The 53,362-nt window shown below is 66.2% G+C and carries 57 protein-coding genes and 4 tRNA genes (1 of these 61 cut by a window edge); 30 read left to right on the top strand and 31 right to left on the bottom strand.

The annotated features are described in order from the left end of the window. Together pnp and AC27VL_RS07075 are read left to right on the top strand one after the other, a co-directional pair. Positions 1 to 1,884: the 3' portion of a polyribonucleotide nucleotidyltransferase gene (gene pnp / locus AC27VL_RS07080; protein WP_100553090.1), read on the top strand. Its footprint begins 225 nt before the window's first position; only the last 1,884 of its 2,109 coding nucleotides appear in the window; its start codon lies beyond the left edge, outside the window; it ends in the stop codon at positions 1,882 to 1,884. Between the two features lie 147 nt (positions 1,885 to 2,031). Beyond that, on the top strand, positions 2,032 to 3,591 hold the full coding sequence (locus AC27VL_RS07075) for a winged helix-turn-helix domain-containing protein (protein ID WP_488765922.1): 1,560 nt from the start codon (positions 2,032 to 2,034) through the stop codon (positions 3,589 to 3,591). On the opposite strand, the gene AC27VL_RS07070 is transcribed toward AC27VL_RS07075, so the two are convergent. Continuing rightward, positions 3,560 to 4,618 (bottom strand): serine hydrolase domain-containing protein, encoded by a 1,059-nt coding sequence (locus AC27VL_RS07070; protein WP_488765921.1) that lies wholly within the window; start codon positions 4,616 to 4,618, stop codon positions 3,560 to 3,562. The genes AC27VL_RS07075 and AC27VL_RS07070 overlap by 32 nt on opposite strands. Positions 4,619 to 4,721: 103 nt before the next feature. After that, the gene (locus AC27VL_RS07065) at positions 4,722 to 5,723 is read right to left on the bottom strand and encodes a tetratricopeptide repeat protein (protein WP_488765920.1); all 1,002 of its coding nucleotides are present in this window, start codon (positions 5,721 to 5,723) and stop codon (positions 4,722 to 4,724) included. 205 nt (positions 5,724 to 5,928) lie between these two features. Here AC27VL_RS07065 and AC27VL_RS07060 point away from each other — a divergent pair, with 205 nt between their 5' ends. Continuing rightward, positions 5,929 to 7,119, top strand: a complete 1,191-nt coding sequence (locus tag AC27VL_RS07060) for a glycoside hydrolase family 18 protein (protein WP_488765919.1) — start codon at positions 5,929 to 5,931, stop codon at positions 7,117 to 7,119. 59 nt (positions 7,120 to 7,178) lie between these two features. Here the strand turns inward: AC27VL_RS07060 and AC27VL_RS07055 are convergent, their stop codons facing one another. The 3 genes from AC27VL_RS07055 to AC27VL_RS07045 are packed head-to-tail and all read right to left on the bottom strand — an operon-like array spanning position 7,179 to position 9,308. Next, entirely contained in the window at positions 7,179 to 8,738 is a 1,560-nt protein-coding gene (locus tag AC27VL_RS07055) for a PepSY-associated TM helix domain-containing protein (protein WP_488765918.1), read from the bottom strand. Between the two features lie 10 nt (positions 8,739 to 8,748). Next, positions 8,749 to 9,012 (bottom strand): hypothetical protein, encoded by a 264-nt coding sequence (locus tag AC27VL_RS07050; protein ID WP_089236284.1) that lies wholly within the window; start codon positions 9,010 to 9,012, stop codon positions 8,749 to 8,751. Next, entirely contained in the window at positions 9,012 to 9,308 is a 297-nt protein-coding gene (locus tag AC27VL_RS07045) for a hypothetical protein (protein ID WP_025876254.1), read from the bottom strand. Before AC27VL_RS07045 ends, AC27VL_RS07050 begins: the two co-directional genes overlap by 1 nt. A 418-nt stretch (positions 9,309 to 9,726) precedes the next feature. Here AC27VL_RS07045 and thrS point away from each other — a divergent pair, with 418 nt between their 5' ends. The 11 genes from thrS to AC27VL_RS06990 all read left to right on the top strand — a co-directional run bounded on the left by thrS (position 9,727) and on the right by AC27VL_RS06990 (position 18,201). Next, entirely contained in the window at positions 9,727 to 11,628 is a 1,902-nt protein-coding gene (thrS, locus tag AC27VL_RS07040) for a threonine--tRNA ligase (RefSeq protein ID WP_089236283.1), read from the top strand. 49 nt (positions 11,629 to 11,677) lie between these two features. Further along, positions 11,678 to 12,220 carry a translation initiation factor IF-3 gene (gene infC / locus AC27VL_RS07035; RefSeq protein ID WP_089236282.1) on the top strand — a complete coding sequence of 181 codons (543 nt, stop codon included), beginning with the start codon at positions 11,678 to 11,680 and terminating at the stop codon, positions 12,218 to 12,220. A 274-nt stretch (positions 12,221 to 12,494) separates the two neighbouring features. Beyond that, on the top strand, positions 12,495 to 12,692 hold the full coding sequence (rpmI, locus tag AC27VL_RS07030; protein WP_002811096.1) for a 50S ribosomal protein L35: 198 nt from the start codon (positions 12,495 to 12,497) through the stop codon (positions 12,690 to 12,692). A gap of 11 nt (positions 12,693 to 12,703) precedes the next feature. After that, the gene (gene rplT, locus AC27VL_RS07025; RefSeq protein WP_005410435.1) at positions 12,704 to 13,063 is read left to right on the top strand and encodes a 50S ribosomal protein L20; all 360 of its coding nucleotides are present in this window, start codon (positions 12,704 to 12,706) and stop codon (positions 13,061 to 13,063) included. Positions 13,064 to 13,257: 194 nt separating this feature from the next. Then, positions 13,258 to 14,253: a phenylalanine--tRNA ligase subunit alpha gene (gene pheS, locus AC27VL_RS07020; protein ID WP_089236281.1), complete on the top strand. Its 996-nt coding sequence runs from the start codon at positions 13,258 to 13,260 to the stop codon at positions 14,251 to 14,253. Positions 14,254 to 14,339: 86 nt separating this feature from the next. Next, positions 14,340 to 16,736, top strand: a complete 2,397-nt coding sequence (gene pheT, locus AC27VL_RS07015; RefSeq protein ID WP_488765917.1) for a phenylalanine--tRNA ligase subunit beta — start codon at positions 14,340 to 14,342, stop codon at positions 16,734 to 16,736. Between the two features lie 27 nt (positions 16,737 to 16,763). Continuing rightward, positions 16,764 to 17,063 carry an integration host factor subunit alpha gene (locus AC27VL_RS07010; RefSeq protein WP_005410432.1) on the top strand — a complete coding sequence of 100 codons (300 nt, stop codon included), beginning with the start codon at positions 16,764 to 16,766 and terminating at the stop codon, positions 17,061 to 17,063. Beyond that, a complete protein-coding gene (locus tag AC27VL_RS07005) occupies positions 17,044 to 17,400 on the top strand; it encodes a MerR family transcriptional regulator (protein WP_005410431.1) in 357 nt (118 codons plus the stop codon). Before AC27VL_RS07010 ends, AC27VL_RS07005 begins: the two co-directional genes overlap by 20 nt. 67 nt (positions 17,401 to 17,467) lie before the next feature. Next, positions 17,468 to 17,544: transfer RNA gene (locus AC27VL_RS07000), tRNA-Pro, on the top strand. A 118-nt stretch (positions 17,545 to 17,662) separates the two neighbouring features. Beyond that, positions 17,663 to 17,866, top strand: coding sequence for a hypothetical protein (locus AC27VL_RS06995; protein ID WP_100553082.1), 204 nt, complete (start codon positions 17,663 to 17,665; stop codon positions 17,864 to 17,866). After that, complete coding sequence (locus AC27VL_RS06990; protein ID WP_191078741.1) at positions 17,860 to 18,201, top strand: low molecular weight protein tyrosine phosphatase family protein; 342 nt, start codon at positions 17,860 to 17,862, stop codon at positions 18,199 to 18,201. The genes AC27VL_RS06995 and AC27VL_RS06990 overlap by 7 nt, the downstream gene beginning before the upstream one ends. Here the strand turns inward: AC27VL_RS06990 and AC27VL_RS06985 are convergent. The 3 genes from AC27VL_RS06985 to AC27VL_RS06975 are packed head-to-tail and all read right to left on the bottom strand — an operon-like array spanning position 18,171 to position 19,539. Then, positions 18,171 to 18,620, bottom strand: coding sequence for a GNAT family N-acetyltransferase (locus tag AC27VL_RS06985; RefSeq protein ID WP_488765916.1), 450 nt, complete (start codon positions 18,618 to 18,620; stop codon positions 18,171 to 18,173). The genes AC27VL_RS06990 and AC27VL_RS06985 overlap by 31 nt on opposite strands. Further along, positions 18,617 to 18,970 carry a DUF6713 family protein gene (locus tag AC27VL_RS06980; RefSeq protein WP_100553080.1) on the bottom strand — a complete coding sequence of 118 codons (354 nt, stop codon included), beginning with the start codon at positions 18,968 to 18,970 and terminating at the stop codon, positions 18,617 to 18,619. The genes AC27VL_RS06985 and AC27VL_RS06980 overlap by 4 nt, the downstream gene beginning before the upstream one ends. Before the next feature lie 59 nt (positions 18,971 to 19,029). Beyond that, positions 19,030 to 19,539 (bottom strand): DUF3011 domain-containing protein, encoded by a 510-nt coding sequence (locus AC27VL_RS06975; protein WP_100460895.1) that lies wholly within the window; start codon positions 19,537 to 19,539, stop codon positions 19,030 to 19,032. Between the two features lie 273 nt (positions 19,540 to 19,812). Between AC27VL_RS06975 and AC27VL_RS06970 the strand changes: the two genes are divergently transcribed. Continuing rightward, the gene (locus AC27VL_RS06970) at positions 19,813 to 20,181 is read left to right on the top strand and encodes a hypothetical protein (protein WP_223880333.1); all 369 of its coding nucleotides are present in this window, start codon (positions 19,813 to 19,815) and stop codon (positions 20,179 to 20,181) included. A 21-nt stretch (positions 20,182 to 20,202) separates the two neighbouring features. On the opposite strand, the gene AC27VL_RS06965 is transcribed toward AC27VL_RS06970, so the two are convergent. After that, positions 20,203 to 20,895, bottom strand: a complete 693-nt coding sequence (locus AC27VL_RS06965; RefSeq protein ID WP_100553078.1) for an aspartate/glutamate racemase family protein — start codon at positions 20,893 to 20,895, stop codon at positions 20,203 to 20,205. Positions 20,896 to 21,054: 159 nt separating this feature from the next. Here AC27VL_RS06965 and AC27VL_RS06960 point away from each other — a divergent pair, with 159 nt between their 5' ends. The 3 genes from AC27VL_RS06960 (at position 21,055) to AC27VL_RS06950 (ending at position 22,703) form a co-directional block, all read left to right on the top strand. Next, positions 21,055 to 21,687 (top strand): cation efflux transmembrane domain-containing protein, encoded by a 633-nt coding sequence (locus AC27VL_RS06960; RefSeq protein WP_180166350.1) that lies wholly within the window; start codon positions 21,055 to 21,057, stop codon positions 21,685 to 21,687. Between the two features lie 99 nt (positions 21,688 to 21,786). Continuing rightward, entirely contained in the window at positions 21,787 to 22,425 is a 639-nt protein-coding gene (locus AC27VL_RS06955; protein WP_099819122.1) for a LysE family translocator, read from the top strand. A 104-nt stretch (positions 22,426 to 22,529) separates the two neighbouring features. Further along, positions 22,530 to 22,703 carry a DUF1328 domain-containing protein gene (locus AC27VL_RS06950; RefSeq protein ID WP_025876319.1) on the top strand — a complete coding sequence of 58 codons (174 nt, stop codon included), beginning with the start codon at positions 22,530 to 22,532 and terminating at the stop codon, positions 22,701 to 22,703. Positions 22,704 to 22,728: 25 nt separating this feature from the next. Here the strand turns inward: AC27VL_RS06950 and AC27VL_RS06945 are convergent, their stop codons facing one another. From AC27VL_RS06945 to AC27VL_RS06925, 5 genes are all read right to left on the bottom strand, one after another. Beyond that, positions 22,729 to 23,061, bottom strand: a complete 333-nt coding sequence (locus AC27VL_RS06945; RefSeq protein WP_089236273.1) for an SMR family transporter — start codon at positions 23,059 to 23,061, stop codon at positions 22,729 to 22,731. A 13-nt stretch (positions 23,062 to 23,074) separates the two neighbouring features. Continuing rightward, positions 23,075 to 23,647, bottom strand: a complete 573-nt coding sequence (locus AC27VL_RS06940; RefSeq protein WP_488765915.1) for a TetR/AcrR family transcriptional regulator — start codon at positions 23,645 to 23,647, stop codon at positions 23,075 to 23,077. A 76-nt stretch (positions 23,648 to 23,723) separates the two neighbouring features. After that, the gene (locus AC27VL_RS06935; RefSeq protein WP_488765914.1) at positions 23,724 to 24,479 is read right to left on the bottom strand and encodes a transporter; all 756 of its coding nucleotides are present in this window, start codon (positions 24,477 to 24,479) and stop codon (positions 23,724 to 23,726) included. A gap of 70 nt (positions 24,480 to 24,549) precedes the next feature. Beyond that, positions 24,550 to 24,783, bottom strand: a complete 234-nt coding sequence (locus AC27VL_RS06930) for a DUF1653 domain-containing protein (RefSeq protein WP_100554160.1) — start codon at positions 24,781 to 24,783, stop codon at positions 24,550 to 24,552. Positions 24,784 to 24,795: 12 nt separating this feature from the next. Then, entirely contained in the window at positions 24,796 to 25,059 is a 264-nt protein-coding gene (locus AC27VL_RS06925; protein WP_100553074.1) for a hypothetical protein, read from the bottom strand. Between the two features lie 416 nt (positions 25,060 to 25,475). On the opposite strand from AC27VL_RS06925, the gene AC27VL_RS06920 reads away from it, so the two are divergent. From AC27VL_RS06920 to AC27VL_RS06910, 3 genes are all read left to right on the top strand, one after another. Next, on the top strand, positions 25,476 to 25,682 hold the full coding sequence (locus tag AC27VL_RS06920) for a hypothetical protein (RefSeq protein ID WP_100553073.1): 207 nt from the start codon (positions 25,476 to 25,478) through the stop codon (positions 25,680 to 25,682). A 130-nt stretch (positions 25,683 to 25,812) separates the two neighbouring features. Then, positions 25,813 to 26,376: a DUF3011 domain-containing protein gene (locus tag AC27VL_RS06915; protein ID WP_089236266.1), complete on the top strand. Its 564-nt coding sequence runs from the start codon at positions 25,813 to 25,815 to the stop codon at positions 26,374 to 26,376. Between the two features lie 174 nt (positions 26,377 to 26,550). After that, entirely contained in the window at positions 26,551 to 26,754 is a 204-nt protein-coding gene (locus tag AC27VL_RS06910) for a hypothetical protein (protein ID WP_032978640.1), read from the top strand. Between the two features lie 146 nt (positions 26,755 to 26,900). Here the strand turns inward: AC27VL_RS06910 and dxs are convergent, their stop codons facing one another. From dxs to AC27VL_RS06875, 7 genes are all read right to left on the bottom strand, one after another. Continuing rightward, complete coding sequence (gene dxs, locus AC27VL_RS06905; protein ID WP_488765913.1) at positions 26,901 to 28,808, bottom strand: 1-deoxy-D-xylulose-5-phosphate synthase; 1,908 nt, start codon at positions 28,806 to 28,808, stop codon at positions 26,901 to 26,903. Between the two features lie 105 nt (positions 28,809 to 28,913). Continuing rightward, positions 28,914 to 29,579 (bottom strand): HNH endonuclease, encoded by a 666-nt coding sequence (locus AC27VL_RS06900; RefSeq protein WP_025876340.1) that lies wholly within the window; start codon positions 29,577 to 29,579, stop codon positions 28,914 to 28,916. 431 nt (positions 29,580 to 30,010) lie between these two features. Then, positions 30,011 to 31,801, bottom strand: coding sequence for an acyl-CoA dehydrogenase C-terminal domain-containing protein (locus tag AC27VL_RS06895; RefSeq protein WP_191078734.1), 1,791 nt, complete (start codon positions 31,799 to 31,801; stop codon positions 30,011 to 30,013). 65 nt (positions 31,802 to 31,866) lie between these two features. Next, positions 31,867 to 32,343 carry an LEA/WHy family protein gene (locus AC27VL_RS06890; protein WP_191078733.1) on the bottom strand — a complete coding sequence of 159 codons (477 nt, stop codon included), beginning with the start codon at positions 32,341 to 32,343 and terminating at the stop codon, positions 31,867 to 31,869. Positions 32,344 to 32,506: 163 nt separating this feature from the next. Continuing rightward, complete coding sequence (locus AC27VL_RS06885; RefSeq protein ID WP_488765912.1) at positions 32,507 to 33,058, bottom strand: lipocalin family protein; 552 nt, start codon at positions 33,056 to 33,058, stop codon at positions 32,507 to 32,509. 175 nt (positions 33,059 to 33,233) lie between these two features. Further along, positions 33,234 to 33,309: transfer RNA gene (locus AC27VL_RS06880), tRNA-Phe, on the bottom strand. Between the two features lie 42 nt (positions 33,310 to 33,351). After that, positions 33,352 to 33,427 (bottom strand) — tRNA-Phe (locus AC27VL_RS06875). Positions 33,428 to 33,764: 337 nt separating this feature from the next. Here AC27VL_RS06875 and AC27VL_RS06870 point away from each other — a divergent pair. After that, on the top strand, positions 33,765 to 34,784 hold the full coding sequence (locus tag AC27VL_RS06870) for an NADP-dependent oxidoreductase (protein ID WP_488765911.1): 1,020 nt from the start codon (positions 33,765 to 33,767) through the stop codon (positions 34,782 to 34,784). A 70-nt stretch (positions 34,785 to 34,854) separates the two neighbouring features. Here the strand turns inward: AC27VL_RS06870 and AC27VL_RS06865 are convergent, their stop codons facing one another. Then, complete coding sequence (locus tag AC27VL_RS06865; protein ID WP_100553066.1) at positions 34,855 to 35,307, bottom strand: hypothetical protein; 453 nt, start codon at positions 35,305 to 35,307, stop codon at positions 34,855 to 34,857. 180 nt (positions 35,308 to 35,487) lie between these two features. Here AC27VL_RS06865 and AC27VL_RS06860 point away from each other — a divergent pair, with 180 nt between their 5' ends. After that, positions 35,488 to 35,661: a hypothetical protein gene (locus AC27VL_RS06860; RefSeq protein ID WP_165377685.1), complete on the top strand. Its 174-nt coding sequence runs from the start codon at positions 35,488 to 35,490 to the stop codon at positions 35,659 to 35,661. A gap of 54 nt (positions 35,662 to 35,715) precedes the next feature. Here the strand turns inward: AC27VL_RS06860 and AC27VL_RS06855 are convergent. The 4 genes from AC27VL_RS06855 to AC27VL_RS06840 all read right to left on the bottom strand — a co-directional run bounded on the left by AC27VL_RS06855 (position 35,716) and on the right by AC27VL_RS06840 (position 38,802). Continuing rightward, positions 35,716 to 35,791, bottom strand: a tRNA-Ala gene (locus tag AC27VL_RS06855). Between the two features lie 137 nt (positions 35,792 to 35,928). Then, positions 35,929 to 36,843 carry an alpha/beta hydrolase gene (locus AC27VL_RS06850; RefSeq protein ID WP_488765910.1) on the bottom strand — a complete coding sequence of 305 codons (915 nt, stop codon included), beginning with the start codon at positions 36,841 to 36,843 and terminating at the stop codon, positions 35,929 to 35,931. Next, complete coding sequence (locus tag AC27VL_RS06845) at positions 36,833 to 37,726, bottom strand: alpha/beta fold hydrolase (RefSeq protein WP_205404733.1); 894 nt, start codon at positions 37,724 to 37,726, stop codon at positions 36,833 to 36,835. The genes AC27VL_RS06850 and AC27VL_RS06845 overlap by 11 nt, the downstream gene beginning before the upstream one ends. A 20-nt stretch (positions 37,727 to 37,746) precedes the next feature. Then, positions 37,747 to 38,802 carry a sugar phosphate isomerase/epimerase family protein gene (locus tag AC27VL_RS06840; RefSeq protein ID WP_488765909.1) on the bottom strand — a complete coding sequence of 352 codons (1,056 nt, stop codon included), beginning with the start codon at positions 38,800 to 38,802 and terminating at the stop codon, positions 37,747 to 37,749. Between the two features lie 101 nt (positions 38,803 to 38,903). Between AC27VL_RS06840 and AC27VL_RS06835 the strand changes: the two genes are divergently transcribed. After that, on the top strand, positions 38,904 to 39,485 hold the full coding sequence (locus AC27VL_RS06835; RefSeq protein ID WP_488765908.1) for a TetR/AcrR family transcriptional regulator: 582 nt from the start codon (positions 38,904 to 38,906) through the stop codon (positions 39,483 to 39,485). Between the two features lie 9 nt (positions 39,486 to 39,494). On the opposite strand, the gene AC27VL_RS06830 is transcribed toward AC27VL_RS06835, so the two are convergent. Beyond that, positions 39,495 to 39,731, bottom strand: coding sequence for a hypothetical protein (locus AC27VL_RS06830; RefSeq protein WP_165780956.1), 237 nt, complete (start codon positions 39,729 to 39,731; stop codon positions 39,495 to 39,497). On the opposite strand from AC27VL_RS06830, the gene AC27VL_RS06825 reads away from it, so the two are divergent. Then, complete coding sequence (locus AC27VL_RS06825; protein WP_099819094.1) at positions 39,694 to 42,024, top strand: TonB-dependent receptor; 2,331 nt, start codon at positions 39,694 to 39,696, stop codon at positions 42,022 to 42,024. The two genes, AC27VL_RS06830 and AC27VL_RS06825, sit on opposite strands and share 38 nt — an antisense overlap. A gap of 138 nt (positions 42,025 to 42,162) precedes the next feature. On the opposite strand, the gene AC27VL_RS06820 is transcribed toward AC27VL_RS06825, so the two are convergent. Both AC27VL_RS06820 and rnd read right to left on the bottom strand, forming a co-directional pair. Beyond that, a complete protein-coding gene (locus tag AC27VL_RS06820) occupies positions 42,163 to 43,338 on the bottom strand; it encodes a serine hydrolase domain-containing protein (protein WP_488765907.1) in 1,176 nt (391 codons plus the stop codon). A gap of 349 nt (positions 43,339 to 43,687) precedes the next feature. Further along, the gene (rnd, locus tag AC27VL_RS06815) at positions 43,688 to 44,767 is read right to left on the bottom strand and encodes a ribonuclease D (RefSeq protein WP_100553059.1); all 1,080 of its coding nucleotides are present in this window, start codon (positions 44,765 to 44,767) and stop codon (positions 43,688 to 43,690) included. Positions 44,768 to 44,851: 84 nt separating this feature from the next. Here rnd and AC27VL_RS06810 point away from each other — a divergent pair, with 84 nt between their 5' ends. Both AC27VL_RS06810 and AC27VL_RS06805 read left to right on the top strand, forming a co-directional pair. Further along, positions 44,852 to 46,735, top strand: coding sequence for a formylglycine-generating enzyme family protein (locus AC27VL_RS06810; RefSeq protein WP_100553058.1), 1,884 nt, complete (start codon positions 44,852 to 44,854; stop codon positions 46,733 to 46,735). Between the two features lie 102 nt (positions 46,736 to 46,837). Further along, the gene (locus AC27VL_RS06805) at positions 46,838 to 47,728 is read left to right on the top strand and encodes a M48 family metallopeptidase (RefSeq protein ID WP_100553057.1); all 891 of its coding nucleotides are present in this window, start codon (positions 46,838 to 46,840) and stop codon (positions 47,726 to 47,728) included. Between the two features lie 561 nt (positions 47,729 to 48,289). On the opposite strand, the gene xseA is transcribed toward AC27VL_RS06805, so the two are convergent. Together xseA and queG are read right to left on the bottom strand one after the other, a co-directional pair. Beyond that, positions 48,290 to 49,630, bottom strand: a complete 1,341-nt coding sequence (gene xseA / locus AC27VL_RS06800; protein WP_488765906.1) for an exodeoxyribonuclease VII large subunit — start codon at positions 49,628 to 49,630, stop codon at positions 48,290 to 48,292. A gap of 45 nt (positions 49,631 to 49,675) precedes the next feature. Further along, positions 49,676 to 50,746, bottom strand: coding sequence for a tRNA epoxyqueuosine(34) reductase QueG (gene queG, locus AC27VL_RS06795; protein WP_488765905.1), 1,071 nt, complete (start codon positions 50,744 to 50,746; stop codon positions 49,676 to 49,678). 23 nt (positions 50,747 to 50,769) lie between these two features. Here queG and AC27VL_RS06790 point away from each other — a divergent pair, with 23 nt between their 5' ends. The 3 genes from AC27VL_RS06790 to AC27VL_RS06780 all read left to right on the top strand — a co-directional run. Further along, on the top strand, positions 50,770 to 52,254 hold the full coding sequence (locus tag AC27VL_RS06790) for an NAD(P)H-hydrate dehydratase (protein ID WP_488765904.1): 1,485 nt from the start codon (positions 50,770 to 50,772) through the stop codon (positions 52,252 to 52,254). Then, a complete protein-coding gene (gene tsaE, locus AC27VL_RS06785; RefSeq protein ID WP_099821225.1) occupies positions 52,251 to 52,733 on the top strand; it encodes a tRNA (adenosine(37)-N6)-threonylcarbamoyltransferase complex ATPase subunit type 1 TsaE in 483 nt (160 codons plus the stop codon). The genes AC27VL_RS06790 and tsaE overlap by 4 nt, the downstream gene beginning before the upstream one ends. 82 nt (positions 52,734 to 52,815) lie before the next feature. Next, positions 52,816 to 53,362: AMIN domain-containing protein (locus AC27VL_RS06780; protein WP_488765903.1), on the top strand; the 547-nt coding region annotated here is incomplete at its 3' end.

Below are 53,362 nucleotides of genomic sequence, written 5' to 3'. Positions count from 1 at the left end.
TTCTTCAAGCGCGAAGGCCGCGCGACCGAGAAGGAAACCCTGATCTCGCGTCTGATCGATCGTCCGATCCGTCCGCTGTTCCCGGAAGACTACAAGAACGAAGTCCAGATCATCGCCACGGTGATGTCGCTGAACCCGGACATCGATGGTGACATCGCTGCCCTGATCGGTGCCTCGGCTGCGCTGTCGCTGGCCGGCACCCCGTTCAAGGGTCCGATCGCCGCCGCCAAGGTGGGTTACAAGAACGGTGAGTACATCCTCAACCCGACCGTGACCGAACTGAAGGATTCGGAGCTGGAGCTGGTCGTTGCCGGTACCGCCAACGCTGTGCTGATGGTGGAATCCGAAGCCGCGCTGCTGTCCGAAGACGTGATGCTGGGCGCCGTGACCTTCGGTCACCGCGAAATGCAGAAGGTCATCAACGCGATCAACGAACTGACCGTGGAAGCCGGCACCAAGCCGTCGACCTGGGTCGCTCCGGCCAAGAACGACGTGCTGATCAGCGCCCTGCAGGAATCCATCGGCCCGCGTCTGGGCGAAGCCTTCCAGGTGCGCGACAAGCTGCAGCGCCGCGACGCCATCTCGGCGATCAAGAAGGACGTGGTCGAGTCGCTGGCTGGTCGCGTGGCCGCTGAAGGCTGGAACCCGGCCGAGCTGTCGAAGGAATTCGGCGAGCTGGAATACAGCACCATGCGCAACTCGGTGCTGGACACCAAGGTCCGCATCGACGGCCGTGCGCTGGACACCGTCCGCCCGATCGCAGTGAAGACCGGCATCCTGCCGCGTACCCACGGTTCCTCGCTGTTCACCCGCGGCGAAACGCAGGCCATCGTGACCATCACCCTGGGCACCGCCCGTGATGGCCAGGTCATCGATGCCGTCTCCGGTGAGTACAAAGAGAACTTCCTGTTCCATTACAACTTCCCCCCCTACTCGGTGGGTGAGACCGGCCGCATGATGGGCCCGAAGCGTCGCGAGATCGGCCACGGCCGTCTGGCCAAGCGCGGCGTGCTGGCAGTGATGCCGTCGCTGGAATCCTTCCCGTACACCATCCGTGTCGTGTCGGAAATCACCGAATCCAACGGCTCCTCGTCGATGGCATCGGTCTGCGGCTCGTCGCTGGCCCTGATGGACGCCGGCGTGCCGGTGAAGGCACCGGTTGCTGGTATCGCCATGGGTCTGGTCAAGGAAGGCGATCGCTTCGTCGTCCTGTCCGACATCCTGGGTGACGAAGATCACCTGGGTGACATGGACTTCAAGGTTGCCGGTACCGCTGAGGGCATCTCCGCCCTGCAGATGGACATCAAGATCGAAGGCATCACCGAAGAGATCATGAAGCAGGCTCTGCAGCAGGCCAAGGCTGGCCGTCTGCACATCCTGGGCGAAATGGCCCACGGCCTGACCGCTCCGCGCGAAGAGCTGTCGGACTACGCGCCGCGTCTGCTGACCATCAAGATCCACCCGGACAAGATCCGCGAAGTGATCGGCAAGGGTGGTTCGACCATCCAGGCCATCACCAAGGAAACCGGCACCCAGATCGACATCCAGGATGACGGCACCATCGTCATCGCTTCGGTCAATGCCATCGCTGCGCAGGCTGCCAAGGCCCGCATCGAGCAGATCACCTCGGACGTCGAGCCGGGCCGCATCTACGAAGGCAAGGTCGCCAAGATCATGGACTTCGGTGCATTCGTCACCATCCTGCCGGGCAAGGACGGCCTGGTGCACGTGTCGCAGATCTCCAGCGACCGCGTCGAGAAGGTCGGCGACGTGCTGAAGGAAGGCGACGTGGTCAAGGTCAAGGTGCTGGAAGTCGACAAGCAGGGCCGTATCCGCCTGTCGATGAAGGCCGTCGAGGAAGGCGAAGGCGCCACCGCCGAGTAATCGACGGTGGGTGTCAACCTTGGTTGGCACGCCTCGATTCCGGTAGGTGTCAACCTTGGTTGACACGCCGAAATGAAAAAGCGGGCTTCGGCCCGCTTTTTCTTTGCCTGTCGTCCCGCAGGCCGCACCGGCCGCTATGCTTCGCGCATGGACAGCCTGCGTCTGCTCGACCTTGAAATAGATTTCCCTGCACAGCGGGTCACCCGCGCAGGTGTCGCGTTGCCGCTCCATGGCCTGAGCTGGCGCCTGTTCGAAGTGCTGCTGGAGCGTGGTACCGACATCGTCGATTTCGACACCTTGGCCGAACAGGTCTGGGCACCAGCGGTCGTGGGCGAAGATGCGATCAGCCAGCGGGTGAAGCTGCTGCGCAAGGCGCTGGGCGACGACAGCCGCCGCCCGCGGTATATCCGCTCGGTACGTGGGCGTGGCTACCAGCTGTGCGCTGCGCCGGTCGCGCTGGAGCGGACCTCGCCGCCAGCTGCACGCCGCAAGTGGCCTTGGCTGGCCGGCGGTGCCGCCGCCGTTGTCGTACTGGCCACTGTTCTACTGTGGCCCGCTACGCCATCGCCGCCGGCCGCGCAGGCCTTGCTGCAGCGCGCCGAGTACTACGCCAGCATCGGCCAGGCCGGCAACAACGAGCGTGCCATTGCCCTGTACCGGCAGGCACTGCAGGTGGATCCCGAATCCAGCAGCGCACGACGCGGGCTGTCACGTGCCTTGTCCGCGCAAGGGTGCCTGTTCAATGGCCCGGCTGCGCAGGTAGACGAAGCCCTTGCCCTGGCGGACGCCGAACTCCGTCGCGCTTTCGATGACGGTGCGGCGCACGCATTGCGCGGCTATGCCTACGACTGCCTGGGGCGGATGGGCGATGCCATTGCCGATTACCAGCGCGCCATCCAGCTGGATCCCGCTGATGAGCGCACGCGCGCATCGCTGGCCTATCTGCACCAGGAGCAGGGCCATCTTGTTCTTGCGCTGCGCGACAATCTCGCATTGAAGGCGCCCGAGCGCCTGCGTTTCCGCGACGTGCAGGTGGCACGTGAACTGGAGCTGCTGGGCTTCACCCAAGCGGCGGCACAACGTCACGCGCGGAACTTCCAGCTGTACCCCGACAACGTCTTTGCCAACATCGCCTGGCCGCGCAGCCTGTTTGCAGCCGGTGCATCCGGGCCAGCCAGACAGGCGCTGTCCGAAGCGCTGTCGCGCGGCACTCCGCATCCACAACTGCTGCGGCTGCAGGGCGAACTGGCGCTGCAGGCCGGGGATCGCGCCGCCGCCGCCGCTGCCTTCGAGCAGGGGCGCCAACTACGTCCGCAGCAGTCGTTCGGGCAGACCCTGGCCATGCTGTACGCAGCGCCGGGCCCATCACCGGAATGGATTGGCGACCGCCTCGCATCGCTGCAGGCACAGGCCGGTGATGGCTGGTCCGACGCCGCTCTGGAGCGGGCCCTGCTGCTGCAGGCGTCAGGCAACACCGCTGCCGCGATGGGGGCGTTGCAGCAGGCGGTCAACGACGGCTTCCGCGATGCGGCGTGGCTGCGCGCCACGCCGCTGTTCGCGCCCTTGCACAACACTTCGGGATGGGCGGCTCTGCTGGCGCGCATCGATACCGATATCGCACGCCAACGCAGCCGGGTACTGGCTGCCGACTGGCGTCCCGCCGATCTCTCGGGCCTCAGCGCAGCGCCGGCAACAGGAACTCGGTGAGAATCCGTCGCGACTGTGGGTGGGCCAGGCTGCGGTTGTAGGCCTGGCTGGTAACCACGGCCACGGCGCGATGCTGCGGCAGCACGAAGACATAGTTGCCACCATTGCCGGACATTGCCCACACCGTCTGTGGTTTGCCGTCGACCGCCAGTTTCAATCCCCACCATTGATAACCGTAGTCACTGCCATCGCCGGCCTGTGCCTGCGGTTGGATCATGGCGGCGATGTAGTCGCGCGGCAGAAGTTGTCGGCCCTGCCAGCGGCCGCCATCGAGTACCAGTTGGCCCAGCCTGGCCAGATCGCGGCTGCGGTAGCGCGTCCCGCCACCGCCCATGCCGATGCCCTCGGGCGACCGGTTCCAGTGGCTTGCCGTGATTCCCAGTGGTCGCTCCAGCACGCGCGCGGCGTAGTCTGCCAGCGGCTGACCGGTCGCCTGTTCAAGCACGGCGCCGAGCACGAAGGAATTGGCGGTGCAGTAGGCGAAGGCACGCCCGTGCGGGCTGTTCGCCGGACGCTGCATCCATGGTGCAAATCCTTTGACCGGCAACCCCAGGGTGAAATCGAGCCAGCGTTCGGTCACGTACATGCGCTCTTCGTTGCCTGCCGAGAACGCATTCTCGTCATCACACTCCCACAGGGAACTCATGGTCAGCAGGTCTTCCACCGTGGTTTGGCGCAGGCGCGGATCCACCGGGTGGAGCGCGGTGTAGGCGGGGAAGTAGTCATAGATGCGGGCGTGCACGCCCGGCAGCTTGCCCTCGCCGATGGCGGCCCCCACCAGCAGGGCGGTCACGCTCTTGCTGGCCGAACGCACGTCGTGCAGGGTCTGCGCATCGGCGCCGTTGAAGTAGCCCTCGTAGACGACCCTGCCGTCCACCTGCAGCAGCACGCTGCGGATCTGCTTCAGTTCATCGCTGGCAATGGCGTGTTCCAGCGCCTGCAGACGCGCAGGGTCGGGTGGGGCGGCGGTGCAGGGCAGGCTGAGAAGAGATGCCAGCAGGCCGGAAATGGCCAGGAGTGAACGCATGATCGGGCTCCATCGAAAGGAGCCCGATTGGGCCAGAGCACCGGCTGAAGTGCTGGAAATTCCCCTGAAGAATTCTGAAAGCCTTGCGTTGCAAGGCTCGGCGCTACACGGGCTGTTCTTCTTCGTGCCCCAGCCACCACACCTGACCGGGCTCCGGATCCGGAAGCGGATGCTCGCGCTGTTCAATCGCCTCCAGCACGCGCCCCCTGCCGGCTGCCGTCCATACCGCCATCAGCTTCTCCACCGCGGTCCGGCCCTGTGCGGCGATACCGAGGTTGCGTTCGCTTTCCCAGCGATCGTCATCATCACGGGTCTCGTCATCGCCACGGTCGTCATCGTGCTGGTGCGGCGTGCCATAGCTGCAGCGCAGGCACAGGTGACGCACCGACTCGGTCCAGTCCTCGACCAGGCCGATGCCCGGCAAAGTCAGCGCGCGCAGCGCGGCAATGTCCTCCGGTCCATCGCACTGCACGAACACGGCATGGGTTGCCATGTCCGACGGCTGCAGACGCTGCATGGCGTTGAACACCGGTACCTGACGCTCACCATGGCTGCGATGCCCGGTGGATGCGCCGTCATGCAGCACGATGTCGCCGAAGCGGAACCCGCTCTCAGGCAGCGGTACGTTCTCCACCCGTGCACGCACCGGATCCAATCGGCGCATGTACACGGTCTCGCCGCTGGACCACGGATTCAAGCGGACACAGGCAACGCCGAAATTGCCGTCGATCGGGCCTTCGCCTTCGGGCAGTGTGATGCCGCAACGGGTCCATTGTCGGCGCGCCTCGGCCCAGTCACCGGCGCCGGTGGCGGCAATGCCGGCGTTCCATGCGCTGGCCTCGTCGAATGCATCGCGCAGCTGTTCCGAGCGCAGGTTGTCCTGCAGCGACGCCGGCCAGTCGCGCAGGTACTTGTGCGCCAACCCGCGCATGTAGTGCAGATTGGGCAGTTCGGGTGTGAGTTCGATCAGCTCGCCGAACAGGGCAGTGGCTTCCGCCAGGTCGCCAGCATCGAACGCTGCATAGGCAAGCGCTTCCATTGCCTGCAGCTTTTCGAGGGTTTCGTCGTCCAGCAGTTTGTCGTCTGCGTCGTGGTCTGCGGTCATGTCCGTGTGCCATTGAAGATCCAGCGCCACCTTAGCCCAGGCAGGTCGCGTGTTGTCCTGCAGCGAAGTGCTTTCGACGTTACGCAGCCCCGACCGTGTCAGCTTCCAGTGGCCGGCCACTGTCCGGCGGACGACTTGCACGGACATCCGCACCCTGGGCCGATCTGTTTGCTAACGTGGCTGCGCCTTCGACCCGGGAGTTTCCATGTTCCGCCAGACCTTGGCCGTACTTGCAGTGCTGATCGCCGGTACCCTGCCCATTGCCGCACAGGCGCAACCCGCGCAACCGCCGATCTTCGGTGCGTACTACCCCGGCGGTTCGGCCGAGCGCTATCCGGTATCGAGCATCCCGGCCGAACGACTCACCCATCTGTTCTATGCGTTTTCCACCATCGAGGACGGACGCTGTGCGATCGGAGCCGAGGCGCCGGCCAACTTCGCCGCATTGGCCGAGCTCAAGCGCCGTCATCCGCATCTTCGCACGTTGATTTCGATCGGTGGCTGGGGCGCAGGAGGATTCTCCGACGCTGCGTTGACCGAGGCCAGCCGCAGGCGCCTGGTCGACTCGTGCATGGCGTTGTTCTTCGAGCGCCATGCCGGCAGCTTCGATGGTGTGGATATCGACTGGGAATTCCCGGTCAGTGGTGGCCCGAAGGAACTGGCGCACCGTCCGCAGGACCGTGCCAACCTGACCAAGCTTGCGCAGGCCTTCCGCGTGGCGCTGGATGCTCGCGGCAGAAAGGCGGGGCAGCCGATGCTGCTGACTGCGGCGCTGGCGGCAGGTCGCCTGCAGACCGACGGTCCGTACGATCCCGTCGCCAGCTACGATCTGCCGGCGCTGGCCAAGGTGTTCGATTTCATCAACCTGATGAGCTATGACATGGGCACCGGCTTCTCGGCGGTGTCGACCTTCAATGCCCCCCTGCATGAAGTGCCTGCCGATCCGCTGGCGCCGGAACTGCGGCGCTGGAACAACGTCGCCGGTGCCGTGCAGTACTACCGCGAGCATGGCGTACCCGCGAGCAAGCTGGTGCTGGGCGTGCCGTTCTATGGGCGCGGTTTCAAGGTCACCGGCGAGTCGGCAGATGGCTTGTACCAGGCCTACAGCGCTCCGGCCGATGCCGGTGACTGGCGGGTGATCAAGGCGCGCTATCTCGACCAGCCGGGCTGGAACAAGCACTGGCAGCCGCAGGCGCAGAGCCCGTGGTTGTACAACCCGACCGAGAAGATTTTCATCAGCTATGAAGACCCGCGTTCGATCGGGCTGCGGGCGCAGTTCGCGCGCGAGCAGGGCCTGGCCGGTGTCTTCATGTGGGAGCTGACCGGTGACGACGAGCAGGCCAGCCTGCTCAACGCCATGCTGGCTCCGTGGCAGAAGGCCCGCGTCGGCGACTGAGCGTGCTGTCAGCGCCGGGCAAGGGCCGGCGCTGCAATCCGATCATCGATGGCGGGTGGTCAGTTCGCCCACACGCTGTTGGGGTCACCGTTGCGGGCCCGCCGCTGGCTCGCATACGCCAGGCGGGCAAAGCCAAAGGCCATCGCCAGTGCCATCGCATCGATCCAGAACAACGGCCAGTGGCCGCGTGCGGCGGCCAACCACAGCCAGCCACCGTTGAGGGCGCCGTGTGCCACCGGCACCAGCGCGGTGCTGATCGCTGCGGCCCACAGCAGCTCGCGCGCCGCCTGTGCCGGGCGGCGCAGGGCTGCCCACAGCGCACACGCCGCCCAGGTCACGAAGCAGGCCCAGCGGATGCCGTGGTCGACCTGGGCAGGGGCGACCCGCTCCAGCACCAGTGCGGCTACGAAGGCCACCGAGATCGCCACGCACAGGCCGATGCAGACACCCACCGTGGCCCGCGCCATGTTGACGGCCGCGCGTGACTGCTGCGGCTGACGGCGCTTGCGGCGCGACTCGATCCACAGCAGGTTGCCCGAATAGAACAGGAAGGCGCCGCCGAGGCCGAGCAGGAAATACAGCCAGACCACCACGCCGTTGCCGAACTCGCCGAAGTGCAGGGCATAGGCCGCACTGAGCGTGGCGTGGTTGGCATCGCGTTGGCCGGGCAGCTGGCTGGCCAGCACGCGGCCGCTTTCGACATCCAGCGCGACAGCGCCGAGCGGGCCGAGCGTGCCGCTGGCCTCGCCGGTGATCTCGATGGTCGCGTTGGCATCACCGCCATTGGCCAGTTTCAGGTAGGCCGGTTCGAAGTTGGCCACGCCCTGCGCACGCGCCACTTCCAGCGCCCGTGCATGAAGTTCGCGCAGGCTGCCCGGTGCAGCAGGGATACCACTGGCCTCGCGCAGCGGCGCGGTGTCCATCGCCGTCGGTACCGCCTGCAGTGCCTTGCCGTCGTAGATCAGGGGATTGAGTACGGCCATCTGCATGAACACCAGGCAGAGCAGGGCGCCGGTCACCGCGAACATCAGATGGAACGGCAGGCTGAGCACGCCGATCACGTTGTGCGCGTCCTGCCATTGCTGCTTCAGATTGCGGCCCGGGCGCAGCGCGAACAGATCGCCCAGCAACTTGGGCAGGTGGATCACCAGTCCGCTGAGCAGGGCCATGCCGTACAGCAGGCTGACGATGCCCATCACGTAGATGCCGGCCACCGGCAGGCCCAGGCTGTAATGCAGCTCGTTGACCAGTTCGGCCAGCCCGGTCTGCGGTGGCGTCGGGCTGCCGCCGGTCTGTCCGGGCCATGCATAGCGCCAGCTGCCGTCCTCGGCCTGCCAGTAGGCCAGCGGCTGCGGATGATCGGCGCCCGGGAAGGTCATGCCGACGTGGCGACGCGCCTCCGCGTGCGTGGCCAGCACGTCGTCGAGCAGGTACTGCGCGTCATCCAGGCCGGCGGGCAATGCGGTTGCCGCGCCAGGCGTCTGCCACAGCGGGAGATCGTGGTGGAACAGGGTCAGCGCGCCGGCATAGAACGCCACGAACAGCCCGAAGCCGGCGACCAGGCCAACCCAGGTGTGCAGGGTGGTGAACGTACGCAGGGTCTGTGAACTGAATTTCATGCGGTCGATCTCATTGCACCGCGCCGGTCAGGCGCAGCAGGCCGAGTACGGCGAAGCCGAGGGCCGCGCAACCGGCCAGGGTCAGCCAGGCGCGCAGCGGGCTGCGGAAACTGAAGGCCCACAGCGCGGCCAGCATCCACAACGGGACGAATGCGATCAGGCTCGGCACCAGGGCCTTCTGCCAGGGGCCCGGCGGCAGCCATGCGACCAGGCCGGTTGCCGCAGCGGCAAGGAAGAAGCCGGCGAAGATGCCCGCCAGTGCGCGCGACCACATCAGCGCGGCTCCACATCGGGGCGGTGCCATGCGGCCAGTGCCGGCAGCAGCATGGCGGCCAGCATCCAGGTGCACAGCATCGCCACCAGGCCGGCGGCAAAGCCCAGTTCGGCCATCCACAGCCACAGTGCGGCCACGGCAGCGACCAGGCCGATCTGCCGGCCCAGGCGCCCGGCACGGCGCAGCCGTGGCCAACGGCAGTGGGGGGAGGCGGCATAGAACGCCAGCGCGGAGAACATCGCCGACAGCATGCCGAGGCTGCAGAAGCCCAGGGTCGACAGGCCAACGGTGATCATTGCGGGCTCCGAGCCCGGCATACGGCCGGTGAACGCGGGGCACGGGCGGGACCGGCGGGCGCCGGTCGGGGCGGGTGGCGCATTGCAGGGTCCTGGGGGAAGCGGGCAGGCCGGCACGGGGGCTGGCTGCGCGCACATGGTAGTCATTGCGTTTTCACGCCGCCAGCCAGCGCCATTCAGGCGCCGCTTGGGCTTTGTCGGCCACTGGTTTAAGATCATCGGCAACCCCATCCTGGAACAAGGTGGCCCGCGCCCAGCGCCGGCCGAGCGTGCGACATGAGCACTACCACCGCCCACTGTTGACCTGCCCCGAAGGCCCTGTATTCCAGGCGCCCTCGCGGCGCTTTTTTATTGCCCGGGCGTTGCCCCGGGAGCGCTTTCCAGCCCGCCACGACGGGCCCCGCATGAAGCCATTGCAATGATCACGATTACCCTTCCCGACGGCAGCCGCCGCGAATTCGAACATCCCGTCAGCGTCATGGACGTCGCCCAGTCGATCGGCGCCGGCCTGGCCAAGGCCACCATCGCCGGTTCGGTGGATGGCGTGCTGGTCGATGCCAGTGACGTCATCGACCACGATGCCTCCCTGCGCATCATCACCGCCAAGGACGAGGAGGGCGTGGAAATCATCCGCCACTCCAGCGCCCATCTGGTCGGCCATGCGGTCAAGCAGCTGTACCCGGACGTGAAGATGGTCATCGGTCCGGTGATCGCCGAAGGCTTCTACTACGACATCTACTCCGAGCGTCCGTTCACGCCCGAAGACATGGCGGCGATCGAAAAGCGCATGGGCGAGCTGATCGCACAGGACTACGACGTCATCAAGAAAGTGACGCCGCGCGCGGAAGTCATCGAGATCTTCAAGGCCCGTGGCGAGGACTACAAGCTGCGCCTGATCGAGGACATGTCGCCTGACATCCAGGCGATGGGCATGTACTACCACCAGGAATACGTGGACATGTGCCGTGGCCCCCACGTGCCGAACACGCGCTTCCTGAAGGCCTTCAAGCTGACCCGCATTTCCGGCGCCTATTGGCGCGGCGACGCGCAGAACGAGCAGCTGCAGCGCGTCTACGGCACCGCCTGGGCCGACAAGAAGCAGCTCGATGCGTACATCAAGCGCATCGAAGAAGCGGAGATGCGCGACCACCGTCGCATCGGCAAGCAGCAGGACCTGTTCCACCTGCAGGAAGAGGCCCCGGGCCTGGTGTTCTGGCACCCGAAGGGCTGGGCGCTGTGGCAGGTGGTCGAGCAGTACATGCGCAAGGTGTACCGCAGCACCGGCTACGGCGAAGTGCGCTGCCCGCAGATCCTGGACGTGTCGCTGTGGCAGAAGTCGGGCCACTGGGACAACTACCAGGACGCGATGTTCTTCACCGAGTCGGAGAAGCGTACCTACGCGCTCAAGCCGATGAACTGCCCGGGCCACGTGCAGGTGTTCAACCAGGGGCTGCACAGCTACCGCGATCTGCCGATCCGCTACGGTGAGTTTGGCGCCTGCCACCGCAACGAGCCCTCCGGCGCGCTGCACGGCATCCTGCGCGTGCGTGGCTTCACCCAGGACGACGGTCACGTGTTCTGCACCGAAGACCAGGTCGAGGCGGAAGTGACCGCGTTCCACCAGCAGGCGCTGGCGGTGTACCAGCACTTCGGCTTCGAGGAGATCCAGGTCAAGATCGCGCTGCGCCCCGAATCGCGCCTGGGCGATGACGCCACCTGGGACAAGGCGGAGGGCGCGCTGCGCTCGGCACTGTCCAGCTGCGGAGTGGAATGGCAGGAACTGCCGGGCGAGGGCGCCTTCTATGGCCCGAAGATCGAGTACCACCTGAAGGACGCCATCGGCCGCACCTGGCAGCTGGGCACCATGCAGGTCGATTTCATGATGCCTGGCCGTCTGGGCGCTGAATACGTGGACGAAAACAGCCAGAAGAAGCATCCGGTGATGCTGCACCGGGCCATCGTCGGCTCGATGGAGCGTTTCCTGGGCATCCTGATCGAGCACCATGCCGGCCAGTTCCCGGCCTGGCTGGCGCCGACCCAGGTGGTGGTGGCCAATATCACCGATGCGCAGGCTGAATACGTGTCTGCCGTGACCAAAAGCCTTGCGGATCAAGGCTTCCGCGTCAGCGCCGATTTGCGTAACGAGAAGATCGGCTATAAGATTCGCGAGCACACGCTGCAGCGCGTGCCGTACCTGCTGGTCATTGGTGACCGCGAGAAGGAAAACGGCGCTGTGGCGGTGCGTACGCGTTCTGGCGAAGATCTCGGCAGCATGAGCCTCCAGGCTTTCACCGAGCGGCTCCAGGCCGAGGGCGCGTAAATAAAGGTCCGGCCCGTGCGCATTGGCGCCCGGGCCGGGTTCGACACCCTTGGGAGATCGCAATATCAGTACCCCTGACAACAAACAGAACCGCAAGAATCAGGAAATCCGTGTGCCGCGCGTCCGCGTGATCGGCAGTGACGGAGAAATGATCGGCGTGTTGACGCGAGACGAAGCGTTGTCCATGGCCGAAGATGAAGGCCTGGACCTGGTCGAGATCCAGCCGCAGGCAGACCCGCCGGTGTGCAAGATCATGGACTTCGGCAAGTTCAAGTTCGAAGCCCAGAAGAAGGCCAGCGAGGCCAAGAAGAAGACCAAGCAGGTCGAGATCAAGGAAGTGAAGTTCCGTCCGGTTACGGACGAGGGCGACTACCAGATCAAGCTGCGCAAGATGCGCGGTTTCCTTGAAGAAGGCGACAAGATCAAGGTCAACATCCGTTTCCGTGGCCGTGAAATGAGCCACCAGGAACTGGGTCGCGAGATGGCCAGCCGGATCGAGGGTGATCTGGGCGAGGACATCGTCATCGAATCCCGTCCGCGCCTGGAAGGGCGTCAGATGGTGATGATGATCGCGCCGAAGAAGAAGACCTGAGGCCTGACGGGCTGCCTCGCGGGGCGCCTGGCGGCTGAATGGATGAAGGTGAAGGGGCGCCGCTGGCGTCCTTTTGCTTTTCCGGGACCGGCGCAGCCGGGTTGCGGATGAAAAGCTGTATGGGGGCTGGTTACAGGGCAGTTTTGCCTGTATCATGCCCGGCTCGACCCACCCAGGACGGGTCGTACGCCGATCATGGCAGGACGGAAAGAGCGGCCCAGGCCGCCGCCAGATCAGTCAGAAACCAGGGTCATATCCCATCAAGGACATTGCAATGCCCAAGATCAAGACCAACCGGGCGGCGGCCAAGCGTTTCCGCAAGACCGCCTCGGGCAAGTACAAGTGCGGCCACGCCAACCGTAGCCACATCCTCACGAAGAAAGCGACCAAGCGTAAGCGTAACCTGCGTCAGACGAATCACGTCCGCGCAGAAGACGCAGGCCGTCTGGACCGCATGCTCCCTTACCTCTGAGGAACTGAAAAATGGCACGAGTTAAGCGTGGCGTACAGGCGCGTCGCCGCCACAAGAAAATCCTTGATCTGGCGAAGGGCTACTACAATGCCCGTCGCAAGGTCTTCCGCGTCGCCAAGCAGGCGGTCATCAAGGCACAGCAGTACGCCTACATCGGCCGTAAGCAGAAGAAGCGCAACTTCCGTTCGCTGTGGATCACCCGCATCAACGCGGCTGCCCGCATCAACGGCCTGAGCTACAGCCGTTTCATGAACGGCCTGCTGAAGGCTGGCATCACCCTGGACCGTAAGGTTCTGGCTGACATCGCCGTGCACGACGCAGCTGGCTTTGCTGCACTGGCCGAAAAGGCCAAGGGCGCACTGGCGGCATAAGTCCTTCCCGATGCCGTTGCCGTTCACGGAGAACGGTGTCAGGTAGAGGCAATGCATGGGGAAGGGCGCAAGTCCTTCCCCATTCTTTTTTGTGCCGGGCGCAGCCGTGCAGAAGGCGGGCGACCGGCAAGCGGTTGCGACGGCGCGGCCCTTCGTGCATCGCGATGGCAGACCGACTGGAGTTCCGGCTACCCATGAGCGACATCCAATCCCTCACTTCCCAGGCGCTGGCCGACGTGGCCGCCGCGCAGAGCCCGGACGCGCTGGAACAGCTGCGCGTGGCCCTGCTTGGCAAGAGCGGCAGCATCACCTCGCAGCTCAAGCAGCTCGGTGCGCTGCCGGCCGACGAACGCAAGGCGGCCGGTGAGGCCATCAACCAGGCCCGCGATGCGCTGAGCAGCGCGCTGGGCGAGCGCAAGGCAGTGCTGGAAGATGCCGCACTCGATGCGCGCCTGGCCGCCGAGGCGATCGACATCACGTTGCCCGGCCGCAGCGGCGAACGCGCCGGCCTGCACCCGATCACCCGCACCCTCGAGCGCATCACCGGCATCTTCGGCCGGCTGGGCTATGAGTTGTCCGAAGGGCCGGAGATCGAGGACGACTGGCACAACTTCGAGGCGCTGAACTTCCCGCCGCACCATCCGGCGCGAGCCATGCATGACACGTTCTACTTCGGTGACGGCCGCCTGCTGCGCACGCATACCTCCGGTGTGCAGGTGCGCTACATGGGCGAACACCAGCCGCCGCTGCGCATGATCGCCGCCGGCAAGGTCTATCGCAGCGACAGCGACCAGACCCATTCGCCGATGTTCCACCAGGTCGAAGGCCTGCTGGTCGACGAGCACTCGACCTTCGCCGATCTGAAGGGCACGTTGTCCGAGTTCGTGCGCGCGTTCTTCGAGCGTGATTTCGAGATGCGCTTCCGCCCGAGCTACTTCCCGTTCGTCGAACCCGGCGCGGAAGTGGACATCGCCTGGCAGCAGCCCGATGGCAGCACCCGCTGGCTGGAAGTGCTGGGCTGCGGCATGGTTCACCCGAACGTGCTGCGCAACGTCGGCATCGATCCGGAGCGCTACACCGGCTTTGCCTTCGGCCTGGGCGTGGAGCGTTTTGCGATGCTGCGCTACGGCGTCAACGACCTGCGCGCGTTCTTCGAGAACGATGTGCGGTTCCTGAAGCAGTTCGCGTAAGCCACAACCATGTCGTGCCGGGCCATGCCCGGCTGCACTTGAATCCGAAGCCCAGGCGCATGCGCCGGGCCCACCAGGGTGACCCCATGAAATTCTCCGAAAACTGGCTGCGCAGCCACGTCCCGACCACTGCCTCGCGCGATGAGCTGAGCGCGGTGCTGACCGCCATCGGCCTGGAAGTGGAAGACGTGGCCGCGCTTGGCGATGGCCTGCAGCACGTGGTCGTCGCGCGTATCGTCGAAGCCGAACGCCATCCCGAAGCCGACCGCCTGCAGGTGTGCAAGGTTGATGCGGGACAGGCTGAGCTGCTGCAGATCGTCTGTGGTGCGCCGAATGCGCGCCCGGGCCTGGTCGCGCCGCTGGCGATGGTCGGTGCGCAGATCGGTGAATTGAAGATCAAGCCGGCCAAGCTGCGCGGCGTCGAATCCAACGGCATGCTGTGCTCGGCCAAGGAGCTGGGCCTGGACAACGATGCTTCCGGCCTGCTGGAACTGCCGGATGACGCGCCGGTCGGCCAGACCCTGGTGGAGTACCTCGGCCTGCCGGACGCCAGCATCGAGATCAAGCTGACCCCCAACCGCGCCGACTGCTTCAGCATCCGCGGCATCGCCTATGACGTTGCTGCAGCCACGCGCAGCGAAGTACTGGATTTCATCGCAGAGCCGATCGCCGCCCACGGCAGTCGCGAGCTGGCAATCCAGCTCGATGCCGGTGCCGAAGCGCCGCGCTATCTCGGTCGTGTCATCGAAGGTGTCAACGCTGCGGCGAAGACTCCGTTGTGGATGGCCGAGCGTCTGCGCCGCAGTGGCGTGCGCCCGGTGTCGCTGCTGGTCGACATCACCCAGTACGTAATGCTCGAGCTGGGCCAGCCGATGCACGCCTACGATCTGGGCACCCTGCAGGGCACAATCGGTGTGCGTCGTTCGCGCGCCGGCGAAAACCTGAAGCTGCTGGACGGCCGTGATGCTGCGCTGGACGACAGCTTCCTGGTGGTCACCGACGCTGATCGCGCGGTCGGCCTGGCCGGCCTGATGGGCGGCTTCGATACGCGCGTTACCGATGCCACCACCGCCGTGTTCCTGGAAGCGGCGCACTTCGCACCGGCCGCGATCATGGGTCGTGGCCGCAAGCTGGGCCTGCATACCGATGCCGGCCACCGCTTCGAGCGTGGCGTCGACCCGGCGCTGCCGCGTACCGCCATCGAATACGCCACCCGCCTGGTGCTGGACCTGGCCGGCGGTATCCCTGCGCCGGTTACCGAGGCGGTGAACGCGGCCGACTTGCCGCAGCCGGCCACGATCCTGCTGCGCCGCGCACGCATCACCCGCGTGCTGGGCATCACCATTGAAGACGCCGAAGTCGAGCGCATCCTGCGCGCGCTGGGCATGCAGGTGGCGATCGCTGGCGAAGGCTGGCAGGTCACTGCACCGAGCCGCCGCTTCGACATCGCCATCGAAGAAGACCTGATCGAGGAGCTGGCCCGGATCCACGGTTACGAGCAGATCCCGACCACGCTGCCGGGTGGTGCATCGCGTGTTGCGATGCCGACCGAGACCCAGCTGGACACGCTCAGCGTGCGCCGCCAGCTGGTTGCCCGCGACCTGCAGGAAACCGTCAATTTCGCCTTCGTCGACGACGCACTGCTGAGCCAGTGGCAGCTGCGCGACAACCTGGTGCCGCTGGCCAACCCGCTGTCGGCTGAGCTGGCGGTGATGCGTCCGGCGCTGCTGCCGGGCCTGGTCGCTACCCTGGGCCGCAATGCCGCCCGCCAGCTGGGCCGCGTGCGCCTGTTCGAGATCGGCCGGGTGTTCGCCCAGCAGGCCGGCGACGCGTCGCTCGGCGAAAGCCGGCCGGCACCGCTGGAAACCTCGCGCGTGGCCGCTGCGGTCTGCGGTGAAGCGCAGGCAGTGCAGTGGGGCCTGCCAACCCGCAAGGTCGATTTCCATGACCTGAAGGGCGACCTGGAATCGCTGGCCGCTGCCAGTGGCGCGGTGCTGGAGTTCCGCCCGTCCAGCCGTGCCTACGGCCATCCGGTGCGTTCGGCCGAAGTCTTCCGCGACGGCTTGGCGATCGGCTGGATCGGTCAGATCCACCCGCGCCTGGCCAAGGCGATGGACATCGACGTGGATGTGTACGCCTTCGAGCTGGATCTGGAGGCGCTGTCCGCCCGTGCGCTGCCGCGCGCCGGTGAACTGTCGCGATACCCGGCGGTGCGCCGCGACCTGGCCTTCCTGGTGCCTGAACAGGTGGCCTGGAGTGACCTGGCCGCGACCATCCGCCAGGCTGCCGGCCCGTTGCTGCGCGAGCTGAACCTGTTCGACCGCTACGTCGGCCAGGGCGTCGAGCCGGGATTCAAGAGTCTCGCTATGGGCTTGATTTTGCAGGACAAGTCGCGCACTCTGACGGACCGCGACGTGGAAGCGGTAGTGGCCGAGGCGGTCACTGCCATCGAGCGTGAACACCACGCCCGGATCCGCGGCTGAGCGGGCAGCACTCGGGGGTAGCAGGCAATGGCATTGACCAAGGCGGAGATGGCGGAAAAGCTGTTCGACGAAGTCGGTCTGAACAAGCGGGAAGCCAAGGAATTCGTCGACGCGTTCTTCGATGTGCTGCGTGAAGCATTGGAACAGGGACGTCAGGTGAAGCTGTCGGGCTTTGGCAATTTCGACCTGCGGCGCAAGAACCAGCGCCCGGGTCGCAACCCCAAGACCGGCGAGGAAATTCCGATTTCCGCCCGTACGGTGGTTACTTTCCGTCCGGGCCAGAAGCTCAAGGAGAGGGTGGAAGCTTATGCTGGATCCGGGCAGTAACCGCGAACTTCCGCCGATTCCGGCCAAGCGCTACTTCACCATCGGTGAAGTCAGCGAACTGTGCGACGTCAAGCCGCACGTGCTGCGCTACTGGGAAACCGAGTTTCCCAGTCTCGAGCCGGCCAAGCGCCGTGGCAACCGTCGTTACTACCAGCGCCACGACGTGCTGATGGTGCGGCAGATCCGCAGCCTGTTGTACGAACAGGGCTACACCATCGGCGGCGCGCGCCTGCGCCTGGATGGTCCGGATGCACGCGAGGAATCGGCCTTGAGCAACCAGATCATCAAGCAGGTGCGGATGGAACTGGAAGAAGTGCTGCAACTGCTGCGTCGCTGACCCATTTCCGCCGTAATCCGCTATACTTCACGGCCCGCCGCACTGGCGGGTACATCGCAGCATCAGTCGGGGCGTAGCGCAGCCTGGTAGCGCATCTGCCTGGGGGGCAGAGGGTCGTCGGTTCGAATCCGGCCGTCCCGACCACTGTGATGAAACAGACAAGCCTGCGCAGCGATGCGTGGGCTTTTTTGTTGCGGCGTTGTATCCTGCGCGCACTCGTACTACCGCGGCTGCTGAACCCGGTACTCACGAGAATACGATCATGGAAACGCAAAGGAACCGCGCCTGGAGGCGCTCGCAGTCGCGCCACCACGGCGGCGACCACACGGCACCACTGCCGATCTTCAAGCCGGAAAAGAACTGGAAGCTGATGTATACGCGTGGCGACAAGCTGCTGCGGGCGCGCCAGCTGGGTTTCACCTATCCGGTCCTCAGCCCGAGACAACTACTGGATCAGGAATGTTGAACCTGCTGTTTGTCTGCAGCCGCAACCAGCTGCGCAGCCCCACCGCCGAAGCGATGTGGCAGCGCCGGCCGGGTATCAGTGCGCGCTCGGCCGGCACCAGCCCGCACGCGCGCCGGCCCATCAGCCCAGCGGATATCCGCTGGGCTGATGTCATCTTCGTCATGGAGCCCAAGCACCAGCATCGGCTGCAGGCGAATTTCGCGCGCCTGCTTGAGCACACGCCGCTGCACTGCCTGGACATCCCCGACGACTATCGCTGCATGGATCCGGCGTTGATGGCGCTGCTGGAAGCGAAGGTTGCGCCTTACCTCACATCGTCAGTGTCGAAGCGGTAGATCAGCTCCGGATCGCCTTCGTCGAGGCCGTGCACGATCCCGCACTGCACGAAGCCTGCGGCTGCCAGCAGCCGCTGCATGCTGGCATTGGACTGGTTGGTCGAGCTGAAAAGTCGGGTGCCCGCGCTGATCGACGTGGCATGCAGAAGCAACGCACGGCCGATGCCGTGTCTGCGCAGCGGCGCGGCCACCATCAGCATCTCGATGAAGGCCTCACCGAAGAAGTGCCGATGCTGCACGCGGTAGCCGGCCAGCCTTCCATCGAGCTCGGCGGCGTGCATGTGGCCGTCCGCCAGCCACTGGCCGATCTGCGCGGCACGGCGTGGGTCATCGGCCGCAACGCTGACCAGGGCGATCAGTGCCGGAAGATCCGTGCACTCGGCCGCGCGCACCCGAAGTGCTGGAGCCTGCGGGGTCATCGCCGACGGCTGCGCAGCAGCAATCCGCTGCCGCTGACCAGGCAGGCCAGAAGCGTGAGCAGCGACAGCGGCAGGTGGAATTCATCGCGACCGGCCGCAGCGAAGCCGGCATGGATGAGGGCGGTGCCGATACCCAGCACGCCGCACAACAGCGCGTAGCGGCGCGCAGAACCCAGGCCGAGCACCACCTGGCGATAACCGTGCAGCAGTACGCCGATGGCAAGCAGGTTGAACAGCAGGAATCCCTGGATGCCGCCGGGCACCTGGAACATCTGCCACTCCTGCCAGAACGCGGCATCGATCTGATGCAGCAGCAAGGACATCATCGTTGCCAGATACCAGCGTTCCATGCGGTGTTTCCTGCTGTGAGAGCCTCATTCTAGCGAGGATGGGTGCGCAGCCATCGCACTCAGTAGACGCGGAATTCGGCGCGGCAGCCGTCGCTGACCCATACGCCGCGTCGGTCCCAGCCCCAGTTGCGGTCCTCGGTGCAGGTGGTGACCGACTTCTGCTTGACCAGCCGCACGTCATGACGGACGCGGATGCGGCACTGTTTCTCCTTGTTTTCGTAGGATTCGCAGACCAGGCGCTCGCCATCGCGATCACGGTCACGGTCACGTCCGGGCCAACGACCTCGCCCACGCTCTTCGGCGACGAATTCGGCGCGACAGCCATCGGTAACCCACAGCATGCCGCGGCGCTGTCCCCAGTTGTCGTCTTCCACGCATCGCGTCACCGACAGCTGCCGCGCCAGTCGCGCACGTCCTTCGAACGGGCACTGCTGGGTCTTGTTGAAGTGTGATTCGCAGGTCGTGCGCGGCGATGACTCGCTGTCGTAATCCTGGGCCGAGACCGTGGTTGCGGCCAGCAGCAGGGCAAGCGCAGAACCGCCCAGGGGCAGTAGCAGGCGAAGGCTCATTGAAACCTCGGGTTGGGAATGGGACGCAAGAATGGCGCACGTGCGGCGCTCTGCGACGACCGGGGCCCGCGCTGGCTCAGGACGGATTTATAAGTGTCCGGCAGCGCATGCAGGGCGTTACATCCCGTATCATCCCCGGCACATCCGATTGCATCGGTTTACAGTTTTTTACACGTTCCAGCGCTTTCGAACGCGACCTCCGGGCCTCGCCCGTGGCTGCTGGCGCGGGTGCGGACAAGGATGTGCGGACCACGACGACCACAGGGGGTTGCGTTGATCAGCAGTATCGTCATTCATCGGTCGGCCGGCACAGGCGCGGTCGAAGTGCAGGTCCTGGACACGACGTTCAAGGGCAAGCGTGTTTTTGTTGCCTGGGGCCTGCGTGGCCTGGAATTGACCCGCCAAGCCGAGCCGGAAGATACGGTAGCGGCCCGGCGTGCCTTGCGGCTGGTTTCCCGCCAGGCCGACGGGCCGCGCAGCAGTGAGATTTTCATCGCCAACCAATCGGGCGTGGCGATCAGCGTCTACCGGATGCTGACCGAAGCCCGCAGCGGCGACGCCGTGTTCTTCCTGTGCGATTCGCCACCGGTGGTGGAATGGCTGGTCACTTCGCTGGAAGTGCAGCCCGAACCGACCGCGTGACCGGGTGCACGGCGATGTGCGTCATGCCAACGCCGCGTCCACCGCCGCGCGCGCATGCAGGGTCGTGGTGTCGAACAGCGGCACCGGGCTGTCTTCGGTACGTACCAGCAGCATGATCTCGGTACAGCCCAGGATGATCGCTTCGGCACCGCGGGCAACCAGGCGTTCGATCACCTCGACGTACACCTGCCGTGATCGCTCGCTGACCACGCCGGCGATCAACTCCTGGTAGATGATCGCGTGCACATCGCGGCGGTCGTCGGCCTCCGGAACCAGTACGTCCAGGCCGAAGCGCTCGCTCAGCCGCCCACGGTAGAAGTCTTCCTCCATGGTGAACGCCGTGCCGAGCAGGCCGACACGCTGCAGACCGGCCTGCACGATCGCCGTGGCGGTCGGGTCGGCGATGTGCAGCAGGGGCAGCGGGCAGGCCGCCTCGATCTCACCAACGAGCTTGTGCATGGTGTTGGTGCAGATCAGCAGCAGTTCGGCGCCACCGGCCTGCAGCCGCTGGGCCGCATCGACCATCTCGTTGCCCAGCGCATCCCAGTCACCGTCATGCTGCAGCTGTTTGATGCGGGCGAAATCCAGCGACCACATCAGCAACTGCGCCGAGTGCGCGCCGCCCAGCCGCGCGCGTACCTCTTCGTTGATGAGGCGGTAGTACTGCGCCGAGCTTTCCCAGCTCATGCCACCGATCAGGCCAAGCGTCTTCATGCGTGTCTCCGTGCCGGGGAGTGCCATTGCAGCACAACCGAGGTCGGGATGCTGCGTGCCGGCTTGGCCGGACGCGCAATTACGGGCGGACCCGTCGCAGCAGCTGCCGACACGCCTGATCGGCGTGATAATGGGGTACGACAGGCAGAGGGCAGGGCGATGGGCGAATGCTGTGGCTGCGGCAAGACGCTGGATGTGGCGGCCATGCAGGCGCGCCACCGGCGTGTGCTGTGGATCGTGCTGCTGATCAACCTGGCCACCTTCCTGATGATGGTCGGCGCGTCGTGGTACAGCCACTCGTCCGCGCTGCTCTCCGGTGCGCTGGACAACCTGGGTGACGCCGCCACCTACCTGCTGAGCCTGCTGGTGGTGGGTGCCGGCGTGGCGGCGAAGGCGCGGGTTGCGTTGTTCAAGGGCGCGCTGATCCTGGCGGCGGCGGTGGCAGTGGCGGTACAGATCGGATGGCGGCTGGCGCATCCACAGGTTCCCCTGTTCGAAAGCATGGGCCTGGCCGCGCTGCTGAATCTTGCCGCGAATGGCTTCTGCCTGTGGCTGCTGACGCCGTATCGCAATGACGACGTGAACCTGGCATCGGCCTGGGAATGCGCGCGCAACGATATCTTCGAGGGCATTTCGGTGGTGCTGGCGGCGGCGCTGGTGGCGCTGTTTGGTGCCGGTTGGCCGGACCTGCTGGTCGCCGTCGCACTGCTGGTCGTGTTCCTGCGCTCGGCGCTGCGGGTGCTTCGCATCGCGATGGCCGAACTGCGTGCGTCGCGCGTTGCCAGCGGCTGAGCCGCAGCAGCTGTAACCGTCGAATCGACCTTGGACTGTGCATGGTGGTGACAGCCGCTGCGCACTATCCTTGCAGGGATTATTCCGGTGGACGAAGTGATGGCCCTGCATACCTGGTGGTGGTTCCTGGCGACAGTGTTCGTGCTGTGCGGCACGCCGGGTCCGAACATGCTGCACATCCTGGGGCGCAGTGTCGGCCTGGGCTTCCGTCGCAGCGTGCCCGCCATGGCCGGTTGCCTGCTGGCGATGCTGCTGGTGCTTGCGGCGTCCGCGGCCGGCCTGAGCGCGGTGCTGCGCTCGTCGCCGATGCTGTTCGATGTGCTGCGCTATCTGGGTGTGGCCTACCTGGCCTGGTTGGGCATCAAGGCCTGGCGGGACAGCTGCCGGCAGGCGCCGGTGGCGACAGACGTCGATGCAGCCCTGGCGCCGGTGCATGGTGCCTGGGCGGTGTTCCGTGGTGGTCTGCTGGTGGGGCTGAGCAATCCCAAGCTGCTGCTGTTCGCCGCGGCGTTCCTGCCGCAGTTCGTCGACCCCGCGCGTGGCCAGGCCGTGCAGTACACGGTTCTGGTGGCCACCTTCGCTACCTGCGAACTGTTCTGGTACGTGATGTACGCGGCGGGTGGACATGGGCTGCGCCGTTGGCTGGCAAAGCCCTTTGCGCAACGCTGGTTCGAACGCCTGGTCGGCAGCGTGTTTCTCGCCTTCGCAGTGGCGCTGCTGCGCTTCCGGCCGCGCTGAGCCGGATCGTTTCACGCCGCGCCTGCGACCTGTTCACGCGTGTGGCATCGCGGCCTGCCTAACCTGATCGCACCTTCAGTATTCCCGTCAGGGAGAGGATCGACATGATCAAGTGGGCCATCATTTTCGCCATCATCGGCCTGATCGCCGGCGCGCTGGGTTTCGGCGGTATTGCCGGCGCCGCGGTAGGGATCGCCAAGTTCCTGTTCTGGGCTGGCATCATCATTGCGGTTGTACTTTTCGTGCTTGGCATGACCGTCGCGAAGAAGGTCGCCTAGCCCGGCAGTTCGTGCAGCGGCGCGCTCAATGCGCGCTGCTGTGCGAGAACAGATTGATGACCAGTACGCCGGCACAGATCAGGCCGATGCCGATCAGTGCCGGCGCATCCAGGCGCTGCTTGAACACCAGCAGGCCGATCAGCGAGATCAGCACGATGCCGACGCCGGACCAGATGGCATAGGCAATGCCGGTGGGGATCGACTTCATCGTCAGCGACAGCAGGTAGAAGCACACACCGTAACCGGCGAGCGCGCCCAGCGTGGGGCCGAGGCGGGTCATGCCTTCCGATGCCTTGAGCAGGGAGGTGGCGATCACTTCCAGCACGATCGCGCCGGCCAGGTAGAAATAGGGGTTCATCGCAGTCTCCCGCTCATACCGGTTCGCACAGCTTCAGTGCCTCCAGGGCCATGGCCTGGGCGTTCTGGCGTTCGTTTTCATCCAAGGGCCGCCCATAGGCGGTGGCCCAGTAACCATCGGCAACGCAACGCGCGGCGTACAGGCGCGGATCGCAGGCTTCATCCGGAAACTCGGCCAGCATGCCGCGCAGCCACGTCCGCCAGTAGACCAGCAGCGCCGGCTCCAGCATGTTGCCCATGGTGAGCCCGATGTCGTTGATCTGCTCCTGCTGCAGCAGATGTTCGAAATTCACCTGCACATAGGCACGGCTGAAGCCGCCATGGCGGGGAGGAGACTGTCGCAGCACCTCGCGCACTCTGTCCTCGAAGTCGGCGATGAGCGAGGTCAGCGTCGCCTCGACCAGGTCCTGCTTGCTGCCGAAATGATGGAACAGCGCGCCCTTGCTGACACCAGCCGCGTCGGCGACGTCCTGCACGGTGAGGGCCGCCAGCCCATTCTGGCCGATGGTATGGGCGGTCGCGTGCAGCAGCGCCTGGCGCACGCTGTCGGGCGCCTTGCGGCGGGAGCGGGGAGGGGATTCTGGCATGGGGGACGAAACCGACTGGACGGTATGATTGTAGCGCGGGGGCGATGCGCCCGACGCGCACGATCAGTTCAGCAGGTCACTGCAGATAGAACGCGATGCCGGTGCCGAGCTGCAGGTCGGGGCTGTTGCGATTGAGGCCGAGATCGAAAGAGGCGTCCAGCTGCACGTTCGGCCGCAGCATCCAGGTCAGGCCTGCGCCGGCGATGGCCTGGTCGGGTTGCTGCCTGGCGTGGGTAAAGCCGGCTTCGAGATAGGTGCCCAGCCGCTCGGTCACGCTCAGCGCGAGGCTTGGCGACCAGGTCGTGCTGCGCTGGCCTGCGCCGCGCTGATGGCTGCCATACAGCGCACCGCTCCAGCGGTCGTTGAAGGTGTGTTCGACGCTGGCGGCCAGCGCGTACTGGCGGCCATCGCTGAAGGCGGCATCGCCACGTGCGATCACACCGCTTGCCAGCAGCGCCCAGGCCGTGCGCTCGGTACTGCCAGGACCTGCCCATTTCACTCCGACGGTGCTGTCGCCGGCGCCGCGCTGCTGCGTGCGTGGCATGTCAGGGCCACGTTCGCGCTGGCGCTGCCACGGTGTGGACGCCAACTGCAGTTCCCAGCCCGGCGCCAACCCGGTGCGCAGCAACAGGTCGCTGGACAGCGAGGTCGTACGCAGGCCGTCGCGATCACGATCGCGTTGATAGCTGGGCAGGCCCACTTCGACGGCAAGGCCGCCACGCGGCACCGTGTCAGTGCCGAAGCCGATGCCGGGACGGTCGAAGCTGGGAGGTTCTGCGGCCAGCACCGGGGTGCTGGCCAGCGACAGGACGATCAACAGGGTGTGGCGCATGCGGGTTCCGTTTCGCAGGGATGCTTCAGCATGCGCGGCGATGCCGTGCGCGCGGCGTGAGCCGCGCCGTTCAGTCGCTGATGCGGGCGAAGCGTGCCTGCGGGCCGTGCTCGCCGGGCACCTGTTCAATGAACATCGGATAGGGACGCACCCACAGTCCGCCTTCGCCGTACAGGGCGCGATAGAGCACCATCGGCTGCAGCGTTTCACTGCTGCGGACGATGTCGATCACCTCGTACTCGCCACCTTTGAAGTGGCGGTAGCGGCCAGGTGTCAGCGCGGGCAGTGGGGCCAGGTCGGTCATCGTCAGCACCCGTTACCTGCGCGCCGGCGTTGCCGGGGTGGCGCAGTAGGCGTCGATGGCTTCGGCAGTGTTGGCCAGGCCCTGCGCTTGCGCCAGTTCCCATGGGCGCTCGCAGCGCTGGCTGTGCTCGCACCACTGATAGCCGGCCGAACCGATGCATCCGTGTGCATCGCGGTCACCACCAACCACGGGCGTGGCGGTGTCATGGGTGACCGGTTTTTCCGGGCTGGCACACGCGGCCAGGGCCAGCAGCGGGATCAGGAACAGGACTTTCATGGGCGCGGCTCCGTGCCGTAAACCGACAGTTTGTTCGGTCCCCGCAGCAGCGGCAAGCATCGCTGGCCAATCCTCAACTCAGCGATGCGCGGACCAGTTCCTCGATCAGTACCACGTAGCTGGCGGCGAAATAGAACTTCAGCAGCGTCGAACGCTGCAGTGGAAGCGAGGTGCGCATGTGGAAGGGGCCCCTGTTGATGACGATAGTGTGAAGCGCGGCTGACTTCGTGACAAGGGTCACGGAATGGATTTCCTAAATGGCCTCAGGGATGTGATGGGCGGCGCTTTCTGAGGTGCCGGTAGGGAGTTTTCGGATAAATCCGATAGGTCTTCCCCGGGGCGCTGGCTAGGCTGGTCGGGCATCGGAGATCGGCCTTGCGCCGGTCCCGGATTTCCCAGAAACGCAGGAGCCCACCATGGTCATCACTGTCCAATGCACCGCCCAGCGCTGGTCCGTCCTGGATCCGCAGACACGCGCGACCGAAGAGTTCAGCACCGGTGCGGCCGCCTTCGACGCCGCTGCCTCGCGGGCCAGCGAACATCACTGCCGTACCGGCCAGCACAGCACCGTGCGCGTGGAAGCACTGGGCACGGCGGTCGACGCGCTGCACTTCGGCCGCTGAGCCGCCGCAGCCGCAGTCAGTTGCGGTTGGGTTGGTTGAATGGGGGAAAAACCGCCGTCGCAGCTCCCTCTGTGCGCCACGCCCGGAATCCCCGATGCTTGCCTCCACCGTATTCACCTGGAGACGAGGGATGGGCAAGGGACTCACTTGGCGCACCGTGGCGTGCACCCTGTTGCCGATGATGGCTGCCGCTGGCGGCGTGCAGGCGCAGAACTATGGCTACGACGATCGCTACGACGATCGTGGTGGCAATGGCATCGTGCGCTGCGAATCGATCAAGAACCGCAGCAACGAGTGCCGGCTGGAAGGGCGCGCGCGCATGATCCGCCAGTTGTCCGGCTCCCCCTGTGTGGAAGGTGAGACCTGGGGCCAGTCCCGTTACGGTGTCTGGGTTACCCAAGGCTGCCGCGCCGAATTCGTCGGTGAATACCGGCGACCGGGCGGTGGCGGCGGTGGTTGGGGCGGTGGTGGTGGCAACGGCTGGGGCGGAAGCCAGTGGGGTGGTGGCGGCCAGGTGATTGCCTGCCATTCCAATGACCGGCGCCAGCAGTACTGCGATGCACAGGTTCGTCGCGGCGTGCGTCTGGTACGGCAGGAATCGCGCAGTGCCTGCATCGAAGGCCAGAGCTGGGGCTGGGACCGCCGTGGTATCTGGGTCAGCAACGGCTGCAGGGCCCAGTTCCAGGTGAATTGAGAGGCCGATGCAATCGGCTCAAGATCAGAGAAATCTGATAGCGATCACACTTCTTTCCTCGTATTGTCGACTCCCGGGACGCCTTGCGCGTCCCGGTTCGCACTGGCCATCCCTGTCGCGCCTGGTGCGGTCATTCTCTCGTCGTCGATACGCTGTTCAAGGAGTGAGCAACGCATGTTGATCCGACTGCAATGTGAGCAGCGCCAATGGCGCGTGCTGCACCCGGACAAGCCGGAACCGATCGAGTTTCGCGATGGCGTCCGTGCCTTTGACTTCGCCGAAACCCTGGCCCGCCTTCATTTCACCGATACCGGCCAGCGCGCCTCGGTGCGGGTGGAGTCCAGCGGTGCTTTTGTCGAGGCGATCAGCTACGGCTGAGAGCGCCGTTCGCCGGCAGGGTCTGCGGCATCCACGCATGGCGTGGATCTACTTTTGCGCCACCAGCACCTTGGTAGATCCACGCCATGCGTGGATGAGGGGCCTGGGGAGCCACGCATGACGTGGCCCCGTAACCCTGGCGGCGCTCAGCCCGCCGCGCTCAGTGGCGGGTTACCAGCGGCCAGTTGCGGCCAGCGCTTGAGCAGGGCCGCACGGATGCCGGCGGCATCGATGCCGGCCTCGGCCAGCAGGTCCTCGCGGCTGGCGTGATGCTGGAAGGCATCGGGCAGCCCCAGGTGCAGGATCGGGCGCAGCACGTCCTCGGCATTGAGCAGTTCGGCCACGGCCGAACCGGCGCCGCCCGCCACCACGTTGTCTTCGATCGTCACCAGTGCCTCGTGCTGGTTGGCCATGGCCAGTACCAGCTCGCGATCCAGTGGCTTGATGAAACGCATGTTGACCACGCTCAGGCCCAGTTCGCGACCGACCTGTTCGGCGGCGGCGACGGTGCTGCCGAAGGCGAGCAGGGCAACACGGTTGCCCTGCAGGCGCAGCTCGCCCTTGCCGATCGGCAGGGTCGACAGATCGTTGCCGGCATCCACGCCGGTACCGCTGCCGCGCGGGTAGCGCACCGCCGCCGGGCCGGGGTGCTGCAGGCCGGTGCTGAGCATCTGCCGGCACTCGGCTTCGTTGGACGGAGCCATCACCACCATGTTCGGCACGCAGCGCAGGAAGCTGAGGTCGAGGTTGCCGGCGTGGGTTGCACCATCGGGGCCGACGACGCCGGCGCGGTCGATCGCGAACAGCACATCCAGATCCTGGATGGCCACGTCGTGCACCAGCTGGTCGTACGCGCGCTGCAGGAAGGTGGAATAGATCGCCACCACCGGCTTGCCGCCCTGGGTGGCCATGCCTGCGGCCAGGGTCACCGCGTGCTGCTCTGCGATGGCCACGTCGAAGTAACGCTGCGGATATTCCCTGCTGAAGCGCACCAGGCCCGAGCCTTCGCGCATCGCCGGGGTGATGCCGTACAGACGCGGTTCGGCGGCGGCAGCGTCACACAGCCAGTCGCCAAACACGTCGGTGTAGGTGGGCTTCTTCGCGCCGGTCTTGGCCACCAGGCCCTTGTCCGGATCGAACGGGCCCACCGCGTGGTAACCGATCTGGTCACCTTCGGCCGGCTCGTAGCCCTTGCCCTTGGTGGTCATCACATGCAGCAGCTTCGGGCCCTTGGAGGCACGCAGCGTCTTCAGCGCGGACAGCAGCGCCGGCAGGTCATGGCCGTCGATCGGGCCGGTGTAATGGAAGCCCATTTCCTCGAACATCGTGGACGGCACGAACATGCCCTTCCAGTGTTCTTCCCAGCGCTTCACGAAACGGGCGGGGTTGTTCTTCTTGTCGCCGAGGATCTTCTTGCCGCCTTCGCGCAGCGCATTGAGCGTGCGGCTGCCGGTGGCGCGGCCGAGCATCTTGGTCAGCCCACCCACTGCCTCGGAGATCGACATGTTGTTGTCGTTGAGGATCACCAGCAGGTTTGGTTCCGGCTCCATGCCACCGGCGTGCATCAGCGCTTCGAACGCCATGCCGGCGGTCATCGCGCCGTCGCCGATCACGGCCACGACCTTGCGGTCGTCACCTTCGGTCTGGCGCGCGATGGCCATGCCCAGCGCTGCCGAGATCGAGGTCGAGGAGTGGCCAACACCGAAGGTGTCGTATTCGCTCTCTTCGCGCTTCGGGAACGGCGCGACGCCATCCTTCTGCTTGACGGTGTGGATCTCGTCGCGGCGACCGGTCAGGATCTTGTGCGGATACGTCTGGTGGCCGACGTCCCAGACCAGCTGGTCAACCGGGGTCTGGTACAGGTAGTGCAGGGCCACGGTGAGCTCGATCACGCCCAGGCCGGCGGCGAAATGGCCGCCGCTTTTGCCCACCGATTCGATCAGGTAGGCACGCAGTTCATCGGCAACCGCCGTCAGTTCGGATTCGTCGAACGTGCGCAGGTCATCCGGTGTCTGGATGCGCGCGAGGCGGGGATAGCGGGCAGAGTCGATCATCATGTTCGCACTTGTTCTGAACGCCCATTTTCGCCCTCAAACGGGGGTGGGGCAAGCAAACGCCGCCGTCCGTGACAGGACGGTGAGGGTTGCATTCCCGGCAGTTCAGGTGCAGAGCTTGGAACGCTTGGGCAGCTGGGCCCTCAGGAACGCCATCTGGTCGGCCAGGATGTTGCGGTTGGACAGGATCAGGTGCTCGATCCAGCTCGGCCGGTAAGGCACTGCCAGCAGCGGCATGCCGGCCTGTTGCGGGGTGCGGTCACTCTTGCGCGAATTGCAGTGGAAGCACGCGGTGACTACGTTTTCCCAGGTATCCAGGCCGCCTTTGGACAAGGGCATGACGTGGTCGCGGGTGAGGGTCGGGCGTCCGAACTGCTGGCCGCAGTAAAGGCAGAGATGGGCATCGCGGGCGAACAGGGCCGGGTTGGTCAGGTTCGGTGTCGGGTCCAGCGCACGTGAGCGGGCATGGCCGCGCGCGGCGATGATCGGGTGCAGGTCCATCCCGCTCTGCATGCCACTGCGACGATTTGTCCCACCGTGGATGTGCAGGCAGGGGTCGCCGAGGGTCCAGGCGACGGCATCGCGGGCGTAGAGGCAGGCTGCGTCCTGCCAGGTGATCCAATCCAGGACCCGCCCGTGACCATCAAGTGAGAGCAACCGGACCGTGCCGGGGCGATGCAGCGTCGTGGCGTTGGGCGATGCTTCGGCGCCCGGAGCAGAAAACGGAGCTCCGGCTTCGATCAGACCCAAGCGTGTAGTGTCTGTCTCCATCGGGAAAACAGCTTATACCTGAATCATTGCGATTTGGGTATCGCCCGGAGGGCGAAACCCAAATCGCAATGATTCAGGTCCGCGCATTCCACCTAATCCCCGCACCTGTCGGTGCGCCCCCTTTAACAAAAGGGGGCTTTTCTCCAGATGGATTTCGGGGGTTTCCATCCACGCGTGGCGTGGATCTACGTGTCGACCAAGGTCGACACCTACCAACAGCCGCGGGGAGTTGTCGAAGGCGGGGTGGGTCCGGTTGCGGGGGCGTGAGCGCCATGGATGGCGCGACCGAGGCTACAGGGACGTACTTGCGCCGTCCCCCGCAATTGGACCCACCCCGCCATCCCGCAGGAAACCAGCTGTTGCTGTTGCTCCAGCTGTTGCAGTTGCCGGCCAGCGGCCGGCACTACCGCAGGTGCCGGGCGCGGCCCGGCTCAGGCGCCGAAGCGTTCGTCGTCCATTGCCATCAGCGGTGCAGCACCTGCCTGGATGGCGGCGGCGTGGCTGAGGGTGCGCGGCAGCACGCGGGCAAAGTAGAAGCGCGCGGTCTCGCGCTTGCCCTGCGCGAATGCCGCGCCGTGCGCGCTGGCATCGGCGGCGGCAACGCTGCGGGCCCACCAGTAGGCCAGCACCACATAACCCGAGTAGAACAGGTAGTCGTAGCTGGCTGCGCCCAGTTCATCCGGGTTGGCGGCCGAACGCTGCAGAACGTCCATCGTCAGCTTGCCCCACTCGGCGGCCTTGGCGCGCAGCGGGCCGATGAACTCGGCCAGGCTTTCGTTGCCTTCATTGGCCTTGGCGAACGCTTCGATCTCGGCCAGCATCAGCTTGAGGCCAGCGCCCTGGCTGGACGCAGTCTTGCGGCCGATCAGGTCCAGCGCCTGGATGCCGGTGGTGCCTTCATACAGCGTGGTGATGCGGGCATCGCGGGCCAGCTGTTCCATGCCGTGCTCGCGGATGTAGCCGTGGCCACCGAAACACTGCAGGGCGTTGTAGGTGTTCTCGATGCCCCATTCGGTCTGGCAGGCCTTCGAGATCGGGGTCAGGAAGCTCACCAGGGTGTCAGCGCGCTCACGTTCGCCGGCATCTTCTGCATGGTGGGCGACGTCGATCAGGGTGGCGGCGTGCAGCGCCAGCAGGCGGCTGCCTTCCACCAGCGACTTGATGGTCAGCAGCATGCGGCGCACGTCCGGATGCACCAGAATCGGGTCGGCCGGCTTGTCCGGGAACTTGGCGCCGCTGAGCGAACGCGACTGCAGGCGCTCGCGGCTGTACTTCAGCGCGTTCTGGTAGGCGCGCTCGGACAGACCGATGCCCTGCAGGCCGACGCCCAGGCGAGCAGTGTTCATCATGGTGAACATCGCCTGCAGGCCCTTGTGCGGCTGGCCGACCAGGTAGCCCTGCGCGCCATCGAAATTCATCACGCAGGTGACCGAGCCCTTGATGCCCATCTTGTGCTCGATGGAGCCGCAGCGCAGCGCGTTGCGCTCACCGACGTTGCCGTCGCGATCGACCTTGAACTTCGGGGTGACGAACAGCGAGATGCCCTTGGCGCCCGGCGGGGCGTCGGGCAGCTTGGCCAGCACCAGATGCACGATGTTGCCGGTCAGGTCGTGCTCGCCGGCGGTGATGAAGATCTTGGTGCCGGTGATCGAATAGCTGCCATCGGCGTTCGGCTCGGCCTTGGTCTTGAGCAGGCCCAGGTCGGTGCCGCAATGCGGCTCGGTCAGGCACATGGTGCCGGTCCAGCGGCCTTCGATCAGCGGCTTCAGGAATGCCTCGTGCTGCCAGGCTTCGCCGTGCTGCTTCAGCGCTTCGATGGCGCCGTGCGACAGCAGCGGGAAGTTGCCCCAGGCGAGGTTGGCGGCGTTGATCATTTCATTGAGCGGCACGCCCAGCGTGTGCGGCAGGCCCTGGCCGCCCAGTTCCGGTGACGCGGTAAGGCCGGTCCAGCCGCCGTCGACGAACTGGTCGTAGGCCTGCTTGAAGCCGGGCGGGGTGGTTACTTCGCCGCTGGCCTGGTCGAGCACGCAGCCGATCTCGTCGCCCACGCTGTTGAGCGGGGCCAGTACGCTGGCGCTGAAGCGGCCGGCTTCTTCCAGCACGGCATCGACAACATCGGCGGTGGCGTCGGTGAAGCCAAGACGGGCGAACAGCGGCTCGACCTTCAGCACATCGTGCAGGCCGAAACGAAGGTCGGAAAGCGGGGCGGTGTAGCTGCTCATCGGTGCGTCTCGATTTGATCAGTAACAGGGGGAGCGGCGCGATGCGTCGCGGCGGAAAGCGGAGATCAGCGCAGTACGCCGGGCAGGCCCGGGGCCTGGTTCAGCGTGCTGCGGCTGTTGATGTCGAAGGTGCGCTGCTTCTTTTCCTGCGGCGTGGCCGACACCGTGCCCTTCAGGCTGTAGGCAAGGGTGCGGTTGCTGGCCAAGGCGTCGGCGATCACCAGGCGTGCGGCCGGGCTGGGCTTGAAGTTCACGTTGATGACATCGGCGGAAACGCCGCCGATGGAGATGCCCGGCTTGGCGGACAGGGGGCCGGCATCGGTGTCGCCGATGGTCAAGACCAGCGCGACATCGTCGAAGCTCATCGGCATCGAACTGTAGTTCTGCAGACGCAGGGCGACGGTCCAGTCGCCATTGGCCTGCACGGTCAGCTGCTGCAGGCTCGCGGCCGGTTCCGAAACACGCTTGACGATGCCATCGCCGCAAGCGACCAGGGCCAGGGTGCACAGGACGATCAAGACGGTACGGAAGCGGTGGAGCATGGGCGCAGGTCCTCTGAAGGCGGTGCGTGGAGTAAGCATACTACGGCGTATGGTGGAATGGGTCGCCTGCGGCGACCGGCCACAGAGGGTAGCGCGTGAAGATGCACGCGAGGCGTGCGCGATGCCGGATTGCGGACGTAGCGTGCCCCGGTTGGGCGGCGCCTCAATCGGCGGGGGTGTCGCGCAGGGGCGCCATCATGCGCAGCGGTGCGAGGTCGTAGCCCATCTCTTCGGCCTTTGCCTTGAGCCGGTCGAACAGGGCGCGGTCCATCTCCGGCAGGCGCGCGAGGATCCACAGATACTTGTGGCCCGGTTCACCGACCATCGCCCACTGGTAGTCGGGGTCCAGCGCGATCACCCAGTAGTCGGCCCAGACCAGGGGCACCCAGCTCAGCCAGTCGGGAACGAAGCGCACCTGCAGCTGGCCGGGCTGTCCCGCAACGGGCCGCGCCACGCCTTCGGCGACAACCCGCTCGCCATCCGCCTTGCGGCAGGCATTGGTGACGCTGATGCGGCCATCGCGGCGCAGCCCGTAGTTGGCGGTGATCTCGCCCACGCACTGCTTCTGGAACGACACCGGCAGATGTGCGATCTCGTGCCACTGCCCGGCGTAGCGATCGATGTTCAGTTCACTGACGGCGCGCACGGGCTCGGCAGCGAGTGCCGGTGCGGCGAAAAGCAGCAGGCAGGCGAGCAGGGCAGGGCGCAGGTGCATTGATCGGCTCCGGGCAGGAGTCTGGAGCGTAGGGTGCACGGCACGCGGAGGTGTGAATGTTTCGTCAACCGGTGTGGCCGCGTCCGCGCAGGATCGATGCGGCGCGATCCACGTGCCGCATGGTCGGAAAGTCACAGACAAAAAAAAGACCTGCATTTCTGCAGGTCTTCGAAAATGGTGGCCGAGGACGGAATCGAACCGCCGACACGGGGATTTTCAATCCCCTGCTCTACCAACTGAGCTACTCGGCCATGTAGAAAAAAAAGACCTGCATTTCTGCAGGTCTTCGAAAGTGGTGGCCGAGGACGGAATCGAACCGCCGACACGGGGATTTTCAATCCCCTGCTCTACCAACTGAGCTACTCGGCCACTTGTTTCGTTGCAGCGATGTCGCTGCCGAGGACGCGCATAATACGGACGTAGGACAGGTTCGGCAAGCGTTTTGGAAAAAAACCTTCACATTGGTGTCTGCGACCGGTGGAAGGCGCTGCAAGTGATTGATCCTGCGTTGACCCAGCTTGGCCGGAAATGCTGGACGCGGAAAACAGCGGCCCGCCGCTGACGCCAAAGCTGACGGGGCAAGCAATGCAGCGGCGGAGTGGGGACGGTGCCGATGGAACGCTGTTTTCATGGCACCCACGAGGGCAGGGCACGGCGTACTGTCGCGGTTCCCTCCCCGACGCTGCCCGCAGCAGAGCCATTGGACATGTCCGATTCAACCACCCGCATCGTGCTCGCCTCTCGTCCGCAAGGTGCGCCGGTCGCCGCCAATTTCCGCCTCGAACAGGCGCCCCTTCCGGCGCTGGGCCCCGGCCAGGTGCTGTTGCGCAACCGCTACCTGTCGCTGGATCCGTACATGCGCGGACGCATGGATGATGGCCCGTCGTACGCACCGCCCGTGGCAGTGGATGCGGTGATGGAGGGCCAGACCGTGGCCGAAGTGCTGCAGTCGCAGGCGCCTGGCCTGGCGGTGGGCGACCTGGTGCTGGCCCCTGGCGGCTGGCAGACCCATGCCGTGGTGGCGGGTGATGCGATCAGCCGGCGCCTGGATCCGGCCGGGCTGCCGCTCAGCACGGCGCTGGGCGTGTACGGCATGCCGGGGTTCACCGCGTACTCCAGCCTGATCGAAATCGGCAAGCTGCAAGCCGGTGAGACCCTGGTGGTGGCTGCTGCCAGCGGACCGGTCGGTGCCACCGTGGCGCAGCTGGCCAAGCTGCAGGGTGCGCGCGTGGTCGCCATCGCCGGTGGCGAGGCCAAGCGTGCGTACCTGGAAACACTGGGCGTGGATGTGGCGCTGGACCACCGCGCCTCCGATTTTGCCGGGCAGCTGCGTGCTGCTGTACCGGATGGCATCGACGTGTATTTCGAGAACGTGGGCGGGCATGTGCTCGACGCCGTGCTGCCGCTGCTTAATGATTTCGCGCGCATTCCGGTGTGCGGCACCATCGCCACCTACAATGCCCGCGGCGTCGCGCAGCCTGGGCCGGATCGGCTGCCGGCGCTGTTCAGTCAGATCCTGCGCCAGCGGCTGACCGTGCGTGGCTTCATCGTCCACGACTTCAAGCATCTGTGGCCGGATTTCGAGCGCGACATGCCGCAGTGGCTGCGCGATGGGCGTATCCAGTACCGCGAAGACGTCGTGCAGGGACTTGAGAATGCACCGGAAGCCTTCTTTGGCCTGCTGCAGGGGCGCAATTTCGGCAAGCTGGTGGTGAAGCTGGATTGAGCGATTGCTTCATTGAGGGCACCGGAACGGAACCGGTGCCCTCAATCTTCGACGCGCGCCGTTCGTGGGCTTACGGGGCGAAACGCAGCTGTTTGGCGTCGCGGATCTGGATCTGGGTCTGGTAGTAGTACTTGTCGCTTTGCTGGCCGTTCGAATCGATGAAGGCGATGCGTACCCGACCCGCGGTACCGCGCACCAGCAGGCGCCGGTTCTGCAGCTGTTCGAGCTTCATGCCGAACGCTTTTTCCAGTTCCGGGCGCAGCGCGGCATCGATGTTGAGCGTGATGTTGAGTGGATGGCGGTAATCGCGCTCGCTGTTGAGGTAGATGCGCTCGCCTTCGGTACCGGTGGCCTGCACGGTCAGCACGAAAACGCCGGAGATGCCGCGAGAGGGATCATCCTGCGCCGCACGCACCGCTTCGTAGTTGCCGATATAGCCCGGTGGCGGCATCGGTTGCCGGTCAAGGCGATGCGCGCAGCCAGTGGCGAGCAGCAGTGGAATCAACAGGGCAGGGCGATACATGGCGCGTCCTTGTGCGAGGTGATCCGCCGATTGTGATCACGCGACGATGACGATCACAAGCACTGCAGGAGCGTGATGGCTGCACGCGTTGTTCGCAGGCAGCCGACCACCGCATCACGCAGGCGCGGATAGCGTTGTCTGCGTCACGCCGGCCTGTTGCCGGCGCCATGGGAGCGATTCATGACCGAACACGACAAGAAGACCTCGAATGCACACGAAGGCGTGCAGGAGAGTCGCCAGGACCGGCAGCAGGATGAAGTGGCCAAACAGCGTCCCGGCCAGCACGACCAGAAGGTGCGCGATGCACATTCGCGTGCACCCGTGCGCAAGGACGGCGGGCAGGACCCGGCCTGAGCGGAAGGCCAAAACAGAAAGCCCCGGCAGTGCCGGGGCTTTCTGTTTTTCATATGGTGGAGCCAAGGAGGATCGAACTCCTGACCTCGTCATTGCGAACGACGCGCTCTCCCAGCTGAGCTATGGCCCCAAGGGGATGTTGCATCCCGTGGGCAGCGGAGCTGGCGCCACGTGACGGACCTAGCATAGCGCTGCCAGGTGCCGGCTGCCAAGGGGCACGCAGGGACGCAGCGGAATCGCCGCTGCGTCCCTCTGCGGCCTGTCGTTTCAGGGCAGCAGGGCCGCCGCGCGCTGGATCGCGATGTCGGTCGCAGCCGACACGCCATGCAGGTGGATGCAGGCGTGGATCATTCCCGGCAGGCGCTCCAGCGTGCAGTCCACGCCCGCCTCCCGCAGCTGCGCGGCGTACTGTTCAGCTTCGTCGCGCAGCGGGTCGAACTCACAGCTCAGTACCGTCGCCGCCGGCAGCCCGCGCAGATCGCGGGCATGCAGGGGCGAAGCAAGCGCCTGTCGGCGGTCACCCTCGCCCAGATAGGCCTGCCAGCAGCGCTGCATCAGTTCGGCGCTGAGGTAGTAGCCGTCTGCGAACTCGCCGTAGGTGCTGCTGGCCATGGTGGCATCCAATGCCGGGTACAGCAGCAATTGATGCGATGGCAGCGGCAGTCCCTGATCGCGCAGCAGCAGGCAGCACGCTGCTGCGAGATTGCCGCCGGCGCTGTCGCCGCCGATGACCAGGCGTGCTGGATCAAGCCCCAGGTCTGCGGCATTGGCCTGCAGCCACAGCCAGGCGTCGACGACGTCGTGCAGCGGCGTCGGGAACGGATGCTCCGGGGCCAGGCGATAGCCGACGGCAGCGATGACATGGCCGCTGGCATTGGCCAAGGCCCGGCAGGGGCCGTCATAGACCGCCAGCGAGCACTGGAACCAGCCACCGCCGTGGGCGAACAACAGGGCCGGGCGCGGTTCCGTGCTGATGGCCGCGGGCGTGTACAGGCGCACGACCAGCGCATGGCCGTCGCGCGCGCTGATGACGTGCTCCACGACATGCGATACCGCCTCGGTGGCGCCCTGCAGCGTGGGCAGCGCCTGCTCGCTCAGTGCGCGCAGTTCCAGCAGATCGTCCGGCAGCGGTTGCGCCGCCACCGCATCCACGAACGCCTGCAACGCAGGTTCAAGCGGCATGGTCAGCCTCCTGCAGGAACGGCAGCAGCTGGGCGAGGAAGGCCTGCGGCGCTTCTTCCATGATGAAGTGGCCACAGCCCGGAACGACGCTGCCGCGCAGATCATCGGCGTGCGGCTGCAGGGTCAGCATCGGGGCGTTGCCGGTGGCGTGCTCGGCGCCGATGGCCAGCACCGGCATCGTCAAGCGGCGTTGTGCGCGGACCTGGTTCTGGCGGATGGTTTCCGGAATCGCGCGGTACCAGGCAAACCCTGCACGCAACGCGCCGGGGCGGCTGTAGGCGGCGATGTAGGTTTCGCTGGCTACCGCATCGCGCCGGTACGACCAGCGGTCGAACATGAAGTCCAGGTAGGCGCGTTCGCGACCGCTGATGAGTGCCTCGGGCAGATCGGCCACCTGGTTGAACATGAAGTGCCACAGGAAGATGTTGTCGGCTGGCGCGGCGAAGATGCCCGGCTCAGGTGCCAACCCGGGAATCACCGCTTCGGTCACGGCCAGGCGCTGTACCGCCTGCGGCTGGTCGCTGGCCAGCGCATAGGCGATCCACATGCCGATGTCATGGCCGACCACCTGGTAGCGCTCGTGGCCGAGGGCCTGCATGGTCTGGTGCAGTACCGCGGCGGCACTGCCGGTGTCGTAACCGTGTGCGGGACGATCGGATTCGCCGATGCCGGGCGGGTCGACCGCGATCGCTTCGAAGCCGGCCTCGGCCAGCGCATGCAGCACGTGGCGCCAGGCGTACCAGGTCTGCGGCCAGCCCGGGATCAACAGCACCGGTTGCCCGCTGCCGGCGGAGACGCAATGCACGCGCTGGCCGTCGATGCGCAGGTAGTGGTGGCGCAGGGTATCGTCGCCGGAGGTGCCAGCGGTGGGGATGTTCTTCATGGGGATGTTCCTGTGGGGGCTCAGGCGATGCCGAGCATGTGCTGCATCTGGGCGCTGCTGATCGGCGCGCCGGCGAAGTCGTCGAAGATCTTGTCGGTGACCGGAATGATGTGGTCGCGGATGAAGGCGGCACCTTCGCGCGCACCGGCTTCCTGGTCCTTCAGGCAGCACTCCCATTCCAGCGTTGCCCAGCCGGCGTAGTCGTACTGCGCCAGCTTGGAGAAGATCGACTTGAAATCGACCTGGCCATCGCCCAGCGAGCGGAAGCGGCCGGCGCGTTCGGTCCAGTCGGCGTAACCACCGTAGATGCCCTGGCGGCCATTGGGGCGGAACTCCGCGTCCTTGACATGGAACATGTGGACAAGCGGATGGTAGATGTCCAGGAACTGCAGGTAATCCAGCTGCTGCAGCACGAAGTGGCTGGGATCGAACAGGATGCGGCAGCGCTCATGCTGGCCCACACGCTCGAAGAAGCGTTCGAAGCTGGTGCCATCGTGCAGGTCTTCGCTGGGATGGATTTCGTAGCAGAGGTTGATGCCGTTGTCCTCGCAGGTATCGAGGATCGGCCGCCAGCGTCGTGCCAGCTCATCGAATGCGGCGTCGATCAGGCCCGGCGGACGCTGCGGGAACGGGAACAGGTAGGGCCAGGCAAACGAGCCGGAGAAGGTGCCCATGTCCTGCAGGCCGAGCCGGCGCGAGGCGCGGGCGGCCAGATGCAACTGCTGCTGTGCCCATTCGCTGCGTGCCTGCGGATTGCCGCGCAGCGCCTCCGGGGCGAAGCCATCGCACAGTTCATCGTAGGCCGGATGCACGGCCACCAGCTGGCCCAGGATGTGGGTGGTCAGCTCGCTGACCTGCAGGCCGTGTTCGGCCAGGGTGCCACGGATGTCGTCGCAGTAGTCCTGGCTGTCGGCGGCGGTGGCCAGGTCGAACAGGCGCGCGTCCCAGGCCGGAATCTGCAGGGCCTTGAAGCCGTGGCCGGCGGCCCACTCGGCGATGCCGGCGAGGCTGTCGAACGGCGCCTGGTCGCCAGCGAACTGCGCCAGATGCAGGCTGGGGCCTTTGAGGATTTGCATGTGTTGCTCCAATTGTTTGTAGGTCGACAAAGAATAGGCGCGTGCATCGGGATGGTCAACACCCGCGTTACACTGCGCGCCTCAGAACGGCAGGCAGGCAGATGGCAGGGCGACCGCGCGAATTCGACAGGGACCAGGCATTGCGCAAGGCGATGCTGCTGTTCTGGCAGCACGGCTATGAGGGCACCTCGATGTCGGCCCTGGTCGAAGCGCTTGGCATTGCCTCGGCGCGCATCTACGCCGCGTTCGGCAGCAAGGAGCAGTTGTTCCGCGAAGCGGTGGCGCTGTACGAGGAAGGCGAGGGCGGCTTCGCGCCGCGCGCGCTCGAGCAGGCGTCACTGCGCGATGCGATCGGCAGCATGCTGCGTGATGCCGTGTTGACCTACACCCGTCGCGGTCGTCCGCATGGCTGCCTGGTGGTGTCCTCGGCAAGCAGCGTGTCACCGGATGGCGAGGGCGTACGTGACTGGCTGGCCAGCCATCGTCGCCAGCGCACGGGGGCGATCATCGCGCGGCTGCAGCAGGCGCAGGCGGACGGCCAGCTGGCGGCCGATCTGTCCGTGCAGGCCCTGGGCGATCATTTCGCCACGGTGCTGCATGGCATCTCGGTACAGGCGCGTGACGGCGTCAGCCGCGAACGTCTGCTGGCGATGGTCGAGGTTGCGCTGGCGCCGTTGCCGTGAGATCCGGGGTCAGATCCGTTTCCCCTTGGGAAACGGATCTGACCCCAGGCGGTGCTGGCTGACTGTGCCGAAACCGCTTGTTTCACCGGGTTCGGGTGCCGCGCAACGAAATTGTAACAATTTGGAGGATAATGGCCGCTTGCGCAGTTTTCCTCCTATTTGCCGCCCGGTCAGCGCAGGCCGCACGGACGCCTCCTCAGAGCTTTCGATGCCTTCCCATTCCGATTCCCGCCGTTCGTCGGGCATGTCGTCCTCCCTCGTTTCCTTCCGTCGCCATCCGCTGGCCCTGGCCTGTGCAGGCCTGGCCCTGGCTGCCAGCTTCGGTGCTGCCGCGCAGGACAGTGCGCCGACCCCGACCGGGCTGGACACCATCACCGTGACCGCCGAGCACCGCGAGCAGAACCTGCAGGAAGTGCCGGTGTCGGTAGGCGTGGTGCAGGGCGAGCGCATGCGCGACTTCACCGCCGGCGGCGACGACACCCTGCTGGCGCTGTCCGGCCGCGTGCCGAGCCTGTATGCGGAAACCACCACCGGCCGCATCTTCCCGCGCTTCTACATCCGCGGCCTGGGCAACATCGATTTCTACCTGGGTGCGTCGCAGCCGGTGTCGATCATCCAGGACGACGTCGTGCTGGAACACGTGGTGCTGAAGTCCAACCCGGTCTATGACGTGGACCAGGTGGAAGTGCTGCGCGGTCCGCAGGGCTCGCTGTTCGGCCGCAACACCACCGCCGGCATCGTCAAGTTCGACACCCTCAAGCCGACCCAGGACTACAGCGGCCGCGTCAGCGCCAGCTACGCCTCCTACAACAGCGTGTCGATCGACGGTGGCTTCGGTGGCCCGATCAACGACATCGCTTCGTTCCGCGTGTCGGCCCTGTACCAGCACCGCGACGACTACGTCGACAACACCTACACCGGCCCCAGCGCCGACGGCACGGTGAGCCCGAAGAAGAACGCCATGGGCGGCTTCGACGACCGCAACGTGCGTGCGCAGCTGCTGCTGACCCCGAGCGACCAGTTCTCGATCCTAGCTTCGGCCCATGCCCGTGATTACGAAGGCACCTCGACCCTGTTCCTGCGCAACGCGCTGACCAAGGGCTCGAACAAGACCGACGTGCCGCGTGACCAGGTGGCCTACGACGAGGCCGACAACAACCCGCAGGCGTACAAGACCTACGGCGGTTCGGTGAAGGCGCGTTATGACTTCGGCGCGATCGACTTCACCTCGATCACCGCTTACGAAACCACCTCCGGCTACAGCCGCGGTGACACCGACGGCGGCGCCGCGGTCAACTTCCCGGTCAATGGCGTGCCGAACGGCTATGGCCAATCGATGGGCCAGATCCGTGACCTGGACCAGTGGACCCAGGAATTCCGCCTGGCCAGCCACGATGACAGCGCCCTGCAGTGGCAGGCCGGCGCGTTCTACTTCAACGGCAGCGATACCACCGACTTCTACCAGCGCGCCTGGTTCCTGAAGGGCGCGGCGCGCAACCCGAACAACTGGGTGCGCCTGCGCAACAAGAACACCTCGTGGGCCGGTTTCGGCCAGCTCAGCTACGCCTTCACCGACAAGTTCACCGTCACCGCCGGCCTGCGCCAGACCCGCGATGAGAAGCACACCCGCCTGCTGAAGACGGCTGATACCGCCGCCGGCCTGGTCACCTACAAGGGCCGCACCGACGTCAAGATGACCGACACCACCCCGAGCTGGGATCTGAGCGCGATGTATCAGATCACCCCGGACGTGAGTGTCTACGCGAAGGTCGCGCGCGGCTTCCGCGGTCCGACCATCCAGGGCCGTTCGGCCGTGTTCAACGCTGACTTCACCACCGCCGATTCGGAGACGATCCTGTCCTGGGAAGCGGGCGTGAAGAGCAGCCTGTGGGACAACCGCCTGCGCTTGAATGCCACCGCGTTCACCTACACCGTCAACGACATCCAGCTCAACGGCAACGATTCGGACGGCAACGGCGTGCTGTTCAACGCCGACAAGGCCAAGGCCTACGGCTTCGAAGCGGACATGGAACTGCGCCCGATCCCGAACCTGACCCTGAGCGCCGGTCTGAGCCTGCTGCACAGCGAGATCAAGGACAAGCGCGTGTATGCGCAGGTCTGCGCCCTGAACGGCAAGGTGGTGTGCACCGTCGATGACCCGACCATCAAGGTCGGTGCCAACACCTTCGCCCAGATCGATGGCAACCCGCTGCCGAACGCGCCGAAGTACAACATCAACCTGGCCGCGCGCTACGACTTCCCGGTCAGCGATGCAGGCACGATGTTCGTGTCCACCGACTGGAACAAGCAGGGCTACACCAGCTTCGTGCTGTACGACAGCCAGGAGTTCAACTCCAAGGGTGATTTCGAGGGCGGCCTGAAGATCGGCTACTCGGGCAACTACGGTGCCTACGAAGTGGCGCTGTTCGCGCGCAACATCACCAACGAGAAGAACCTCAAGGGTGTGATCGAGAACTACATGGCGGCGGTCTACAACGAACCGCGCACCGTGGGTGTGTCGCTGAACATGAACTGGTAAGACGCATCGGTCGGTACCGCACGCGGTACCGACACCTTTGCACTACCCTCCAGACGCCCTGCCTGTGCAGGGCGTTTGCCGTTGTGGGAACTGACACGTGGAGTCGACGCCCCGCAGGTGCAGGGCGTCGTGACGGGTCTACTTGGCGGCAGGCGTGACAGCAGGTGCCAGTTCGGCGAACAGGCCGCCGAGCACACCCATGGTGGCCGTGTCGGCGCCCATGTCTTCGGCGGCGTTGGCAATGGCGATCACGCCACTGTTCTGTGCGGGGAAGAGCACCACCCAGGCCAGCCAGTTGCCATCGGAGCCACCGTGCACCAGCACCGGACCCTGGCGGCCGGCGATCGACGGCTGTACGCCCCAGTCCAGACCCGAGGGGCTGCCCGGTTGCGCGCTCTGCATCAGCGTGTAGGACGCCGGCGTCAACAGCGTGCCCTTGCCGTGGCTGCCGGCGAGCTGGTCGATGGCGAACAATGCCAGGTCCTGCAGGCGCATGTGCAGGTTGCCGGCGGCGGTGTAGATCGGCGGTACGCCATCATCGGCTTTCTGCGGCGCGCGGGTGACGGGCTTGCCGCCGCGGTGGCCCAACGGCTGCCCTGCCGTGGTCGGCCCGAAGCCGGCACCGGTCATCTTCAGTGGCTGGAACACCTCGCGTTGGATCAGCGTCTCCACGTCCTTGCCTGTGGCGCGCTCGGCGATCACGGCTGCGATCAGGAAGCCGCTGTTGCTGTAAGCGAATTCCGTTCCCGGCGGGTGGACCGGTGCCTCTGACAGCGCGGCCTTGATGTAGGCCTCGCGCTGCACCGGCAGGGCACGCGTGTCGGTGAAGAAAGCATCCAGAGCGGCGCCATCGGTGAGGTTTTCCGGCAGGCCCGCGCGGTGCGACAGCAGCTGCACCAGCGTGACGTTGCGGTAGGCCGGCTGCATCTGTGCCGTGAGGTCGGGCAGCATCGTCGACAGCGGCGCATCCCACTTCAGCACGCCCTGTTCGACCAGGCGCGCGATCATCGCCACGGTGATCGGTTTACCGGTCGAGCCGATCATCCAGGCATCGCCCGTGCTGACGGCCACCTTTTCATCATTGCGGCGTACGCCGCTGACGGCCTGCTCGGCGATCTTGCCGTCGCGGATCACCAGCACACCCATGGCCGGCGTCGTAGTGCCCTGTAACGCCTGAGCGATGCGTGCCTGCAGGTCATCGGCGGCGCTTGCACTGGCAGCGACGCACAGGAGTGAAACGCCCAGCCATCGGCGCAGGTGGCGCATGGTCCGGGAGGAGGAAGCTGCGGTCCGTTCGGAGATGATCGTGTGCATGGGAGTCCTTTGCGCAGCAGCGTGGGCAGGACCTGCGCCGACGGCATCGGTCCTGCGGGGTGCGTCGTCCACTCGTGCCTTGAACAGGCGTACAAGGTGACGTGCGATTCACTCTTGCATGCCGTCGACGCAGGCGTATGTGTCTGCAGTCATGTACATGAACTGCGCGGCGCGATCCTGTTGGCGGGCGTACAGGATTATCGGACCGCCGCATGCGGCAATCTGCGTCAGATGGGCTTCGAAGAGCGATAGCGCGACGTGTCGCACGCTGCAGGCACGTGCCCCGCGATCTCATGGCCATGCCCGGGCGTGCCGTCGCCGCGCTGCATGCGCGACGACGGCTGGATGCTCAGGCGGCGGGCAACAGCGGTGCCAGCACCGGCTCCAGTTCCTGCTGGCGCCATCCGGCCAATGCGGCAGGCCACTGCCGATGCTCCAGATAGCTTTCCAGATGCTTGCGCGAGGCCAGTACGCCGTCGGCCAGGCCGAGCTCGCGGCTGCGTTCGGCTACGGCATCCTGCAGCTTCTTCAGCAGCTGCTTGCTGGCATCGCTGGCCTGCATCGCCAATGGTGCATCGGCTTCGTCGGCCAACGGCGTATCCAGCGCTTCCCATACCGCAGCGGCAAGCTTGCGCGGCGCCTTCGGGAACTGTTCGAACAGCTTGCTCAATGCAGCCGCGTCGGCTGGCGGCGTGCGTGCAAGGGTCGCGGCCAGCTCGTTGTCCAGGATCCAGCTGCGCGGACGGTCGCTGGCGCGCGCCTGCACGTCGCGCCAGCGCAGCAGGCGCAGCAGGCGGCGCTGCGCGGGCGCGTCCAGGAACTGCGCCGAGCGCATGCCCAGGTGTGGCCAGCGGTCCTCGTCATTGGCGACGCTGGCCAGCAGGCGCTCGCCGTCGTCGTGCAGCCACTGCTGGCGCCCCAGCGATTCCAGCTTGGCGGAAATCGCGTCATGCATCGCGAACAGATGCTCGACGTCGTCGGCGGCGTACTTCAGCTGTGAGTCCGACAGCGGCCTGCGCATCCAGTCCGAGCGGGTTTCGCCCTTTTCCAGTGCCACGCCGGTGATCTCCTGCACCAGCTTCTGGTAGCCCATGCCAGCACCGATGCCGGCCAGGGCGGCGCCGATCTGGGTGTCGAACAACGGGCGCGGCAGCACGCCGCAGGTCCACTTGAACGCCACCAGGTCTTCGCTGGCGCTGTGCATCACCTTGGTGATGGATTCATCGGCCAGCCACGGCGCCAGCGCCTCGGGCATGCCGGGAATCAACGGGTCGATCAGCAGGATGTCCTCGCCGACGGCCATCTGCACCAGCGCCAGCTGCGGCCAGAAGGTGCGTTCACGGATGAATTCGGTATCCAGGCCGATGCGGGTCGGCCGCTGCTGGCGGTATGTGTCCAGCTCGGCGGGGGTGGTGATCCAGGTTGCCACAGGTCAGGGCCTACTACTCGTGTTTGCTCAGGCAGGGGAGAATAGCCTAACGTCGGTCCGCATCCGTGCCGAAGGAGGCTCTGCTTGCGTTTTCTGCTGTCGCCCGTGCTGTGTACCGCCTTGGCCGTGGGCCTGGCCGGTTGCACGCCGTCGCCCCCTGCGCAGACCTCCGATGGCACCGCAGGCCAGCCGGCCGATCCCGCGCCAGAGGCCGGTCCGGCGCCTGGTAGCGGGCAGGGCACGGTGACCATTGCCGGTGACGATGCGGCCGAGGACATCCAGCAGTGGACGCCGCCGCGGGTCGATCGCCAGGGACGTACGCTGGCACAGCTGCGCCGGGCGGCCGATCAGGCATTCGCGCGGGGGCATCTGTACGAAGATGGCGATGCGGCAGTGCCGCTGTGGCTGGCGGTGCAGGAAGAGGAACCCGACGACCGCCAGGCGCGCCTCGGCCTGCAACGTGCGAAGCAGCGCCTGCTGCAACAGGCCGATGCGTTGCTGCAGCAGCCATTGCGGCAGCGTGAAGCGCTGGCCGAAGCCGGGCGGCAGGCGCTGGTACTGCTGACCCTGGCGCCGAAGGACGAGAAGGTGCGCGCGCTGCAGGGCAGGGTGGAGACGGCGCAGCGCGTGGTCGCCTACAACCGCGCGGGCGAAGACGATCTGCGTGCCGACCGGATAGGTGAAGAGGGTGATGGCGCCATCGGCAACTTCCGCGAGGCACTGGCGCTGGACCCGAACAACCGCCGCGCGCGGCAGGGCTTGGCAGCGGCGGAAAGCGGGCTGATCCGGCGTGCCGAGGACGCCGCGCGCATCCGCGATTTCGCCAGTGCCGGGGCGTGGTTGGCAGAAGCCAGCAAGGTGCGGGATTCGTCACCGACCATCGCCGATGCGTTCGAGCGCATCGAGCAGATCCGCGCAGCAGCGCTGGTCCAGCTGCGCGATGGCGGCCTGCATGATCTGACCACCCCGCAGGGATTGAAGCCTGCGCGCGAGAAGCTGGCCGAAGCGCTGCGCATCGCCCTGCCGGGCGACGCGGTGGTGGCGCAGCTGCGCGAGCGCATCGAGCTGGCCACCCATTACGGCAGTTTCCGGCCGGGGCAGGTGTTCAGCGACGCGCTGCGTGATGGCGGCCGTGGACCGCAGATGATCGTGGTACCGCACGGCGGATTCCAGATGGGTGCCAGTGATACCGAGCCGGGCGCAACCGATGCGGAGCGACCGTCGCACTATGTGCGCTTCGAGCGCGGTTACGCGATGGCGATCACCGAGATCACCGTGGGTGATTTCGAGCGTTATGTGAAGGCGACCAACGCCCGCCCACGCGCGACCCGGCGTGGACATTCGGTGGTCTATGACGAGCGCAGCGGCAATTTCATCCGTCGCAGCGGCGTGGACTGGCGATCCGACTATGACGGTGGGCGCGCGCTGGGCAATTCGCCGGTGATGCACGTCAGCGTGCGTGATGCGGAGAACTACGCGACCTGGCTCTCCGAGCAGACCGGCCGCAGCTACCGCCTGCCCAGCGAGGCCGAGTTCGAGTACGCAATGCGTGCCGGCAGCAGTGGCCGTTACCCGTGGGGCGATGCCGGGCTGCCGCCGGAAGGCAGTGGCAATTACACCGGCAGCAAGGACGTTTCACCGTCCGGCAGGCATTGGCACAACGCCTTCGTCGGCTATGGCGATGGTTGGTGGGGGCCGGCACCGGTCGCCAGTTTCCAGGCCAACGGCTTCGGGCTGCATGACATGGGCGGCAATCTGAGCGAGTGGGTGGCCGACTGCTGGCATGCCAGCTATCGGCGCGCGCCGGCCGATGGTGTGGCCTGGTTCAACCCGGGCTGCCGTTCACGGGTGATCCGGGGGGGCAACTGGGCCAATGCCCCGGAGCAGACCCGGGCGGCCTGGCGGCAATCGCAGGATTCGGATACCACCAACGCGCGCATCGGCTTCCGACTGGTGCGAGGGATCTGACCGGCGCACCTGGATCGGCGCCGGTTTCACCCGCCGCAGGCAGCGCCGCACTAAGATTGCGCCGTGCCCGCCGGCCGGCGGGGTCAGCCGGAAGACCTGCCGATGCGCAACGATCCTTTTTCCCGCTCGCCGCAGCAGCGGCGTGGCCTGTTCGGCAACATCCGCTGGTGGGTGCTGCTGCTGGCCGCCGGCTATGCGGCGTTCTACTGGTTCTCCAACCGTGCGGTCGACCCCTATACCGGCGAGAAGGTGCTGATCGACAGCAGCCTGGACGCCAGCCAGGAGAAGGCACTGGGCCTGCAGGCCTACCAGCAGATCCTGTCGCAGGAGCGCCCGCTGGGCCCGAACGAACAGGTCTCGCGGGATGTCCGGGCGATTGCCGAGCGACTGATCGCCAAGGTGGACGTGGTGGAGACCGCGCTGGCGCAGGAACACGGGCTGCAACCGGCACACTTCGCGCGCGACTTCGAGTGGGAAGTGAATGTGATTCCGTCCGAACAGGCCAATGCGTTCTGCCTGCCCGGCGGCAAGATGGCCGTGTACACGGGGCTGATTCCGGTCGCGCGCACCCGCGATGCGATGGCGGTGGTGATGGGCCATGAAATCGCCCATGCGTTGCTGCGCCACGGTGCACAGCGCATGGCCCAGCAGAAGCTGACCCAGATCGGCCAGATGGCCGGCGCCGCCAGTGGAATGGATGCACAGCAGCAGCAGATGATGATGTCGGCGATGGGCTACGGCTATCTGTTGCCGTATGCGCGCAGCCACGAGACGCAGGCTGATGAAGTAGGCCTGATGCTGGCGGCGGCGGCGTGTTTCGATCCGCGCGAGGCGGTGCCGCTGTGGCAGCGCATGGGTCAGGCGGGTGGCGGCCAGTCGCCGCCGGAATTCTCTTCGACCCACCCCAATCCGGGTACCCGCATCCAGAATCTGCAGGCGTTGATGCCGAAGGCGCTGGAGTACCGGCAGAAGTTCTGCGAGCAGGCCAGGTAAAGGGTGGTTCGGCAGGGCTGCGCCCTGCACCTGCCGAGGCTGGAGCAACAGCTGAAGCAACAGCTGAAGCAACAGCAACAGCGGGCTATCCGTGGGATGGCGGGGTGGGTCCGATTGCGGGAGACGCCGTAAACCCATCCATGGGGGCTTGGCCGCGGCATCCATGCCGCGGACACTCCCGCAACCGGACCCACCCCGCCTTCGACAGCTTCCCGCTGCTGTTGGTAGGTGTCGACCTTGGTCGACACGTAGAGCCACGCCATGCGTGGATGCTTTTCGATTTCAATTCGAAATATTCGATCTCGATGGAGATTCATCCACGCATGTCGTGGATGTGCCAACCGTCACCGGGAAACTGTCGGAGGTGGGGCGGTGTCGGATTGCGGGGTGTCAGCCGCATGGATGCGGCTGCCAAGCCCCCATGGATGGGTTCACGGCGTCCCCGCAATCCGACACCGCCCCGCCATCCCACGGAATGCCAGCTGTTGCTGCTGAGGTTGCCGGCCAGCGGCCGGCACTACCGCCTCTGCACGTGCAGGGCGCAGCCCTGCCGAACCCCCCTTATTTGACCGCCGTCACCTGGACGTCGATCACGCCGTCTCCGACGCGGGCCTGCAGTGCGTCACCCGGTTGCACCTGCTCGACCCGACGCACCAGCGCGCCATCGTCTGCACGGGTCACGATGCTGTAGCCACGCGCGACGGTCGCCAACGGACTGACCGCTTCCAGCGAACGTGCCAGGCCACGCAGGCGCAGCGCATCACGTTGCAGGAGGCGCTGCAGCGCCGCCTGTGGGCGCCCGCCCAGCGCGGCAAGGCGGCGTCGCAGTGCCTCCATCTGCCGTTGCGGATGATGACCACGCAACACTGCAGCGGCGTGGCGCAGGCGGGCCGCGCGACGCTCCTGCTGCTGGTTGTGCGCCGCATGCAGTCGACGCCCGAGGTCCAGCTGGCGTCGGCGCAGCAGATCCAGCCGTGCCTGCGGGCTTTGTGCATTCAAACGCAGCAGGGCACGATCGGCGCGCTGCATGGCCTGCTGCAGGGTGTGGCGTTGCAGTTGCACCATGCGAGCCGCGTTGCGGCGCAGGCGCAGGGCCAGGTCGCGCTGATCGGGCACCAGCAGTTCTGCGGCCACCGATGGCGTCGGCGCGCGCAGGTCAGCGGCAAAATCGCTGAGACTGAAGTCGGTTTCGTGACCCACGGCCGAAACTACCGGCGTGCGGCTGGCGGCGATTGCACGGGCCAGGGCTTCATCGTTGAACGCCCACAGGTCTTCCAGCGAGCCACCGCCGCGGGTCAGCAGGATCACGTCGTAGCGGCCGCTGGCATCGGCGGCCTGCAGCAGGCGGGTGATCTGCGCGGCGGCGGTCGCGCCCTGCACAAGGGTCGGCAGCAGATCCACTTCCAGCAACGGGAAGCGGCGGCCGAGCACGCTCAGCACATCGCGCACGGCGGCACCGGTAGGCGAGGTGATCACCGCCAGACGCTGTACATGGGCCGGCATCGGCCGCTTGCGCGCCGGGTCGAACAGCCCCTCGGCCTCCAGCCGCGCCTTCAGTTCCTCGAACGCGCGACGCAGTGCGCCTTCGCCGGCTTCCTCCATGTGGTCCAGCACCATCTGGTACTCGCCACGGGCGTCGTACAGGGTCACCTTGCCGCGCACCAGCACGCGCATTCCCTCGCGCGGCACGAACTTCAGGTACTGCGCCTTCATCCTGAACATCGCAGCGCGCAACTGTGCACGCGCGTCCTTCAGGGTGAAGTACAGATGGCCGGATGCCGGGCGCGCCACGCTGCCCAGTTCGGCTTCCACCCAGATCGCAGGAAAGCTGCCTTCCAGCAGGTCGCGGGCGAGGGTATTGAGCTGGCTGGGGGTGAAGACGTCGTTGTTGCGTGGCTGCATGGTTACGGCGTGGGGCAGATGGAGCAGGGGCCTCAGGATCGCACGTCAGCGCAGGCCGTGCTGGCCCATCGCCCATTGCACGTGTTCGCGGACCACGGGTGAAGCATCTTCGGCGCGTGTCTGCAGTGCCGACAGCGTCTCTGCCGTGGTCGACGCATTGCCCAGTGCCACGGCAATGTTGCGCAGCCAGCGCTCGTGGCCACTGCGGCGGATCGGGCTGCCTTCGGTACGGCGCAGGAATTCAGCTTCGTCCCACGCGAACAACTGGTCCAGGCGCGCGGTGTCCAGGTTGTTGCGCGCGCGGAAGTCGGCCTCGTCGGTGCGCTTGGCGAACTTGTTCCAGGGGCAGACCAGCTGGCAGTCGTCGCAGCCATAGATGCGGTTGCCGATCAGGGGTCGCATCTCCACTGGAATCGCACCGTCATGCTCGATGGTCAGGTAGGAAATGCAGCGGCGTGCATCCAGGCGCTGCGGGCCGGTGATGGCCTGGGTCGGGCAGACGTCGATGCAACGGGTGCAGGTGCCGCAGTGGGCGCTGGCCGGTGCATCAATCGGCAGCGGGATATCGATGTAGATCTCGCCGATGAAGAACCACGAGCCGCCGTGGCGGTCGATCAGGCAGGTGTGCTTGCCGATCCAACCCAGCCCCGCGTTGCGGGCCAGTGCGCGCTCCAGCACCGGCGCCGAGTCGACGAAGACGCGGTAGCCCAGCGGCGCCACCTCATCGTTGATCTGCGTGGCCAGCTTCTGCAGGCGGTTGCGCATCAGCTTGTGGTAATCGCGGCCGAGCGCGTAGCGCGCCACATAGGCGCGGCCCGGATCGGCCAACGTGGCCCAGGCCTCGGTGTCATCCTTGTGGCTGTAGTCCATACCCACCGAGATCACCCGCACGGTGCCGGGCAGCAGTTCTGCCGGGCGCGCGCGCAGGGTGCCGTGGCGGGCCATCCAGTCCATCGTGCCGTACAGGCCCTGGCCCAGCCAGTCGGCCAGGTGCGCCTCATCCTCGCCCAGTTCGATGCCGGCGATACCGCAGCGCTGGAAGCCATGCGCACGCGCGAGGTCGCGGATGCGCTGTACGGCCAGGGCCGGATCGAGGGGGGCAGGGACGGGGGACATGTGCACCAGTATAAAATCCCCGCATGGCCAACCTCGCCGATCTGTTCGATTCCCGTGCCGCACGCACACTCGATGCCCAGGCCTCCGCGCTGGCGGGCGAGGGTGGCTGGGGCCTGATGGCCCAGGCGGGGCAGGCGGCCTGGCAGTGCCTGCTGCAGCACTGGCCACAGGCGCGACGGCTCGGCGTGGTCGTTGGCAGTGGCAATAATGGCGGCGATGGTTACGTGCTGGCCCGCCATGCGCTGCAGGCGGGGTTGCAGGTTCAGGTGGTCGCGCTGCCGGGCAGCCCGCCTTCCACGGCACTGGCGCAGCGTGCCGCAACGGATTTCAGGTCCGCCGGGGGAACCGTCGCTGATTTCAACGGCGAACTGGTCCAGGCCGATGTATGGGTCGATGCCCTGTTCGGTCTCGGCTTCGCCCGCGCACCAAACGGTGCGGCACAGGACTTGATCGAGGCGCTGAACGCGCAGCGGGCACCGGTGTTGGCGCTGGATGTACCCAGCGGCGTCGATGCCGACCGTGGCTGCGTGCCGGGCGTAGCCGTGCGCGCGACCCTGACCTTGCAGTTCATCGTCGCCCATCGTGGCCTGTACACCGGCGACGCGCTGGAATACACCGGGCGCAGACAGCTGGCACCGCTGACGCTGCCCGACGAGGCCTGGCAGGGTGTCGTTGCCGCTGCAGAATGCTGGACGCAGTCGCGCCTGCCGGATCTGCTGCCGCCGCGCCGTGCCAACAGTCACAAGGGTGAATCCGGCCATGTGCTGTGCGTGGGCGGCAATCATGGCAGCGGCGGTGCCATCGCGATGGCCGCCGAAGCCGCGCTGCGCGCTGGTGCAGGTCTGCTGAGCATCGGCACGCGTCAGGACCATGTTGGCCCGCTGCTGGCCAGGTTGCCTGAGGCGATGACGCATGCGCTGGAAGATGGCGCTGCGCTGCCCGCGTTGCTGGCAAAAGCCAAGGTCGTGGCGATCGGCCCGGGTCTGGGCCAGGACGAATGGGCGCGGGCGCTGTATGCGCGTGTCCTACAGTCGGGCCTGCCGCTGGTAATCGACGCCGATGCACTGAACCTGCTGGCGCAGGATGCGCATGCGCTGGCCGATGCGATCCTGACCCCGCACCCCGGCGAAGCCGCGCGCTTGCTGGAAACTACCACGGCGGCCATCCAGGCAGATCGCTATGGCAGCGCGCAGGCGCTGGCCGAGCGCTATCACGCGGTGGTGGTGCTGAAGGGCGCTGGCAGCATCGTCGCCGCGCCCGGCCGCGGACCTCGACTGATTGCTGCCGGCAACCCGGGAATGGCGGTAGGTGGCATGGGTGACCTGTTGACCGGCATCATCGCCAGCCTGCGCGCACAGGGCCTGCCCGCGTTCGATGCGGCGGCCGGCGGTGCGCTGCTGCATGCCCTGGCCGGTGATGTCGCCGCCGCCGACGGTGCCCGAGGCCTGCTTCCCACTGATCTGCTGGCGCCCCTGCGGCGGCTGGCCAACCCGGAATGTTCCCGATGACCGAATTCTTCCTTGCCGACAGCGATGCCACCGAATTGCTGGGGCAGTGGCTGGCAGCCACCCGTCCTCCGCAGGCGCTGGTCGAACTGCGCGGCGATCTTGGCGCCGGCAAATCAACCACGGCACGCGCGCTGCTGCGGGCGCTGGGCGTGCAGGGCGCGATCCGCAGCCCCACGTACACGCTGGTCGAGCGCTATCCGTTGTCCAGTGGCGGCGAAGCCTGGCACCTGGACCTGTATCGCATCGGCCAGGCCGGCGAGCTGGATTTCCTTGGGCTGGATGAGGGCAGTGCCGTGCTGTGGCTGGTCGAATGGCCCGAGCGCGGTGCCGGCGCACTTCCGCCCACCGATCTGGTCGTGGCACTGGAAATTGAAGGGCAGGGGCGTCGCGTGCGTCTCACTGGCGTCAGCGACGCGGGACGTGAATGGCTGTTGCGGCTTCCCGAAGGTGGCGACTTGCAGGCCCTTTCTGTCGGCTGACGAGAACAAACACCGGCAGGTTACGGATTATTAAGGAAAAAGGTGTTGCATTCCGTTCAGTGCGGTGATTGAATCCTGAGTCATGCGCCCGGGGAATCGACTCATTGCCATCTGTGCCGCCGTCGGACTTGGTCTGGCGAGCGTCAGTGCGTGGGCCGGTGAGGTCCGTCAGGTCCTGCTGAATACCGGTTCTACCGGAACCCGTGCGGAAATCGCGCTGGTCGGCAGTGGCGGCTACAAGACCCTGTCGTTGGCCGGTCCGAACCGGCTGGTGGTCGATTTCCCCGATTCCAGCGCGGTGCGCAACCTGAAGATGCCTTCGCCGCAGGGCGTGGTCACGGCGGTGCGCACCGGGCAGCCGGTACCGGGCACCTTCCGTGTCGTATTCGACCTGGCTGAGACGGTCGCGCCCTTCCGCCCGCAGATGCAGCGCGAAGGCAATGAATCCAAGCTGGTGATCGAGTGGCCGGGCGATGGTCCGGCCGTGGCCGCCAGCCGACCCGCGGTGACCCCTGCGCCGACGCAGCCGCCCGCAGCATCTTCGGTGAGTCCGGCTTCGACCCCGAACCCGACCCCAGCACAGACCGCTCAGTCCCGTGGCGATGCCGCGCGGGCCACCGCGCTGTTGA

Source organism: Stenotrophomonas sp. 14P6.2.3 (assembly GCF_057799055.1).
Note: the sequence above shows the minus strand (reverse complement) of the source record. Positions and strands in the feature narration are given on the sequence as shown.

Excerpts from the sequence above, each read along its gene's own strand:
- dxs (WP_488765913.1), bottom strand. The coding sequence starts at position 28,808 with ATGATCGACTCTGCCCGCTATCCCCGCCTCGCGCGCATCCAGACACCG.
- pheT (WP_488765917.1), top strand. The coding sequence starts at position 14,340 with ATGAAATTCTCCGAAAACTGGCTGCGCAGCCACGTCCCGACCACTGCC.
- AC27VL_RS06845 (WP_205404733.1), bottom strand. The coding sequence starts at position 37,726 with ATGAAGAACATCCCCACCGCTGGCACCTCCGGCGACGATACCCTGCGC.
- AC27VL_RS06960 (WP_180166350.1), top strand. The coding sequence starts at position 21,055 with ATGGGCGAATGCTGTGGCTGCGGCAAGACGCTGGATGTGGCGGCCATG.
- AC27VL_RS06850 (WP_488765910.1), bottom strand. The coding sequence starts at position 36,843 with ATGCCGCTTGAACCTGCGTTGCAGGCGTTCGTGGATGCGGTGGCGGCG.
- xseA (WP_488765906.1), bottom strand. The coding sequence starts at position 49,630 with ATGCAGCCACGCAACAACGACGTCTTCACCCCCAGCCAGCTCAATACC.
- AC27VL_RS07070 (WP_488765921.1), bottom strand. The coding sequence starts at position 4,618 with ATGCGTTCACTCCTGGCCATTTCCGGCCTGCTGGCATCTCTTCTCAGC.
- AC27VL_RS06910 (WP_032978640.1), top strand. The coding sequence starts at position 26,551 with ATGTTGATCCGACTGCAATGTGAGCAGCGCCAATGGCGCGTGCTGCAC.
- AC27VL_RS06965 (WP_100553078.1), bottom strand. The coding sequence starts at position 20,895 with ATGAAGACGCTTGGCCTGATCGGTGGCATGAGCTGGGAAAGCTCGGCG.
- pheS (WP_089236281.1), top strand. The coding sequence starts at position 13,258 with ATGAGCGACATCCAATCCCTCACTTCCCAGGCGCTGGCCGACGTGGCC.
- AC27VL_RS06950 (WP_025876319.1), top strand. The coding sequence starts at position 22,530 with ATGATCAAGTGGGCCATCATTTTCGCCATCATCGGCCTGATCGCCGGC.
- thrS (WP_089236283.1), top strand. The coding sequence starts at position 9,727 with ATGATCACGATTACCCTTCCCGACGGCAGCCGCCGCGAATTCGAACAT.
- AC27VL_RS06955 (WP_099819122.1), top strand. The coding sequence starts at position 21,787 with ATGGCCCTGCATACCTGGTGGTGGTTCCTGGCGACAGTGTTCGTGCTG.
- AC27VL_RS06885 (WP_488765912.1), bottom strand. The coding sequence starts at position 33,058 with ATGCACCTGCGCCCTGCCCTGCTCGCCTGCCTGCTGCTTTTCGCCGCA.
- AC27VL_RS06805 (WP_100553057.1), top strand. The coding sequence starts at position 46,838 with ATGCGCAACGATCCTTTTTCCCGCTCGCCGCAGCAGCGGCGTGGCCTG.
- AC27VL_RS06935 (WP_488765914.1), bottom strand. The coding sequence starts at position 24,479 with ATGCGCCACACCCTGTTGATCGTCCTGTCGCTGGCCAGCACCCCGGTG.
- AC27VL_RS06820 (WP_488765907.1), bottom strand. The coding sequence starts at position 43,338 with ATGCACACGATCATCTCCGAACGGACCGCAGCTTCCTCCTCCCGGACC.
- AC27VL_RS07065 (WP_488765920.1), bottom strand. The coding sequence starts at position 5,723 with ATGACCGCAGACCACGACGCAGACGACAAACTGCTGGACGACGAAACC.
- AC27VL_RS06860 (WP_165377685.1), top strand. The coding sequence starts at position 35,488 with ATGACCGAACACGACAAGAAGACCTCGAATGCACACGAAGGCGTGCAG.
- AC27VL_RS06915 (WP_089236266.1), top strand. The coding sequence starts at position 25,813 with ATGGGCAAGGGACTCACTTGGCGCACCGTGGCGTGCACCCTGTTGCCG.
- AC27VL_RS06920 (WP_100553073.1), top strand. The coding sequence starts at position 25,476 with ATGGTCATCACTGTCCAATGCACCGCCCAGCGCTGGTCCGTCCTGGAT.
- AC27VL_RS06945 (WP_089236273.1), bottom strand. The coding sequence starts at position 23,061 with ATGAACCCCTATTTCTACCTGGCCGGCGCGATCGTGCTGGAAGTGATC.
- AC27VL_RS06975 (WP_100460895.1), bottom strand. The coding sequence starts at position 19,539 with ATGAGCCTTCGCCTGCTACTGCCCCTGGGCGGTTCTGCGCTTGCCCTG.
- AC27VL_RS06840 (WP_488765909.1), bottom strand. The coding sequence starts at position 38,802 with ATGCAAATCCTCAAAGGCCCCAGCCTGCATCTGGCGCAGTTCGCTGGC.
- AC27VL_RS06930 (WP_100554160.1), bottom strand. The coding sequence starts at position 24,783 with ATGACCGACCTGGCCCCACTGCCCGCGCTGACACCTGGCCGCTACCGC.
- AC27VL_RS06900 (WP_025876340.1), bottom strand. The coding sequence starts at position 29,579 with ATGGAGACAGACACTACACGCTTGGGTCTGATCGAAGCCGGAGCTCCG.
- queG (WP_488765905.1), bottom strand. The coding sequence starts at position 50,746 with ATGTCCCCCGTCCCTGCCCCCCTCGATCCGGCCCTGGCCGTACAGCGC.
- AC27VL_RS07005 (WP_005410431.1), top strand. The coding sequence starts at position 17,044 with ATGCTGGATCCGGGCAGTAACCGCGAACTTCCGCCGATTCCGGCCAAG.
- AC27VL_RS07010 (WP_005410432.1), top strand. The coding sequence starts at position 16,764 with ATGGCATTGACCAAGGCGGAGATGGCGGAAAAGCTGTTCGACGAAGTC.
- AC27VL_RS06940 (WP_488765915.1), bottom strand. The coding sequence starts at position 23,647 with ATGCCAGAATCCCCTCCCCGCTCCCGCCGCAAGGCGCCCGACAGCGTG.
- AC27VL_RS06870 (WP_488765911.1), top strand. The coding sequence starts at position 33,765 with ATGTCCGATTCAACCACCCGCATCGTGCTCGCCTCTCGTCCGCAAGGT.
- AC27VL_RS07050 (WP_089236284.1), bottom strand. The coding sequence starts at position 9,012 with ATGTGGTCGCGCGCACTGGCGGGCATCTTCGCCGGCTTCTTCCTTGCC.
- AC27VL_RS06830 (WP_165780956.1), bottom strand. The coding sequence starts at position 39,731 with ATGCCCGACGAACGGCGGGAATCGGAATGGGAAGGCATCGAAAGCTCT.
- AC27VL_RS06865 (WP_100553066.1), bottom strand. The coding sequence starts at position 35,307 with ATGTATCGCCCTGCCCTGTTGATTCCACTGCTGCTCGCCACTGGCTGC.
- AC27VL_RS06835 (WP_488765908.1), top strand. The coding sequence starts at position 38,904 with ATGGCAGGGCGACCGCGCGAATTCGACAGGGACCAGGCATTGCGCAAG.
- AC27VL_RS07045 (WP_025876254.1), bottom strand. The coding sequence starts at position 9,308 with ATGATCACCGTTGGCCTGTCGACCCTGGGCTTCTGCAGCCTCGGCATG.
- AC27VL_RS06980 (WP_100553080.1), bottom strand. The coding sequence starts at position 18,970 with ATGGAACGCTGGTATCTGGCAACGATGATGTCCTTGCTGCTGCATCAG.
- AC27VL_RS06825 (WP_099819094.1), top strand. The coding sequence starts at position 39,694 with ATGCCTTCCCATTCCGATTCCCGCCGTTCGTCGGGCATGTCGTCCTCC.
- AC27VL_RS07060 (WP_488765919.1), top strand. The coding sequence starts at position 5,929 with ATGTTCCGCCAGACCTTGGCCGTACTTGCAGTGCTGATCGCCGGTACC.
- AC27VL_RS06925 (WP_100553074.1), bottom strand. The coding sequence starts at position 25,059 with ATGAAAGTCCTGTTCCTGATCCCGCTGCTGGCCCTGGCCGCGTGTGCC.
- AC27VL_RS06790 (WP_488765904.1), top strand. The coding sequence starts at position 50,770 with ATGGCCAACCTCGCCGATCTGTTCGATTCCCGTGCCGCACGCACACTC.
- tsaE (WP_099821225.1), top strand. The coding sequence starts at position 52,251 with ATGACCGAATTCTTCCTTGCCGACAGCGATGCCACCGAATTGCTGGGG.
- AC27VL_RS07055 (WP_488765918.1), bottom strand. The coding sequence starts at position 8,738 with ATGAAATTCAGTTCACAGACCCTGCGTACGTTCACCACCCTGCACACC.
- rplT (WP_005410435.1), top strand. The coding sequence starts at position 12,704 with ATGGCACGAGTTAAGCGTGGCGTACAGGCGCGTCGCCGCCACAAGAAA.
- AC27VL_RS06890 (WP_191078733.1), bottom strand. The coding sequence starts at position 32,343 with ATGCTCCACCGCTTCCGTACCGTCTTGATCGTCCTGTGCACCCTGGCC.
- AC27VL_RS06895 (WP_191078734.1), bottom strand. The coding sequence starts at position 31,801 with ATGAGCAGCTACACCGCCCCGCTTTCCGACCTTCGTTTCGGCCTGCAC.
- AC27VL_RS07075 (WP_488765922.1), top strand. The coding sequence starts at position 2,032 with ATGGACAGCCTGCGTCTGCTCGACCTTGAAATAGATTTCCCTGCACAG.
- AC27VL_RS06995 (WP_100553082.1), top strand. The coding sequence starts at position 17,663 with ATGGAAACGCAAAGGAACCGCGCCTGGAGGCGCTCGCAGTCGCGCCAC.
- AC27VL_RS06990 (WP_191078741.1), top strand. The coding sequence starts at position 17,860 with ATGTTGAACCTGCTGTTTGTCTGCAGCCGCAACCAGCTGCGCAGCCCC.
- rpmI (WP_002811096.1), top strand. The coding sequence starts at position 12,495 with ATGCCCAAGATCAAGACCAACCGGGCGGCGGCCAAGCGTTTCCGCAAG.
- AC27VL_RS06985 (WP_488765916.1), bottom strand. The coding sequence starts at position 18,620 with ATGACCCCGCAGGCTCCAGCACTTCGGGTGCGCGCGGCCGAGTGCACG.